Source organism: Archangium violaceum (assembly GCF_016887565.1).
Lineage (GTDB): Bacteria > Myxococcota > Myxococcia > Myxococcales > Myxococcaceae > Archangium > Archangium violaceum_B.
Map to the genome: position 1 here is coordinate 585001 of NZ_CP069396.1, position 56203 is coordinate 641203.

General features: G+C 66.9%; 48 protein-coding genes, 2 tRNA genes and 5 rRNA genes (2 of these 55 running past the window's edge). 33 read left to right on the forward strand and 22 right to left on the reverse strand.

What is annotated here, in order from left to right; genetic code table 11:
* The 13 genes from JRI60_RS02535 to JRI60_RS02595 form a co-directional block, all read left to right on the forward strand.
* Positions 1-2751, forward strand: a 23S ribosomal RNA gene (locus tag JRI60_RS02535) (it extends 217 nt beyond the left edge of the window).
* Positions 2752-2919: 168 nt separating this feature from the next.
* Positions 2920-3036, forward strand: a 5S ribosomal RNA gene (gene rrf, locus JRI60_RS02540).
* Positions 3037-3473: 437 nt separating this feature from the next.
* Entirely contained in the window at positions 3474-4409 is a 936-nt protein-coding gene (locus JRI60_RS02545) for a ferritin-like domain-containing protein (protein ID WP_204224242.1), read from the forward strand.
* A complete protein-coding gene (locus tag JRI60_RS02550; RefSeq protein ID WP_204224244.1) occupies positions 4406-5932 on the forward strand; it encodes a hydroxysqualene dehydroxylase in 1527 nt (508 codons plus the stop codon). Before JRI60_RS02545 ends, JRI60_RS02550 begins: the two co-directional genes overlap by 4 nt.
* Positions 5929-6741 (forward strand): SDR family NAD(P)-dependent oxidoreductase, encoded by an 813-nt coding sequence (locus tag JRI60_RS02555; RefSeq protein WP_204224246.1) that lies wholly within the window; start codon positions 5929-5931, stop codon positions 6739-6741. The genes JRI60_RS02550 and JRI60_RS02555 overlap by 4 nt, the downstream gene beginning before the upstream one ends.
* A gap of 47 nt (positions 6742-6788) precedes the next feature.
* The gene (locus JRI60_RS02560; protein WP_204224248.1) at positions 6789-7742 is read left to right on the forward strand and encodes an NAD(P)H-binding protein; all 954 of its coding nucleotides are present in this window, start codon (positions 6789-6791) and stop codon (positions 7740-7742) included.
* Positions 7743-9140 (forward strand): cytochrome P450, encoded by a 1398-nt coding sequence (locus JRI60_RS02565; protein WP_204224250.1) that lies wholly within the window; start codon positions 7743-7745, stop codon positions 9138-9140.
* 1262 nt (positions 9141-10402) lie between these two features.
* Positions 10403-11938, forward strand: a 16S ribosomal RNA gene (locus tag JRI60_RS02570).
* A gap of 182 nt (positions 11939-12120) precedes the next feature.
* Positions 12121-12197, forward strand: a tRNA-Ile gene (locus JRI60_RS02575).
* A 69-nt stretch (positions 12198-12266) separates the two neighbouring features.
* A tRNA-Ala gene (locus tag JRI60_RS02580) sits at positions 12267-12339 on the forward strand.
* A 189-nt stretch (positions 12340-12528) separates the two neighbouring features.
* Positions 12529-15496, forward strand: a 23S ribosomal RNA gene (locus JRI60_RS02585).
* A 168-nt stretch (positions 15497-15664) separates the two neighbouring features.
* A 5S ribosomal RNA gene (gene rrf / locus JRI60_RS02590) occupies positions 15665-15781 on the forward strand.
* Together the 16S, 23S and 5S rRNA genes with 2 tRNA genes alongside form the textbook arrangement of a ribosomal RNA operon.
* Before the next feature lie 199 nt (positions 15782-15980).
* The gene (locus JRI60_RS02595; RefSeq protein WP_204224252.1) at positions 15981-16427 is read left to right on the forward strand and encodes a hypothetical protein; all 447 of its coding nucleotides are present in this window, start codon (positions 15981-15983) and stop codon (positions 16425-16427) included.
* Between the two features lie 44 nt (positions 16428-16471).
* On the opposite strand, the gene JRI60_RS02600 is transcribed toward JRI60_RS02595, so the two are convergent.
* Positions 16472-16675: a SlyX family protein gene (locus JRI60_RS02600; RefSeq protein WP_204224254.1), complete on the reverse strand. Its 204-nt coding sequence runs from the start codon at positions 16673-16675 to the stop codon at positions 16472-16474.
* Positions 16676-16736: 61 nt separating this feature from the next.
* Between JRI60_RS02600 and JRI60_RS02605 the strand changes: the two genes are divergently transcribed.
* Positions 16737-17036, forward strand: coding sequence for a hypothetical protein (locus JRI60_RS02605; protein WP_204224256.1), 300 nt, complete (start codon positions 16737-16739; stop codon positions 17034-17036).
* Positions 17037-17184: 148 nt separating this feature from the next.
* Here JRI60_RS02605 and JRI60_RS02610 read toward each other — a convergent pair whose 3' ends face one another.
* Both JRI60_RS02610 and JRI60_RS02615 read right to left on the reverse strand, forming a co-directional pair.
* Positions 17185-18096: a tetratricopeptide repeat protein gene (locus JRI60_RS02610; protein ID WP_239470304.1), complete on the reverse strand. Its 912-nt coding sequence runs from the start codon at positions 18094-18096 to the stop codon at positions 17185-17187.
* 216 nt (positions 18097-18312) lie between these two features.
* The gene (locus tag JRI60_RS02615; protein WP_204224259.1) at positions 18313-18666 is read right to left on the reverse strand and encodes a hypothetical protein; all 354 of its coding nucleotides are present in this window, start codon (positions 18664-18666) and stop codon (positions 18313-18315) included.
* A gap of 231 nt (positions 18667-18897) precedes the next feature.
* Between JRI60_RS02615 and JRI60_RS02620 the strand changes: the two genes are divergently transcribed.
* A complete protein-coding gene (locus JRI60_RS02620; protein ID WP_204224261.1) occupies positions 18898-20862 on the forward strand; it encodes an ATP-binding protein in 1965 nt (654 codons plus the stop codon).
* Positions 20863-20883: 21 nt separating this feature from the next.
* On the opposite strand, the gene JRI60_RS02625 is transcribed toward JRI60_RS02620, so the two are convergent.
* Positions 20884-21309: a hypothetical protein gene (locus tag JRI60_RS02625; RefSeq protein WP_204224263.1), complete on the reverse strand. Its 426-nt coding sequence runs from the start codon at positions 21307-21309 to the stop codon at positions 20884-20886.
* Positions 21310-21503: 194 nt separating this feature from the next.
* On the opposite strand from JRI60_RS02625, the gene JRI60_RS02630 reads away from it, so the two are divergent.
* The 3 genes from JRI60_RS02630 to JRI60_RS54310 all read left to right on the forward strand — a co-directional run bounded on the left by JRI60_RS02630 (position 21504) and on the right by JRI60_RS54310 (position 25753).
* Positions 21504-21698, forward strand: a complete 195-nt coding sequence (locus tag JRI60_RS02630; protein WP_204224265.1) for a hypothetical protein — start codon at positions 21504-21506, stop codon at positions 21696-21698.
* 292 nt (positions 21699-21990) lie between these two features.
* The gene (gene glpD, locus JRI60_RS02635) at positions 21991-23718 is read left to right on the forward strand and encodes a glycerol-3-phosphate dehydrogenase (RefSeq protein ID WP_204224267.1); all 1728 of its coding nucleotides are present in this window, start codon (positions 21991-21993) and stop codon (positions 23716-23718) included.
* A gap of 184 nt (positions 23719-23902) precedes the next feature.
* On the forward strand, positions 23903-25753 hold the full coding sequence (locus tag JRI60_RS54310; RefSeq protein WP_204224269.1) for a S8 family serine peptidase: 1851 nt from the start codon (positions 23903-23905) through the stop codon (positions 25751-25753).
* A 77-nt stretch (positions 25754-25830) separates the two neighbouring features.
* On the opposite strand, the gene JRI60_RS02645 is transcribed toward JRI60_RS54310, so the two are convergent.
* Both JRI60_RS02645 and JRI60_RS02650 read right to left on the reverse strand, forming a co-directional pair.
* Entirely contained in the window at positions 25831-26313 is a 483-nt protein-coding gene (locus tag JRI60_RS02645; RefSeq protein WP_204224271.1) for an anti-sigma factor family protein, read from the reverse strand.
* On the reverse strand, positions 26310-26948 hold the full coding sequence (locus JRI60_RS02650) for an RNA polymerase sigma factor (protein ID WP_239470305.1): 639 nt from the start codon (positions 26946-26948) through the stop codon (positions 26310-26312). The genes JRI60_RS02645 and JRI60_RS02650 overlap by 4 nt, the downstream gene beginning before the upstream one ends.
* Before the next feature lie 178 nt (positions 26949-27126).
* On the opposite strand from JRI60_RS02650, the gene JRI60_RS02655 reads away from it, so the two are divergent.
* Together JRI60_RS02655 and JRI60_RS02660 are read left to right on the forward strand one after the other, a co-directional pair.
* Positions 27127-28320 carry a hypothetical protein gene (locus JRI60_RS02655; protein WP_204224273.1) on the forward strand — a complete coding sequence of 398 codons (1194 nt, stop codon included), beginning with the start codon at positions 27127-27129 and terminating at the stop codon, positions 28318-28320.
* Positions 28321-29089: 769 nt separating this feature from the next.
* Positions 29090-29341: a hypothetical protein gene (locus tag JRI60_RS02660; protein WP_204224274.1), complete on the forward strand. Its 252-nt coding sequence runs from the start codon at positions 29090-29092 to the stop codon at positions 29339-29341.
* Between the two features lie 42 nt (positions 29342-29383).
* Here JRI60_RS02660 and dgt read toward each other — a convergent pair whose 3' ends face one another.
* Both dgt and JRI60_RS02670 read right to left on the reverse strand, forming a co-directional pair.
* Positions 29384-30799 carry a dGTP triphosphohydrolase gene (gene dgt, locus JRI60_RS02665; RefSeq protein WP_204224276.1) on the reverse strand — a complete coding sequence of 472 codons (1416 nt, stop codon included), beginning with the start codon at positions 30797-30799 and terminating at the stop codon, positions 29384-29386.
* Between the two features lie 67 nt (positions 30800-30866).
* Complete coding sequence (locus JRI60_RS02670; RefSeq protein ID WP_204224277.1) at positions 30867-31430, reverse strand: hypothetical protein; 564 nt, start codon at positions 31428-31430, stop codon at positions 30867-30869.
* Positions 31431-31615: 185 nt separating this feature from the next.
* Between JRI60_RS02670 and JRI60_RS02675 the strand changes: the two genes are divergently transcribed.
* Positions 31616-32383 (forward strand): peptidoglycan recognition protein family protein, encoded by a 768-nt coding sequence (locus tag JRI60_RS02675; protein WP_204224279.1) that lies wholly within the window; start codon positions 31616-31618, stop codon positions 32381-32383.
* Between the two features lie 4 nt (positions 32384-32387).
* Here the strand turns inward: JRI60_RS02675 and JRI60_RS02680 are convergent, their stop codons facing one another.
* The 4 genes from JRI60_RS02680 to JRI60_RS02690 all read right to left on the reverse strand — a co-directional run bounded on the left by JRI60_RS02680 (position 32388) and on the right by JRI60_RS02690 (position 35402).
* Positions 32388-33002 carry a class I SAM-dependent methyltransferase gene (locus JRI60_RS02680; protein ID WP_204224280.1) on the reverse strand — a complete coding sequence of 205 codons (615 nt, stop codon included), beginning with the start codon at positions 33000-33002 and terminating at the stop codon, positions 32388-32390.
* Positions 32986-34338 carry a cytochrome P450 gene (locus JRI60_RS02685; protein WP_204224282.1) on the reverse strand — a complete coding sequence of 451 codons (1353 nt, stop codon included), beginning with the start codon at positions 34336-34338 and terminating at the stop codon, positions 32986-32988. Before JRI60_RS02685 ends, JRI60_RS02680 begins: the two co-directional genes overlap by 17 nt.
* 147 nt (positions 34339-34485) lie before the next feature.
* Positions 34486-34569, reverse strand: a complete 84-nt coding sequence (locus JRI60_RS55045) for a cittilin family RiPP precursor (RefSeq protein ID WP_430384395.1) — start codon at positions 34567-34569, stop codon at positions 34486-34488.
* Positions 34570-34811: 242 nt separating this feature from the next.
* Positions 34812-35402 carry a DUF3575 domain-containing protein gene (locus tag JRI60_RS02690; protein ID WP_204224284.1) on the reverse strand — a complete coding sequence of 197 codons (591 nt, stop codon included), beginning with the start codon at positions 35400-35402 and terminating at the stop codon, positions 34812-34814.
* 358 nt (positions 35403-35760) lie between these two features.
* Here JRI60_RS02690 and JRI60_RS02695 point away from each other — a divergent pair, with 358 nt between their 5' ends.
* The gene (locus tag JRI60_RS02695) at positions 35761-36222 is read left to right on the forward strand and encodes an ester cyclase (RefSeq protein WP_204224286.1); all 462 of its coding nucleotides are present in this window, start codon (positions 35761-35763) and stop codon (positions 36220-36222) included.
* Between the two features lie 67 nt (positions 36223-36289).
* On the forward strand, positions 36290-37495 hold the full coding sequence (locus tag JRI60_RS02700; RefSeq protein WP_204224288.1) for an acetylornithine transaminase: 1206 nt from the start codon (positions 36290-36292) through the stop codon (positions 37493-37495).
* Positions 37496-37531: 36 nt separating this feature from the next.
* On the opposite strand, the gene JRI60_RS02705 is transcribed toward JRI60_RS02700, so the two are convergent.
* Positions 37532-38149, reverse strand: coding sequence for a hypothetical protein (locus tag JRI60_RS02705; RefSeq protein ID WP_204224290.1), 618 nt, complete (start codon positions 38147-38149; stop codon positions 37532-37534).
* Between the two features lie 189 nt (positions 38150-38338).
* On the opposite strand from JRI60_RS02705, the gene JRI60_RS02710 reads away from it, so the two are divergent.
* Positions 38339-38833, forward strand: a complete 495-nt coding sequence (locus tag JRI60_RS02710) for a PaaI family thioesterase (RefSeq protein ID WP_204224292.1) — start codon at positions 38339-38341, stop codon at positions 38831-38833.
* A gap of 5 nt (positions 38834-38838) precedes the next feature.
* Here the strand turns inward: JRI60_RS02710 and JRI60_RS02715 are convergent, their stop codons facing one another.
* Entirely contained in the window at positions 38839-39768 is a 930-nt protein-coding gene (locus JRI60_RS02715; RefSeq protein ID WP_204224294.1) for an alpha/beta fold hydrolase, read from the reverse strand.
* Between the two features lie 91 nt (positions 39769-39859).
* A complete protein-coding gene (locus tag JRI60_RS02720) occupies positions 39860-40711 on the reverse strand; it encodes a helix-turn-helix domain-containing protein (protein ID WP_204224296.1) in 852 nt (283 codons plus the stop codon).
* 100 nt (positions 40712-40811) lie between these two features.
* On the opposite strand from JRI60_RS02720, the gene JRI60_RS02725 reads away from it, so the two are divergent.
* Positions 40812-41351 carry a GrpB family protein gene (locus JRI60_RS02725; protein WP_204224298.1) on the forward strand — a complete coding sequence of 180 codons (540 nt, stop codon included), beginning with the start codon at positions 40812-40814 and terminating at the stop codon, positions 41349-41351.
* A gap of 16 nt (positions 41352-41367) precedes the next feature.
* Here the strand turns inward: JRI60_RS02725 and JRI60_RS02730 are convergent, their stop codons facing one another.
* The 3 genes from JRI60_RS02730 to JRI60_RS02740 form a co-directional block, all read right to left on the reverse strand.
* Positions 41368-41718, reverse strand: coding sequence for an alpha/beta fold hydrolase (locus JRI60_RS02730; RefSeq protein WP_204224300.1), 351 nt, complete (start codon positions 41716-41718; stop codon positions 41368-41370).
* Positions 41719-41848: 130 nt separating this feature from the next.
* Positions 41849-42808 (reverse strand): alpha/beta fold hydrolase, encoded by a 960-nt coding sequence (locus JRI60_RS02735; protein WP_204224302.1) that lies wholly within the window; start codon positions 42806-42808, stop codon positions 41849-41851.
* Entirely contained in the window at positions 42801-43472 is a 672-nt protein-coding gene (locus JRI60_RS02740) for a TetR/AcrR family transcriptional regulator (protein ID WP_204224304.1), read from the reverse strand. The genes JRI60_RS02735 and JRI60_RS02740 overlap by 8 nt, the downstream gene beginning before the upstream one ends.
* A gap of 75 nt (positions 43473-43547) precedes the next feature.
* Here JRI60_RS02740 and JRI60_RS02745 point away from each other — a divergent pair, with 75 nt between their 5' ends.
* A complete protein-coding gene (locus JRI60_RS02745) occupies positions 43548-44759 on the forward strand; it encodes a serine hydrolase domain-containing protein (RefSeq protein ID WP_204224305.1) in 1212 nt (403 codons plus the stop codon).
* A gap of 141 nt (positions 44760-44900) precedes the next feature.
* Entirely contained in the window at positions 44901-46898 is a 1998-nt protein-coding gene (locus JRI60_RS02750) for a cellulase family glycosylhydrolase (protein WP_204224307.1), read from the forward strand.
* A gap of 17 nt (positions 46899-46915) precedes the next feature.
* Here the strand turns inward: JRI60_RS02750 and JRI60_RS02755 are convergent, their stop codons facing one another.
* Complete coding sequence (locus JRI60_RS02755) at positions 46916-49663, reverse strand: phospholipase D-like domain-containing protein (RefSeq protein ID WP_204224309.1); 2748 nt, start codon at positions 49661-49663, stop codon at positions 46916-46918.
* A gap of 82 nt (positions 49664-49745) precedes the next feature.
* Between JRI60_RS02755 and JRI60_RS02760 the strand changes: the two genes are divergently transcribed.
* The 3 genes from JRI60_RS02760 (at position 49746) to JRI60_RS02770 (ending at position 51701) form a co-directional block, all read left to right on the forward strand.
* Positions 49746-50066, forward strand: a complete 321-nt coding sequence (locus JRI60_RS02760) for a hypothetical protein (RefSeq protein WP_204224311.1) — start codon at positions 49746-49748, stop codon at positions 50064-50066.
* Between the two features lie 172 nt (positions 50067-50238).
* Positions 50239-51183, forward strand: a complete 945-nt coding sequence (locus tag JRI60_RS02765) for a hypothetical protein (protein WP_204224313.1) — start codon at positions 50239-50241, stop codon at positions 51181-51183.
* 14 nt (positions 51184-51197) lie between these two features.
* Positions 51198-51701: a hypothetical protein gene (locus JRI60_RS02770; protein WP_239470306.1), complete on the forward strand. Its 504-nt coding sequence runs from the start codon at positions 51198-51200 to the stop codon at positions 51699-51701.
* A 10-nt stretch (positions 51702-51711) separates the two neighbouring features.
* On the opposite strand, the gene JRI60_RS02775 is transcribed toward JRI60_RS02770, so the two are convergent.
* Positions 51712-52161, reverse strand: a complete 450-nt coding sequence (locus JRI60_RS02775; RefSeq protein ID WP_204224315.1) for a hypothetical protein — start codon at positions 52159-52161, stop codon at positions 51712-51714.
* A 7-nt stretch (positions 52162-52168) separates the two neighbouring features.
* Complete coding sequence (locus JRI60_RS02780) at positions 52169-52618, reverse strand: hypothetical protein (RefSeq protein WP_204224317.1); 450 nt, start codon at positions 52616-52618, stop codon at positions 52169-52171.
* A gap of 187 nt (positions 52619-52805) precedes the next feature.
* Here JRI60_RS02780 and JRI60_RS02785 point away from each other — a divergent pair, with 187 nt between their 5' ends.
* The 3 genes from JRI60_RS02785 to JRI60_RS02795 all read left to right on the forward strand — a co-directional run bounded on the left by JRI60_RS02785 (position 52806) and on the right by JRI60_RS02795 (position 56098).
* Positions 52806-54434 carry a sigma-54-dependent Fis family transcriptional regulator gene (locus JRI60_RS02785; RefSeq protein ID WP_204224319.1) on the forward strand — a complete coding sequence of 543 codons (1629 nt, stop codon included), beginning with the start codon at positions 52806-52808 and terminating at the stop codon, positions 54432-54434.
* 240 nt (positions 54435-54674) lie between these two features.
* Positions 54675-55013: a hypothetical protein gene (locus JRI60_RS02790; RefSeq protein WP_204224321.1), complete on the forward strand. Its 339-nt coding sequence runs from the start codon at positions 54675-54677 to the stop codon at positions 55011-55013.
* Positions 55010-56098, forward strand: a complete 1089-nt coding sequence (locus JRI60_RS02795) for a hypothetical protein (RefSeq protein ID WP_204224323.1) — start codon at positions 55010-55012, stop codon at positions 56096-56098. Before JRI60_RS02790 ends, JRI60_RS02795 begins: the two co-directional genes overlap by 4 nt.
* 26 nt (positions 56099-56124) lie before the next feature.
* On the opposite strand, the gene JRI60_RS02800 is transcribed toward JRI60_RS02795, so the two are convergent.
* Positions 56125-56203: the 3' end of a glycoside hydrolase family 3 N-terminal domain-containing protein gene (locus tag JRI60_RS02800; protein ID WP_204224324.1), read on the reverse strand. 1028 nt of this gene lie beyond the right edge of the window; the window shows 79 of its 1107 coding nt (coding positions 1029-1107); its start codon lies off the right edge, out of view; it ends in the stop codon at positions 56125-56127.

Genomic DNA, 56203 nt, shown 5'->3' on the forward strand with positions numbered 1-56203 from the left:
GAAAAGAAAACAATGAGTGATTCCCAGAGTAGTGGCGAGCGAAATGGGAACAGCCTAAACCGGTGTCACGCAAGTGGCACCGGGGTTGCGGGTCCGCGGTAGGACCTTTGCTGGTTAGCGGAAGCACCTGGAAAGGTGCACCAAAGAGCGTGACAGTCGCGTACGCGAAAACTAGCGGAGGCCGAGCGGGGTACCCAAGTAGGGCGGGACACGTGCAATCCTGCCTGAATCTGCCGGGACCATCCGGTAAGGCTAAATACTCCTTGGCGACCGATAGTGAACAAGTACCGCGAGGGAAAGGTGAAAAGAACCCCTGTGAGGGGAGTCAAAAGAACCTGAAACCGCATGTCTACAAGCAGTCCGAGCACTACGTCGCAAGACAGTGCGAGGGCGTACCTTTTGCATCATGATTCGGCGACTTAATGTACGTAGCGAGGCTAAGCCGATAGGTGGAGCCGGAGCGAAAGCGAGTCCGAAACGGGCGATTCAGTTGCGTGCATTATAACCCGAAGCGGGGTGATCTACACATGGCCAGGTTGAAGTGAGGGTAACACCTCATGGAGGACCGAACTCATGAAAGTTGAAAATTTCTGGGATGAGCTGTGTGTAGGGGTGAAAGGCCAATCAAACTCCGTGATAGCTGGTTCTCCCCGAAAGATATTTAGGTATCGTCTTGGGTAATTCAATACCGGAGGTAGAGCACTGGAACGGCTAGGGGTCTCACCAGATTACCAAACCGTACCAAACTCCGAATGCCGGTAATTGTTATCCCGGGAAGCAGTCAGTGGGTGATAACGTCCATTGGCAAGAGGGGAATAACCCAGACCGACAGCTAAGGCCCCCAAGTCTAGTCTAAGTGAACACTAGAAAGGATGTGGCAGGTCATTGACAACCAGGAGGTTGGCTTAGAAGCAGCCATCCTTTAAAGAAAGCGTAATAGCTCACTGGTCGAGACAGGCCGCGCCGAAAATGTAACGGGGCTCAAGACTAGCGCCGAAGCTTCGGATTGCATGCGTCAGGCGCATGCAGTGGTAGGGGAGCGTTGCAACGACTGCGAAGCTAGACCGCAAGGGCTGGTGGAGTTGTTGCGAGTGCTGATGCCGAAATGAGTAGCGATAAAGGGGGTGGGAAACCCCCTCGCCGTAAACCCAAGGTTTCCTGGGTCAAGTTAATCTTCCCAGGGTTAGCCGGGACCTAAGCCGAGGCCGAAAGGCGTAGGTGATGGCAAGCAGGTTAATATTCCTGCGCCATCTTGTAGACGTTGAACCGAGGAAGGACGGAGAAAGCTAGGCGAGCTGGCCGGTGGTTGTGCCAGTCCAAAGGCGTAGGGGTGTCGCGTACGATGAAAAGGCGCGGCAGCTATCCCCGAGACCCGACGGCGCCCCGCAAGGGGTTAGTTGCTGATGCTCGGCTTCCAAGAAAAGTTCCGCGGGGAGTCTACAGGGTGTCCGTACCGCAAACCGACACAGGTGGGTGAGGAGAAAATCCTAAGGCGCTTGAGAGAACTCTCCTCCAAGGAACTAGGCAAATTTCCACCGTAACTTCGGAAGAAGGTGGGCCTCTGGTAGGTGAAGGCGTACAGCTGGAGCCGAGAGAGGTTGCAGAGAAATGGCGGTAGCGACTGTTTACCAAAAACACAGGACTCTGCGAAGGCACGAAGCCGACGTATAGGGTCTGACTCCTGCCCGGTGCTGGAAGGTTAAGGGGATTCGTCAGCCGCAAGGCGAAGCGATGATCCGAAGCCCCAGTAAACGGCGGCCGTAACTATAACGGTCCTAAGGTAGCGAAATTCCTTGTCGGGTAAGTTCCGACCTGCACGAATGGAGTAACGACTTCCGCACTGTCTCGGAGAGGGACTCAGCGAAATTGAAATAGCTGTGCCGATGCAGTTTACCCGCAGCAAGACGGAAAGACCCCGTGAACCTTTACTACAACTTGACAGTGACACTAGGGTTCGACTGTGTAGGATAGGTGGGAGCCTTTGAAGCCGGGCCGCTAGGTTCGGTGGAGGCAACGGTGAAATACCACCCTGTCGGATTCTGGTGTCTAACCATGCCCCCTCAACGGGAGCTGGGACACTGTCTGGTGGGTAGTTTGACTGGGGCGGTCGCCTCCCAAAACGTAACGGAGGCGCGCGATGGTTCCCTCAGCCCGATTGGAAACCGGGCGGCGAGTGCAATGGCATAAGGGAGCTTGACTGCGAGACAGACATGTCGAGCAGGTGCGAAAGCAGGTCATAGTGATCCGGTGGTCCTGAATGGAAGGGCCATCGCTCAACGGATAAAAGGTACTCCGGGGATAACAGGCTTATCTCCCCCAAGAGTTCACATCGACGGGGAGGTTTGGCACCTCGATGTCGGCTCATCGCATCCTGGGGCTGGAGCAGGTCCCAAGGGTTTGGCTGTTCGCCAATTAAAGCGGTACGCGAGCTGGGTTCAAAACGTCGTGAGACAGTTTGGTCCCTATCTGCTGTGGGCGTAGGATACTTGAGAGGCTCTGACCTTAGTACGAGAGGACCGGGTTGGAGACACCGCTGGTGTACCAGTTGTCTCGCCAGAGGCATCGCTGGGTAGCCATGTGTCGATTGGATAACCGCTGAAAGCATCTAAGCGGGAAACCGACCTCAAGACCAGGTATCCCGGGCGCAAGCCCCAGAAGACCCGTCGAAGACTACGACGTTGATAGGCCGGGTGTGTAAGCGTGGTAACACGTTGAGCTAACCGGTACTAATTGGTCGAGCGGCTTACTATACCTCAATCTCTGGCAGGCTCCCCGGTGTAAACCGGAGGGAGTCTGGAGATTCGAGGCCGAGGTCGAGGCCCCGAGCGCGCTACAAACAGCGGCGCCGGGCCCGGAAGAAGGCACAGAGCTTTTCAGCAGGAATTGAAACTACCCTTTGTATGTACGAGTCACATGTTTTCCGGTGGCAATGTCGGAGGGGTCCCACCCGTTCCCATCCCGAACACGGAAGTTAAGCCCTCCAGAGCCGATGGTACTCCGCGGGAAACCGCGCGGGAGAGTAGGTCGCTGCCGGATTTTTTTGAAGGCCCCGAGTCCTCACAACGTGAGAACTCGGGGCCTTCGCCTTTGCGGGCTTCTTCGGAGCGCGTGATCGCCTGTTCTTCCTCGGGGCAACCCAGGCGCCTCGATCAGCGGCGGCCGAAGCCTGCAAGGGTTCATCCGCACGGTGGCACCGTGGAAGGCGTGGACGCGGCGGCACCCACTTTTTCCTCTGCCTCTGATGTGTCCCACGCAGGCTGCATGGCCGCTACACCGGCCGGCGCTCAGCCCGGTGGCACCCCTCTGCGGCCCCGCGCTGCCGCAGCAGCTGCCCCATCCCTCTCATGCGCACGGATGTCACATCCGCGCCGAGGCGGCTCTCTCCATGTGTTTCGTTCGGCGGTTGGCGCTGCTCGAGATTTCAGCGTGAGGACCAAGCCAGAGAAGCCAGGGGGAGAAGGAGGGCTCACATCATGGCACCACATGTTCTACCCGTTCCGTCCGTGGCGCGGCCGTTGGTCCCGGTTGATCCCTACAGCAACCGGGAGGCATATGCGCGCGTCCTGAGCATGCTGTGCCACGCGGAAGCCGCCGCCCTGGAAGGGTTCAAGCTGCTCACCCACCCGGACTTCGTGCAGACGCATGCGATGTTCGCCAAGGCGCGCCGGTTCCTGGTGCAGGACGAGTCACGCCACCTGGAGGACCTCACACAACTGGTGCGGAGGCTGGGCTACGACGACATCCTGCCGCCGTCGCCCGAGGAGGCCGAGTTCTGGGGCGCATGGCGCTCAGGCCGGCTCTTCGCGTTGCCCTTCAAGCCCAGCGTCGCATCCCTGTTCTGCCTCTTGTCGGAGGGCCTGGGCTATGCCTTCCTGTACAACCTCGCCCAGGCCACCAGTGCCCCGGACATCCGGGCCGTGCTGGAGGCCAACCTGGAGGACGAGAAGTCCCACCTGCAGCTTTCTCTCGTCATGCTCGAGCGGGCGCTGGTGGACGACCGGACCTTCCTGGCGGACTTCCTCATCTACCTCTACGGCTACTCGCTGCTGGCACGCCGCCCTATCCGCCAGCAGCGCAAGACCGTGGAGGCGATCGGCCTGGATTTCTACGTCATCTTCGGCTCCAGCATCCGCTTCGTCTTCGACCTGCTCAAGCTCGTCCTCGCCGAGACGGGGCGGTACTCGCCGCTGTGGAGTGTGCTGGACAAGTTCACCCTGGGGTTGGGGCGCGCTCCCAAGCTCATGAAGCTTCTGCACCTGTTCATGTTCCTGCCAGAGCCTCCCTTCAGCCGGTGGCTCGTCTATCACTGGGGCCGGCTCACGTTGCGCCTCGGCCCCATGGGCCGGTCCTCTCCCCCTTGGGAGCGCCCGCTTCCGGTGCCTTCCCTTGCCGACCTGGTACAGGCATGAGCACGGCACCCAAGGTGCTGGTCCTCGGCTCCGGCGTGGCTGGCCTGTGTGCGGCCTACGAGCTCGCCGAGCGCGGCTGCTCCGTCACGGTGGTGGAGGCCGCCCCCTTCCCAGGAGGGCGCACCTCGTCCTTTACAGACGCGAAGGGTCGCGGCGTGGACACAGGCCTCCACGTGGTGGCGGACCACTACGCCAACCTGCTGGAGATGCTCTCGCGCCTGGGGGTGTCGCACCGCCTTCTCTGGGTGGGCGAGCACACCTACCTGCGCTCCGGGCGCGAGCCGATGGCGTGGGGCTTCCGCTCGTGGCCCGCGCCCTTCCACCTGCTTCGGCCTTTCGCTCGGATGCCCCTCTCCCTGGGCGCCCGCCTCCGGCTGGGCCGGGTGGGTCTCCAGGTCGCCAGCTACTCGCAGGAGGATCTGGCCGAGTTGGACTCCCTGTCCTACGCCGAGTGGCACCGGCGCCGCGGGCTCCAGAGGGACTTCACCCTGGAGCTGGCGGAGGCCGCGGCGGATGCGGCGACCTTCCTCACGGTGGAGGAGGCCGCCGCGCGGCCGGTGCTGTCGTGGATCAAGTACCTGGTGCGCCACCCGCGCTCCGGGGATGTGGGGCTGTGGCGGGGAACGCTGGCCGAGTGTCTGGTAGAGCCTCTGTGCCAGGCTCTCGCGCGCAAAGGGGGGCAGCTGCTGCTGCGCCACGCGGTGGTCGGGCTGGAGGGAGAGGGACAGCGCGTCAAGGGTGTGTGGGTTTCCCCGGCGGAGACATCCGGTCCAGTCACCCACGCCGAGGGGCGCGTCCCGGTGGGCGGGGCCGGCCGCAAGCTGCTGGCCTGCGACTTCGTCGTGTCCGCGATGAACGTCCAGTCCCTGCGTGCCGTGCTCCCCCCGGAGTGGGTGCGCGCAGCCGGGCTCGAGGACGCCATGAGGCTGACCACCACGCCGGCCATGTCGCTCTTGCTGTGGTTCGATCGCCCCATCCGGCCGGTGCCGGCGGGAGCTCCGCTGGTGACGGGCTGCGCCTTCCGCGACTTCGTGGACCTGGCCATGCTGGGCCGTCAGCCCCGTGGCGCACCGGGCTCCGTGTACCAGTTCGTCATCACCCGGGCGCGCAGCCGCTTCCACGACCCGGATGAAGCCATCGTCTCCGACGTGATGCGGGACCTGCGGAGCATCTGGCCAGGGGCCCAGAAGGCGCAGGTGGTGGACTACGCGCTGGAGCGCATTGGCGCGGCCATGTTCGCCGCGGTGCCGGGCGCGCACCAGCTCCGGCCCCCGGCCCGCACCCGGCTGGGCAACTTCTTCCTGGCCGGCGACTGGACACGGCACGAGCTGAACGCCTCCATGGAGGGGGCCGCCCTGTCGGGCCGGCTGGCCGCGGACGCGCTGCTCCGCGACCTGGGACAGGCTGGGCTCGCCATCCACCGCGTGCCGGAGCCCACGGTGATGCCTGCGCTGCGCAAGCTGGGGCGGCCGTTCCGGGGCCCGAGGTCTGGAGCGTCGAGGGAGGAAGAGGCCCTCGCATGAAAGCGCTGGATTTCCGCGATCGCTGGGTGGTCGTCACGGGCGCGTCCTCCGGGCTGGGCGAGCAGCTCGCCCGCCGGCTGGCGTCCCACCACCGGGCCCGGCTCATCCTCGTGGCCCGCCGCCGCGAGCGGCTCGCCGCGCTACGGGAGGAGCTGCGCGCCGCCCATGGCACCGAGGTCGTGCTGCTGCCGATGGACCTGGCCGCGCCGGACGCCGCGGAGCGCATCTTCACCGAGGCGACCCGCGAGCGGCAGGTCTACGCGGTCATCTCCAACGCGGCGGCCTACTGGTTCGGCGAGTTCACCGCCATGCCCGAGCCCCAGGTGGAGCAGCTCCTGCGGGTCAACGTGCGCACGCCCCTGCTCCTCCTCCGGCGCTTCCTTCCCTACCTGGACCAGCGTGGCGAGGGGGGCATCCTGGTCATCACCAGCACCGGAGCGATGATGCCCACGCCCCGGCAGGCGCTGTACGGCGGGACGAAGGCGCTGCTGCAGGGCTTCGTGGAGAGCCTGTACCACGAGCGGGGCAGGGAGCGGGAACGTGTCCCGGTGTGTCTGTGCAGCCCGGGCGGCATGCTGACCGAGATGCTCGTCTCCTCGCCCGTGCTGGAACAGCTCCGCCACCGGCCCCTCATCATCCGCATGATGATGCGCCCCGAGGTGGTGGCCAGGCGCGCGTTGCGCGCATTCCGGCGGCGCAGGTTCCTGACAGTCCCTGGGATCCGGAACCAGCTCATGGTGCTCCTCTCCAAGGTGCTGTCGAAACGGAGGGTGGGAAAGGGGGCGGCCCGAATCTACGGCAGCAGGTAGAGCCTGGAGCCGGCGAGTGCGCCGCAAGTCACGAGGAGGAGCAACCCATGTCCGCCCAGAGCCATCCCCGCACCCTGCTGGTCACCGGCGCCACCGGCTTCGTTGGCCGGGCGCTGTTCCGGGCGCTGCTGCGGGAGCCGTGCAACCGGGTGCGCCTGCTGAGCCGCCGCCCCATGGACGGGGCCGGGGTGACGCCACGGGTGGAGGTGGTACGCGGGGACGTCCGCCACCCCGGCACTTCGGCGCGGGCGCTGCGGGGGGTGGACACGGCCTACTACCTCATCCACTCGCTCGCCGAGCCAGGCTTCCGGGAGAAGGAGCTGGCCGCGGCGCGCACCTTCGCTCGAGCGGCGGAGGCGGCTGACGTCCGACAGCTCATCTACCTCGGGGCACTTGGCGACCCGTCGATGCCGCGCTCTCCCCACGTCGAGAGCCGGCAGGCCACGGGCGAGGCGCTGCGTGAGGGCAGGGTGCCAGTGACCGAGCTGCGCGCCGCGGCCATCATCGGCGCGGGGAGCGCGGTGTTCGAGATGATCCGCGGCTTCACGGAGCGCTTCCCCCTCATCATTTCCCCTCGAGGAGGGGACACCCGCTGCCAACCCATCGCCCTCTCCGACGCGCTCCGCTACCTGCTGGCTCCGCTCGACACCCCGCTCCTGGTGGGCCACATCTGGGAGATGGGCGGCGACGAGGTGCTCACCTACCGCGAGATGATGGAGACCTACGCCCAAGTGAGGGGGCTGGTCCGCCCGGTGCTCCGGATGCCGGTGGCCGTGCCGCGCCTGTCGGGCCTCTGGACAGGCCTCTTCAGTCCCATCCCCAAGCGGGTCGGTGAGCACTTCGTCCGCGGCCTGGGGCACGACGCGGTGGTGCGCGACCCGCGCCTTCGCGAGCTGCTCGGCATCGAGCACCACCTCGGCTTCCGGGATGCGCTGCGATGCGCCTTCCAGGAGGCGGATGAGGCCATGCAGGCGTCCCACGTTCCTGTAGGGGGGCTCTGAATGCTCCAGGAATCCATCCACCCTTCCCCATCGCCGCGCCGTCCCCCCGGGCCCCGCGGGCTGCGCTTCCTGCGAGGGCTGCCCGACATGCTCGGCAACCCGCTCCGTTTCCTGCGCAAGGTGGCCCGCGAGTACGGGGACGTGGTCAGCCTGGGCCACGACGTGCGGCCCATCTACCTGGTGGTGCACCCCATGGGAGTGAAGCAGGTGCTCCAGGACAACGCCGCCCGATACAAGAAGTCCGACCTGACCACCCAGAAGTTCAAGCCCTTCCTGGGGCAGGGGCTCGTCGTGAGCGAGGGGGCCCTGTGGCGCGGCCAGCGCCGCCTGATGGGGCCGTGCTTCACACGGCAGAAGCTGGAGCGGCTGTTCCCCCTCATGGCCCAGGTCACCCAGGAGATGCTGGAGCGCTGGCGGGAGCTGGCCTCGCGCGGGCAGCCGCTCGACATCGGCGAGGAGATGAAGCGGCTGACCCTGGGCATCGCCAGCCGGACCATGTTCAGCACGGACGTCAGCGGGGAGACGGACCTGCTCGGGCCCGCCATCCGCACCGCGCAGCGATACGTTGCCCGGCAGATGACCTCGATGACCGGGCTGGCCAACTACCTGCTCATTCCCCAGCGCGCCGCCTTCCGCCAGGCAACGGACGTCATCAACAGCGTCGTGCTCCGCATCATCCACCAGCGCCGGCAGAGCCTGGACGACAAGGGGGACCTGCTCTCCGCCCTCTTGCTGGCGCAGGACTCGCGGACGGGGCAGGGCATGGACGATGCCCAACTCCTCGATGAGGTGAAGGGCATCCTGGTCGCTGGCTTCGAGAGCACCGCCACGGTGCTCACCTGGGTCTGGTACCTGCTGGACCAGCACCCCGCGGTGCGGCAGCGCCTGGAGGCGGAGGCACGGGAGGTGCTCGGAGGGAGCGCCCCCACGCTGGCCGACCTGCCACGCCTGGTCTACACCCGTCAGGTCTTCGAGGAGGCGCTACGGCTGTACCCGCCCGTCTGGATGACGCTGCGGACGCCCCTGGAGGATGACTGCATCGGCGGCTATCGCATCCCCGCGGACAGCGTGGTGCTGCTCAGCCCCTACGTCACCCAACGGCTTCCGGAGCTGTGGCCCCGTCCAGACGACTTCGAGCCGGAGCGTTTCACCCCGGAGCGTTCCGCCGAGCGGTCGCGCTTCGCCTACTTCCCCTTTGGCGGCGGGCCGCGGACGTGCATGGGCAGTGGCTTCGCCCTGATGGAAGCGCAGGTCATCCTGGCCATGGTCGCCGCGCGCTATCGCCTCGCGCTGGTGCCCGGGCAGCGCGTGGAGCCGCTGCCGCTCCTCACCCTCCAGCCGCGCTACCCCTTCCAGATGAACGCCATCCCTACCGCGGACAGCGTCCTCATGGGGTAGTTCGCTTGCGAGCGAGGAGGAGTCGCACTCCGATGGGGAGCAGACAGCCCCGCGAGCTCTATGGCTGAATCGGAGGTGGCCTCGTGCTCGAGGCCTCCGGGCGAGATGTTCGAGGTTCTCACGGGTGGGAGGTTGGTGCGGACAACGTAGAGAGCCGCGATGAGCTGGACGCCTCCATGGGGCTGAAGACTGCATCCAGCTCGCGAGCGTTGGCGGGTATGAGGAGCTTCGGACCCGGTCTCATGTCTGGAAGGACTCGACCCGTACGCTGCCTGCGACCGCTCTGGTGGCGACAGCCTGAGCGCTCGCTCTCCCGGTCGGGGAGAGGGCCGGATGGCGATAGAGAGGGCCTGGACGTTCTGCTCCAGTCCGAATCGACGGGAAGAGCGAGTCGACGAAGGTGGTTGACTCCAGACGCGGCGGTGGTAGAAGCCGCGCCCCCTCGGACGGGAAGGCGATGCCGCAACGGCGGCGGAGCTCCCGGACGAGCTGAAAGACGGAATAGGGAGTCGACGAAGCGGGGTTGACTCCAAACGCGGCGGTGGTAGAAGCCGCCTCCCCTCGAAACAACGGAAGTCGCCCAAGCGACAGAAGCTGAATCGGAGGGAAGAGCGAGTCGACGAAGGTGGTTGACTCCAAACGCGGCGGTGATAGAAGCCGCGCCCCCTCGGACGGACAGGCGAAGTCGCACTGGCGACGGAGACCTCCGGACGAAGCAGTGACAGACGAAATACGAAGTCGACGAAGCGAGTTGACTCCCGACGCGGCGGTGGTAGAAGCCGCCTCCCTCCGAAACGGCGAAAGTCGCACTGGCGACAAAGCCGAGCCGGAGAGAAGAAGAGAGTCGACGAAGCGAGTTGACACGGGATGCGGAAGCGAAGTAGGTTCCGCGCCCCTCCTCAAAAGGAAGAAACAAGGCGCTCCGGCGCGATGTTACCTCCCAACGAGGCGAAGCGGTGAAACGGAGTGGCAACGGCCACTTGACAGAAAAGCCGCCTCGAAATAAAGAATGCGGCCCCCGAGGTTGAATGGGGTGCAGCTGAGAAGCGCAAGGTAACAGAAAGTCGCGGCAACAACAAGCGACTCGGTCTTTGAAAACCAAATAGCAAGCCCAAGAAGACAGATTGCGGAAACCGCAGTCAATTCTAAACGGTGCCCCGAAGCGAGTCGGCGTGAGTCGATTCCAGGGGTACCTTGAACAGCGAAGTCGGGTGTCCCTTAGCCGGGCCCTGACGGATGCCGGTTCTAAATTCTTCAAATTTCAATTGGAGAGTTTGATCCTGGCTCAGAACGAACGCTGGCGGCGTGCCTAACACATGCAAGTCGAGCGCGAATGGAGCAATCCTAGTAGAGCGGCGCACGGGTGCGTAACACGTGGATAATCTGCCTGGGTGTCTGGGATAACCAGTCGAAAGATTGGCTAATACCGGATAAGCCCCCGGGAGCTTCGGCTCCTGAGGGAAAAGGTGGCCTCTGTATACAAGCTATCACATCCAGATGAGTCCGCGGCCCATCAGCTAGTTGGCGGGGTAATGGCCCACCAAGGCGACGACGGGTAGCTGGTCTGAGAGGACGATCAGCCACACTGGAACTGAGACACGGTCCAGACTCCTACGGGAGGCAGCAGTGGGGAATTTTGCGCAATGGGCGAAAGCCTGACGCAGCAACGCCGCGTGTGTGATGAAGGTCTTCGGATTGTAAAGCACTTTCGACCGGGACGAAAACCCTCTAGCTAACACCTAGGGGCTTGACGGTACCGGGAGAAGAAGCACCGGCTAACTCTGTGCCAGCAGCCGCGGTAATACAGAGGGTGCAAGCGTTGTTCGGAATTATTGGGCGTAAAGCGCGTGTAGGCGGCTTTGCAAGTCGGGTGTGAAAGCCCTCAGCTCAACTGAGGAAGTGCGCCCGAAACTGCAGAGCTTGAGTGCCGGAGAGGGTGGCGGAATTCCCCAAGTAGAGGTGAAATTCGTAGATATGGGGAGGAACACCGGTGGCGAAGGCGGCCACCTGGACGGTAACTGACGCTGAGACGCGAAAGCGTGGGGAGCAAACAGGATTAGATACCCTGGTAGTCCACGCCGTAAACGATGAGAACTAGGTGTCGTGGGTGTTGACCCCCGCGGTGCCGTAGCTAACGCATTAAGTTCTCCGCCTGGGAAGTACGGTCGCAAGACTAAAACTCAAAGGAATTGACGGGGGCCCGCACAAGCGGTGGAGCATGTGGTTTAATTCGACGCAACGCGCAGAACCTTACCTGGTCTTGACATCCTTGGAATCCTTCAGAGATGAGGGAGTGCCCGCAAGGGAACCAAGAGACAGGTGCTGCATGGCTGTCGTCAGCTCGTGTCGTGAGATGTTGGGTTAAGTCCCGCAACGAGCGCAACCCTCGCCTTTAGTTGCCGCGCAAGCGGATCTCTAGAGGGACTGCCGGTGTTAAACCGGAGGAAGGTGGGGATGACGTCAAGTCCTCATGGCCTTTATGACCAGGGCTACACACGTGCTACAATGGCCGGTACAACGCGTCGCCAACTCGCGAGAGGGAGCTAATCGCATAAAACCGGTCTCAGTTCAGATTGGAGTCTGCAACTCGACTCCATGAAGGCGGAATCGCTAGTAATCGCGGATCAGCACGCCGCGGTGAATACGTTCCCGGGCCTTGTACACACCGCCCGTCACACCATGGGAGTCGATTGCTCCAGAAGTCATCCCACCAAGGGGTGCCCAAGGAGTGGTCGGTAACTGGGGTGAAGTCGTAACAAGGTAGCCGTAGGGGAACCTGCGGCTGGATCACCTCCTTTCTAAGGAGACCGGGTACAGAGTGAGCACTTCGGTGCCACGGGCTGTACCAGCAGCGAAAGCTGCCTAGGTCGACCAGGTCAACGTTTCGCAGTCTGTCAGGGCTTGCTGTTTGGTTTTGAGGGACCGAGTCCAAGCGACTCGGCTCTTTGAAAGAGAGTAGCTGTTTCGGGACTCACCAACTGGGCCTATAGCTCAGCTGGCTAGAGCGCACGCCTGATAAGCGTGAGGTCGGTGGTTCAAGTCCACCTAGGCCCACCAGCTCCCCACCGGGGGAGACTGGATGACGCGATGACGGCCGGCAAGGTGCAGCCCAATGACGAACTTTCCGGGGCTGTAGCTCAGCTGGGAGAGCGCTAGCTTTGCAAGCTAGATGTCGTCGGTTCGATCCCGATCAGCTCCACAAGTTTTCCAATCACTGGATTGGAAGCGTTCTTTGACAAGTGCATACGAAGGGTAGAATTCAATTTCTGCTGAGAAGTTCTATCAAGCAAGAAGTCTTCTTTCGGGTCCGCAGCGAAGAGCTGGGGCCTGGACCTTGGTCTCGAGATTCAGAATCCCGCCGGGAGGCGGGCTTGCGAGAGATTAAGGTAAGTAAGCTACTAAGGGCGTGCGGTGGATGCCTAGGTGCCAAGAGGCGAAGAAGGACGTGGGTGGCTGCGAAAAGCTCCGGGGAGTTGCCAACCGAACGTTGAGCCGGAGATGTCCGAATGGGGAAACCCCATGCGAGGAAACTCGTATGACCTCGGCCTGAATACATAGGGCCGAAGGAGCGAACCAGGGGAAGTGAAACATCTCAGTACCCTGAGGAAAAGAAAACAATGAGTGATTCCCAGAGTAGTGGCGAGCGAAATGGGAACAGCCTAAACCGGTGTCACGCAAGTGGCACCGGGGTTGCGGGTCCGCGGTAGGACCTTTGCTGGTTAGCGGAAGCACCTGGAAAGGTGCACCAAAGAGCGTGACAGTCGCGTACGCGAAAACTAGCGGAGGCCGAGCGGGGTACCCAAGTAGGGCGGGACACGTGCAATCCTGCCTGAATCTGCCGGGACCATCCGGTAAGGCTAAATACTCCTTGGCGACCGATAGTGAACAAGTACCGCGAGGGAAAGGTGAAAAGAACCCCTGTGAGGGGAGTCAAAAGAACCTGAAACCGCATGTCTACAAGCAGTCCGAGCACTACGTCGCAAGACAGTGCGAGGGCGTACCTTTTGCATCATGATTCGGCGACTTAATGTACGTAGCGAGGCTAAGCCGATAGGTGGAGCCGGAGCGAAAGCGAGTCCGAAACGGGCGATTCAGTTGCGTGCATTATAACCCGAAGCGGGGTGATCTACACATGGCCAGGTTGAAGTGAGGGTAACACCTCATGGAGGACCGAACTCATGAAAGTTGAAAATTTCTGGGATGAGCTGTGTGTAGGGGTGAAAGGCCAATCAAACTCCGTGATAGCTGGTTCTCCCCGAAAGATATTTAGGTATCGTCTTGGGTAATTCAATACCGGAGGTAGAGCACTGGAACGGCTAGGGGTCTCACCAGATTACCAAACCGTACCAAACTCCGAATGCCGGTAATTGTTATCCCGGGAAGCAGTCAGTGGGTGATAACGTCCATTGGCAAGAGGGGAATAACCCAGACCGACAGCTAAGGCCCCCAAGTCTAGTCTAAGTGAACACTAGAAAGGATGTGGCAGGTCATTGACAACCAGGAGGTTGGCTTAGAAGCAGCCATCCTTTAAAGAAAGCGTAATAGCTCACTGGTCGAGACAGGCCGCGCCGAAAATGTAACGGGGCTCAAGACTAGCGCCGAAGCTTCGGATTGCATGCGTCAGGCGCATGCAGTGGTAGGGGAGCGTTGCAACGACTGCGAAGCTAGACCGCAAGGGCTGGTGGAGTTGTTGCGAGTGCTGATGCCGAAATGAGTAGCGATAAAGGGGGTGGGAAACCCCCTCGCCGTAAACCCAAGGTTTCCTGGGTCAAGTTAATCTTCCCAGGGTTAGCCGGGACCTAAGCCGAGGCCGAAAGGCGTAGGTGATGGCAAGCAGGTTAATATTCCTGCGCCATCTTGTAGACGTTGAACCGAGGAAGGACGGAGAAAGCTAGGCGAGCTGGCCGGTGGTTGTGCCAGTCCAAAGGCGTAGGGGTGTCGCGTACGATGAAAAGGCGCGGCAGCTATCCCCGAGACCCGACGGCGCCCCGCAAGGGGTTAGTTGCTGATGCTCGGCTTCCAAGAAAAGTTCCGCGGGGAGTCTACAGGGTGTCCGTACCGCAAACCGACACAGGTGGGTGAGGAGAAAATCCTAAGGCGCTTGAGAGAACTCTCCTCCAAGGAACTAGGCAAATTTCCACCGTAACTTCGGAAGAAGGTGGGCCTCTGGTAGGTGAAGGCGTACAGCTGGAGCCGAGAGAGGTTGCAGAGAAATGGCGGTAGCGACTGTTTACCAAAAACACAGGACTCTGCGAAGGCACGAAGCCGACGTATAGGGTCTGACTCCTGCCCGGTGCTGGAAGGTTAAGGGGATTCGTCAGCCGCAAGGCGAAGCGATGATCCGAAGCCCCAGTAAACGGCGGCCGTAACTATAACGGTCCTAAGGTAGCGAAATTCCTTGTCGGGTAAGTTCCGACCTGCACGAATGGAGTAACGACTTCCGCACTGTCTCGGAGAGGGACTCAGCGAAATTGAAATAGCTGTGCCGATGCAGTTTACCCGCAGCAAGACGGAAAGACCCCGTGAACCTTTACTACAACTTGACAGTGACACTAGGGTTCGACTGTGTAGGATAGGTGGGAGCCTTTGAAGCCGGGCCGCTAGGTTCGGTGGAGGCAACGGTGAAATACCACCCTGTCGGATTCTGGTGTCTAACCATGCCCCCTCAACGGGAGCTGGGACACTGTCTGGTGGGTAGTTTGACTGGGGCGGTCGCCTCCCAAAACGTAACGGAGGCGCGCGATGGTTCCCTCAGCCCGATTGGAAACCGGGCGGCGAGTGCAATGGCATAAGGGAGCTTGACTGCGAGACAGACATGTCGAGCAGGTGCGAAAGCAGGTCATAGTGATCCGGTGGTCCTGAATGGAAGGGCCATCGCTCAACGGATAAAAGGTACTCCGGGGATAACAGGCTTATCTCCCCCAAGAGTTCACATCGACGGGGAGGTTTGGCACCTCGATGTCGGCTCATCGCATCCTGGGGCTGGAGCAGGTCCCAAGGGTTTGGCTGTTCGCCAATTAAAGCGGTACGCGAGCTGGGTTCAAAACGTCGTGAGACAGTTTGGTCCCTATCTGCTGTGGGCGTAGGATACTTGAGAGGCTCTGACCTTAGTACGAGAGGACCGGGTTGGAGACACCGCTGGTGTACCAGTTGTCTCGCCAGAGGCATCGCTGGGTAGCCATGTGTCGATTGGATAACCGCTGAAAGCATCTAAGCGGGAAACCGACCTCAAGACCAGGTATCCCGGGCGCAAGCCCCAGAAGACCCGTCGAAGACTACGACGTTGATAGGCCGGGTGTGTAAGCGTGGTAACACGTTGAGCTAACCGGTACTAATTGGTCGAGCGGCTTACTATACCTCAATCTCTGGCAGGCTCCCCGGTGTAAACCGGAGGGAGTCTGGAGATTCGAGGCCGAGGTCGAGGCCCCGAGCGCGCTACAAACAGCGGCGCCGGGCCCGGAAGAAGGCACAGAGCTTTTCAGCAGGAATTGAAACTACCCTTTGTATGTACGAGTCACATGTTTTCCGGTGGCAATGTCGGAGGGGTCCCACCCGTTCCCATCCCGAACACGGAAGTTAAGCCCTCCAGAGCCGATGGTACTCCGCGGGAAACCGCGCGGGAGAGTAGGTCGCTGCCGGATTTTTTTTGAAGGCCCCGAGTCCTCACAACGTGAGAACTCGGGGCCTTCGCCTTTTCGAATCACTGGATTTCTGCGCCCCGTGTGTGTCTTTCCCGGGCTACGTGTCTTCCGTGATGTGCTTCGAATCTTCGCGCTGGCGAGGTCTCCTCAGGCTTGCTTGATTTGCATTTCATCCTTCAAGCCCAGGAGCGCCTCTTCCATGAAACATCTGCTGCGTCCCTTCCTCGGTGGTCTCCTCGCGCTCGCCGTCTTCCTCGCCCCGGAGCGTTCCGAGGCGGCTGAATTCCGTCTCACCCTCGGCGGCGATTACCAGTTCGACTCGGGCGCCTTCTTTCATCTCACCGGCGCCATCGACTTCGTCGACCTCGGCCCCCTCTCCATCGGTACCCGCTTCGGCGCCCTCCTCGCCACCCAGCCCAATACCCTGGGCATCCCCCTCGACCTCAACCTGCGCATCACTCCCCGCCGGGTTCCCGTCTATGTGGAGCTCCTCGGCGGACCGTGGATCTTCTTCGAGGGCGATACCTTCCGCGCCCACGCCGCCTTCGGCTTCGGCTACCAGGGTCGTTCCGTGACCTTCGGCATCGAGCTCGGCTACCTCGAGCCCAGGCCCCATATCGGCCTGCGCCTCGGGTGGCGGTTCTAGTCCCGCCGGCCAGGTCGGAGGTCTCCGCCGCGCCTGGTCTCCCCTCAGTAGTGCGGCGGCTTCTCCTGCTGCCTCGCATCCACCAGGCCCGGCTCCCCCTCCAGCTTCTTCTTCACGTGTTCCAGCTCCGCTCGCAGCGCGCCCATCTCGCGCTGCTGCGCGTACAGTGCGTCGCTCAGCTGCAGCAGCAGTTCCTGCTGCTGCATGTAGCGTAGTTCCAGTTCCACGATCCGCGACTCGTCGTCCATGCCCCCTGGGATAACCCGGCCTTGGTCGTGTTGTCCCTTTCCGTGTCCGCTGAGTGCCCTCATGGATGTCTCCCGCCACCTCCAGCGCGCCCGTGAGCTCCTCTCCCGCGGCCGGCCCGAGCTCGCTGAGTCCGCCTTGAGCGATGCCATCGATGCCGCCGTCCAGGCCGAGGATCTCGTCATGCTCACTCGCGCCCGTATGGCTCTCGGCGAGTTGCTGGTCGACCAGGGCAGGGATGATGAGGCCGTTCCCTTCCTCCAGGCCGTCGTTCGCACCGAGATTCCCGATGGCTCCGTTGATGCCGAGGTGAAGTCCTCCGCTCGGTTGCTCCGCAGGATTCGTGGCATCCCCGAGGAGTGAGCAGGGGCTCGGTGGGACTCGGGGCTTGCCGCTGACCCTCACCCCAACCCGCTCCCAGAGGGAGAGGGGGTTTGCTCGGGGTTCAACTCGGGGGTCTTGATACCCTCACCCCGTCCCTCTCCCGAAGGGAGAGGGGTTGTGGGGGACATCACGGCGCTCGGCAGGCGTTTCTTACCGCCTCCATCCGCTCCGGAAAGCGACGCTCCAGGTCCATCCTCGTCACCCTCTGCGCGTCCGTCTTCCCCGCCTGCCTCTGGATTTCACACAGCGCCGCCAACGGTCTCATGTCCGACATGTCCAGGCGATCCGCTTCCCTCAACGCCTCCTCCGCCCCCTCCACATCCCCCATCCGGAACGCCGTCATCCCCAGGTGGAAGTACCCCATCACCAGTTTCGGATCCGCCTCCACCGCTTCCCCGAACAGCTCCCTCGCCTCCTCCATCCTCCCCTGCTTCACCCTCACCAGCCCTTCCTCCACCAAGACCTGCGGCCTTCCCAGCGCCCCCTCCTGTCTCTTCAGGACCTGGATCGCCTCGTCCCACCGGCCCGCCTCGCTCAACAGCCTTCCGTACCTCACCCCCACCCCCACGCTCCCCGGCGCCTTCCCGTACGCCTTCTCCACCGCTGCCAGCGCCCCCTCCACGTTCCCGTTCCTCTCCTCGAAGTCCGCTCTCAGCAGGTCCGCCCTCGGATCCCCTGGCGCCAGCTTCTCCGCCCTCGCGAAGGACTCCTCCTCGCATCGGTTCATCCGTTGTCCGTGGCAGATCCTCGCCAGCACCAGCTGCGTCTCCACCGAGCCCGGCTCCTTCTTCTCCGCCTCCTTCGCCAGCTCGTAGGCGTCCAGCGGCGCTCCCTCCCTCAGCAGCTCCGCCGCCTCCCTCAGGTCCGCCCCCGTCGCCTTCGGGTTCTCCTTCAGCGGCTTCAGCACCTTCACCCGGTGCGCCGCATCCGACATCGCCCTCGCGATCGCCAGGTCCTGCTCCGGCATGTTCCTCGGCAGGAACAGCGGAATCAGGTGGATCACGAACGCTACCCCGATGACGATCAACAGACTCCTCACGCTCCGATCCAGCATCCTTCGCGGTCGGTCCTGTGAGGTTTCGGGGCCTCGGCGTCCCCGGCTCTCTTCGGCGGGAGGTTCGTTCTGCACGGCTTCCCTGACTCTAGAGACTCGCCGCCCCCTCCGCACGGCTCGATGCCCGCCCCCCTGGTCGAGGCCCGACACCGTGTGCCCGGAGCAATCAGCCGGGCTTACCTTCCCCCGAGCTGGCCCCCCTCACGGCACCGCCCGCAGCCTCCTCCTCGGCCCCTGTGACGACGGCAGATCCTCCCCACAGCTCCAACACAGCTCGAAGTTTCCGGGGTTCTCCTCCCCACACCCCAGGCACTCCACCGTCCTCCCCGCCTTCTCCTCGTCCTCCTCCAGCTCCGCCAACAGCTCCTTCCCCTTCTCCACCTCCTGCGGCGGTAGCCAGAGCTCCACCCAGGTCTCCGTAATCGGGATTTCTCCGCTCAGCGGCGCCAGGGCTTCCCCTCGTACCTCCACCGACAGCCCCGAGCCCGCCAGCAGTCCCGCCAGCAGCCTTGCCTCGCCCACCGTCCGGTGCACCGAGAACCGCACTCGCTTCATGGGCTCTCTCTAGGCGCGGACCCTCCCGCCCCGCAACCCGCTCCTCCCGCCTCCTCCCTGGTGGTGCACTCGGGCAAGCAGGTAGAGTGCTCCCCCTCACGGGGGGATGGTGTGCTCGGTTTCGAACTCACTCAGGATGGGTCTCGCGCGTCCCCGCTTCCCTCGGGGTCGTCCTCCGTCCATCCGCCGCCGGATTCCTGCTCCCCAGCACCGGCCTCCTCAGGGGGCTCCGTGGCCTTCCTCTCCGCCAACAGCTACTCCCATCCCTACCGCGCCTCCCCCTGGGCCCGTTACGGACTGGCCCTGCTGGCCTCGGGCCTCGCCTTCGCCCTCCAGTGGCTCCTCTGGCCCTGGTGGGCTCCCTCTCCCGTCTTCTTCTTCCTCGCCGCCGTCATCTTCTCCGCCTCCCAGGGCGGCCACGGCCCCGGTGCCCTCTCCACCGTCCTCTCCCTCCTCGCCATCCGCTTCTTCTTCCGCGAGGCCGGCCCCTCCTCCGACGCCCACCACTCCATCTCCAGCGCCCTCTTCACCGGTGTCGCCGCGCTGATGACCCTCATCTGCGCCCGCGTCCGCCTCTCCCTCCATGAGGCCCAGGTCGCTCGCGCCTCCGCCCAGGCCAATGGTCACGTGCTCGCCATCACCCTGCGCAGCATCGGCGACGCCGTTGTCACCACCGACCCCAATGGCCTCGTCCGCTTCATCAACCCCGTCGCCTCCTACCTCTGTGGCTGGCGCGAGCTCGATGCCATCGGTCAGCCCCTCGAGCGCGTCCTCCGGCTCGTCGACCCCTCCTCCCGCGAGCCTCTCGCCCCCACCTCCGTCGCCCGCGACGAGGCTCGGCCCGTCCAGCTCGGCCACCAGGCCCTCCTCCTCTCCCGCCGCGGCGGCGAGCTCCCCATCGAGCACACCGCCGCCCCCATCTCCGACTCCCAGGGCCACAGGCTCGGCACCGTCATCGTCTTCCGCGACATCTCCGCCCGCTTCCGCGAGGACCGCGAGCGCGCTCAGCTCCTCGCCCGCGAGCACGACGCCCACCTCGAGGCCGAGGTCCAGCGCGAACGGCTCGAGACCCTCTTCATGCAGGCCCCCGTCGCCATCTGCCTCACCCGCGGCCCGGACCACGTCGTCGAGCTCGTCAACCCGCTCGGCCAGACCCTCGTCGGTGAGCTCCTCTCCCTCGGCCGCACCGTCCGCGAGACCGTCTCCGGGCTCGACCCCCACCTCGTCCAGCTGCTCGACGAGGTCTTCCGCAAGGGCACCCCCTTCGTCGGCCACGAGGTGCCCCTGCGCGCCGACTTCTCCGGCTCCGGCCGCGATGAGGTGAAGTACTTCGACCTCACCTGGCAGCCCTGGCGCGGCGTCGACGGGGAGATCCTCGGCACCATGGGCCTGTGCGCCGAGGTCACCGAGCAGGTGCTCGCCCGCCGCGAGGTCGAGGCCCTCGCCTCCGACCTCCAGCAGGCCCTCCAGACTCGCGACGACTTCCTCTCCGTCGCCTCCCATGAGCTCAAGACGCCCCTCACCTCGCTGCAGCTTCAACTGCAGATGCTGAGGCGCTCGCTCCCGGAGCTCGACGACAACGGCCTCCCGCACCCCTCTCGCAAGCGCGTCGAGGCCTCCCTCCGCCCCGCCGAGCGTCTCCACCAGCTCGTCAACAACCTGCTCGACGTCTCCCGCATCCGCGCCGGCCGCCTCGCCCTCGAGCACGAGACCGTCGACTTCGCCTCACTCCTCCAGGACGTCGTCTCCCGCGCCGAGGCCGATGCCGCCGGCGCTGGCTGCAAGCTCATCCTCTACCCGAGCCCCCCCATCATCGGCCGCTGGGACCGGCTCCGCCTCGAGCAGGTCGTCACCAATCTGCTCTCCAATGCCATCAAGTACGGCGCCCACCAGCCCGTCGAAATGGCCGTCATCCAGGAGGGCTCCTTCGCTCATCTCACCGTGCGCGACCACGGCATCGGCATTCCCCCCGAGAGCCAGGCTCGCATCTTCCAGCGCTTCGAGCGCGCCGTCTCCGAGCGCCACTACGGCGGCTTCGGCCTCGGCCTGTGGATCTGCAAGCAGATCGTCGACTCGCTCGGCGGCGACATCCGCGTCGAGAGTCTTCCCGGCCAGGGCGCCACCTTCACCGTCTCCCTCCCCCTCGAGCTCCCTCCCAACGGCAAGTCTTCCTCCGGCTCCTTCCCCTCCGTCTGAGCCGGCTCGCCCGGGCCCCGGTCACTCCTCCTGGCGCAGCTCGTGCGGCAACACCGCGTGCGCGTGCCTCGGCGCCCGCTCGTGCAGCTCCTCCGTCAGCAGCGCGTCCAGCTCCGCCAGCAGCTCGTCGTAGGGCTCTCCCGCTCCCCTCGCCGTCTGCCCCGCGTGACAGCCCAGCCTCACCCTCGGCGTCTCCTCGTCCTCGAACGCCAGGCTCACCGCCATCCCCCTCGGGCCTCCCGCCTCCGGCGTCAGCGCCGCCGGCGCCGGTTGCCGCTCCGCCTCCTCCACCAGCGGTTGCAGCCTCTCTATCTCCTCCTCCGTCAGGTCCCTCTCCACCACCGTCTCGCCCTGCTCCAGCACCCGCAGGTGTCTCATTCCCTCCACCCGTACCGCCTGCGCCCCCGTGTTCGTCCTGCCGCTGCGCTCGTACGTCACCGTCTTCACGCGCCACCTCCTCCCCGCCCCTCGGGTCCTCGTGCAGGTGGAGGTATGCACGGTCCCGCTCTCCCGCATTCCTCCCGGCTCCTTCCCGACACTCTCCCCGTCCCCCCGGGTCCGCTGCCTCCTCCTCCCGCTCCTCCTACCTTCCTCCTCCCCCGTGCATCCCGCACGGGCTTCTCTCCTCGAGGTCTCCTTCCATGCCCAACAACCCCAATGACCAGCGCTCCAACGTCAAGAACCCCAACAACGACTCCTTCAAGAAGGACCAGGACAACCGCTCCAATCAGCAGAACCCCAACAACGACGCCCATCCCTCTCGCCAGGCCGACAGCGGTGGTTCCTCCTCCAGTGGTTCCGTGCCCGGGTCGCCCCCGAGCCAGACCAAACGTTGACCTCCGGTTCTGTGTCCCCGGGGCTCGTTCCTCTTCGCGGGTCTTGGGGTGGAACTCGGGGGCCGAAATACCCTCACCCCGTCCCTCTCCCGAAGGGAGAGGGGTTCTTGCTCGGGCTTTTTTTCCCTGGGTTTTTTCCCTGGGTTCTTGACGGTGGTTGACGGTCCAAGTGTCCGGTAGACCCTCACCCCGTCCCTCTCCCAGGGGGAGAGGGGGTTTTGTTCTTCCCTTGTTGACGCACCGCGTTCGGTTCCTGCTGCCTCCGCCGCTCCCTCGCCATTACACTCCTGCCGTGCGTCCTCAACCCGTTGCCCAGACCGCTCCCGCTCCCGCCCTCCGCGGTGACTCCGGCGCCGTCCCGGCCCTCCCTTCTCCTCCTCCCCAGCCTCCCGCTCCTCGCTCCGAGCGTCTGCTCGCTCTCTCCTCCCAGTCCTTCGATGTCCTCGTCATCGGCGGCGGTGTCACCGGCTGTGGCATCGCCCGCGATGCCGCCCTCCGCGGTCTCCGCGTCGCCCTCGTCGAGCGCGAGGACTTCGCCTCCGGTACCTCCAGCCGCTCCTCCCGCCTCATCCACGGCGGCATCCGCTACCTCGAGCACGGCCACCTCGGCCTCGTCTTCGAATCCAGCATCGAGCGCTACCGCCTCCTCCGTCTCGCTCCCCACCTCGTCCGGCCCCTCGCCTTCGTCTGGCCCGTCTACAAGGGCGCCCGCATCGCCCGCTGGAAGCTCTCCGCAGGCCTCATGCTCTATGACGCCCTCGCCCTCTTCCGGAACGTGAAGGCCTCTCGCGGCCTCAACGCCCGCCAGGTCTCCGAGGTCATCCCCGGCCTCCGCTCCGAGGGCCTCACCGGCGGCGCCCGCTACTACGACGCCGCCACCGACGACGCCCGCCTCACCCTCGCCAATGCCGTCGCCGCCTCCGAGGCCGGTGCCGTCGTCCTCAACCACGCCTCCGTTCGCGCTCTCCTCCTCGAGGACGGCCGCGCCCGCGGTGCCACCGTCGTCGACTCCCTCACCGGCCGCGAGCTCTCCGTCCGCGCCCGCGTCCTCGTCAACGCCACCGGGCCCTGGATCGATGAAATCCGCAAGCTCGACGCCAACGGCTCCACCTCCACCGTCCGCGGCTCCAAGGGCGTCCACATCTCCGTCCCCCGCGAGCGTCTGCCCACCGACTGTGCCCTCACCCTCCTGTCCCCCGTCGACGGCCGGGTGATGTTCATCCTCCCCGCGGGCACCCACACCATCATCGGCACCACCGAGACCGCTACCCAGGCCCACCCCTCCGAGGTGCGCGCCAGCGTGGCCGACGTGGACTACCTCCTCGCCTCCGCCAACGGCTTCTTCCCCCAGGCCCACCTCGTCCGCGAGGACGTCGTCAGCGCCTGGGCCGGCATCCGCCCCCTCGTCGCCAGCGGCTATGGCCACGGCGATGCCAACAGCGCCAGCCGCGAGCACGCCATCCACACCAGCCCCACCGGCGTCCTCGCCATCTCCGGCGGCAAGCTCACCACCTACCGCGTCATGGCCCGCGACGTGGTGGACGCCGTCGAGAAGGCCCTCGACGTCCCCCACCACAAGGCCACCACCAACTCCATCCCCCTTCCCGGTGGCGACTTCTCCTCGCTCGACGCCCAGCTGGCCGCCGCTCGCGCCGAGGTGGGGCGCGAGGACACCGCCGTCCACCTCGTGCACGCCTACGGCTCCCGGTGGCGCCTGGTGTGGGCTCTCACCCGCGAGCAGCCCACTCTCGCCGAGCCGCTCGTCCCCGGCCTCCCCTACATCCGCGCCGAGTCCGTCCACGGCGTCACCCACGAGTTCGTCCACACCTTGTCCGACCTGCTCGTGCGCCGCCTCAAGGTGGCCTTCGAAACGAGGGATCTCGGCCGCGCCGCCGCCCGCGTCGCCGCCTCCGACATGGCCCCCCTCTTGGGTTGGAGCCCCGACACCGTCGAACGCCAGCTGGCCGACTACTCGCGCGATGTGGAGCGGCTCTTCGCCATCGAGCCCACCTCGCGCTGACGTCCACCAACTCGCCCGCCGGGAGGATTCACCCCCGTCCTCCCTACCGCCCAGCAAGCGGACGACCTACCGTGCTTCAATGGGAATGGGACCCCCCGCCACAGGTTGGCCGGGCCCGTTCCTCCGCCCGGTACCGCCACCGGCGGTGCACCCCCCTTACGGACGGGGCAAGGAGACGCGAGACATGAGGCGATTGGTTCTACTGGGCCTGATGGGGCTGAGCACGACCGCCTGTACGGAAGAGCCCATCGTCGTCGAGCCCAACGTGACGGAGCAGCCCCTGTGCCCGGAGCTGGTCGTCCAGGGCGGCCTCGAGGATGTCACCTCCGCCATGGCGGTGGGCACGGCCGCCTCCGCGCTGCGCGGCGACACGCCCGCCTCCGACGCCAACGGCCGCCAGCGCGTGCTCGTGCGCTTCCGCAAGCAGACCGGCGTGCGCGCCGCCGCCATGTCCCGCCAGCGCGAGCAGAAGGTGCAGCGGCTGGGCGCCTCCATGAAGTACCACTGGCCCTCGATGGACCTCATGGCCCTGTCCCTCACCCCCGAGGAGCAGGCCCAGCTCGCCCAGGACCCCGACGTCGCCTCCATCAAGCCGGACCGGGTGGTGCACGCGCTCGGCACCTCCCCGCTGCTGCCCGTGTCCTCCCTGCTCGCCGCCCCGGGCACCACCACCGGCAACCCCAGTGAGTACACCTGGGCCGTCAAGATGGTGCAGGCCAACGCGCTCTGGGATTTCAACAACGATGGCGTGCTCGACCCCGGCGCCCCCAATGGCTCGGGCATCAAGGTGTGCATCGTCGACAGTGGCATCGACAAGAACCACCCCGAGCTCGCGGCCGCCATCGTCGGCGGCAAGGACTTCGTCGACGATGACGAGGACCCCGAGGACAAGGACGCCAACGGCAAGTGGGGCGGGGGACATGGCACCCACGTGGCGGGCACCATCGCCGCCCAGCTCGGCTCCGCCGGCAATGTGAATCCCAATGACGACACGCTCAGCCCCCAGGGCATGGTGGGCGTGGCCCCCGGCGCCTCCCTCCTCATCGCCCGCGTGCTCGATGAGCGCGGTGATGGCCGCACCTCGGACGTCATCGCGGCGGTCAAGTGGTGCAAGGAGCAGGGCGCGAAGATCGCCTCGCTCTCGCTCGGCTCGCCCAACCCGGACGAGGACGAGCAGGCCGTCTTCGCCGCGCTGTGGGACGAGGGCAGGGGAATGCTCTCCGTCGCCGCCAGTGGCAACGCCGGCGAGACGGCCACCCCGGACTCCAAGGTCTACCCGGCCGCCTACCCCTCCGTGCTCGCGGTGGGCGCGGTGACCTCCACCGAGAAGCACCCCAAGTTCTCCCAGGGCGGCGACCACCTGAGCCTCGTGGCCCCCGGTCAGTCCGTGTACTCCACCTATCCCGGCGGCCAGTCCCCCTACGCGGAGCTGACGGCCGGGGGGAAGTTCTACACCTCGAGCGTGCTGGATTTCGTTCCGTTCGAGACCCACGAGGGCACGCTCATCGACTGCGGTCTGGGCAACAGCATGCGCTCGTGCCCCGGCGCCACCTGCGAGGGCTTCGTCGCCTACGTGGACCGCGGCGACATCAAGTTCGCCGACAAGGTGAAGAACGTGCGCTCCCAGGGCGCTCGCGCCGTCATCATCGGCAACAACGACCCGGCCGATGACGAGGCGCTCGCCTTCACCCTGGGCAGCCGCGCCAGCTGGCCGCCCGTGACGTCCATTCCCACCACCGCCGTGCCCTTCATCCGCGCCCAGTTCGGCCAGACCGTGCGCCTGGGCGTCAAGGGCAGCGACTACGCCTACAGCACCGGTACCTCCATGGCCACGCCCCACGTCTCCGGCGTGGCCGCGCTGGTGTGGAGCTCCCGGCCCTCGCTCACCGCCGGCCAGGTGCGCGACATCCTCGAGAAGAGCGCGAGGGACCTGGTCGACAGCGGGGAGCCGACGTCCGTCGAGGGCAAGGACCCCATCTTCGGCTACGGCCTGGTGCAGGCCCAGAAGGCCGTGGAGGAGGCCAAGAAGTATTAGTTGATGACGGGCTTCACGGACTGGCGCGGCGCTCCCGTTTCCCACGGGATGCGACCGCGCCAGTGCCGTTCTCCGCCTCAGTGCAGCGGCTGCGCCGGCGACGCCAGCAGACACGCGCCGAAGCGCGCCTCGACCCGCGCCACGGCCTCGAGGCTCGGGTCCATGCACGCCTCCACCTGCGCCACCGAGACGAGCCCGTCCCGCCAGGGCTCCTCGGAGAGCGTCAGCGTGGGGTTGCCCGGCACCAGGCTGAGCAGCACGAAGAACACCGCCGCCGCGGCCCCCATCGCCATCATCCCCCGGTGCGACCACTCTCCCCGGCGCGGCGCCGCCGCCGCCGCCCGGAGCCGGGCCTCCAGCGCACCGAAGTTCAACGCCGCACGCGCGGGCATGCGCCTGGCCCGCTGCGCCATCCACCCGCGCTCCATCCGCAGCCACGCCAGGGATTGCGTGCATCCCGCGCACGTGGCCACGTGCTCGCGCACGCGCTCCGCTTCCTCCGCGGACAGCTCTCCGGCCAGCAGCGCGTCCAGGTCCGATTCTCGGCACGGGTGGCTCATGGACGACCTCCGGTTCCCACATGGGCGGAGAGCCGCTCGCGCAGCTGCAACCGGGCCCGGTGGATTTCATTCTTCACCTTGGGGATGGACCAGCCCATCACCTGGGCGATCTCCTCGTACGGCAGACCATGGTCGATGCGCAGCAGCAGCGCCGCTCGACGCTCCTCGCGCAGCTCCCCGAGCGCCTCCGCGAGCAGCCCCTCCAGCTCGCGGTCCAGCAGCAGATCCTCCGGCGAGGGCGTGGGCAGCGCCGCCTCCAGGAGCAGCTCGTTCTCCTCGGCGGCGGCGTCCAGGTGCACCACCCGGCCCCGGCGGGACTCGAGGTACACGTGGCGTGCGATGCCCAGCAGCCACGAGGCCAGCCGCGCCTCGTCACGCAGCGCCCCGAGCTTCCCGTGCGCGCGCACGAAGGTCTCCTGGGTGGCCTCGTCCGCGACGGCGTCGTCCCGGGACAGGTCCCGCAGGAAGCGCCAGACGGCGGGGGCGTGCTGCTCGAAGAGGGAACGGAAGGCGACCGGATCGCCCTGCCGGGCGCGAGCCAGCAACCGGCGCTCGGCGTCCTGTGCCGAGGACGCGCCGCCGGCCAGGGTCGTCATACGCACCGCGAAGAGATGGGCCACGCGCCGTGGTGACATGAACCCGCCGGGAGTTTCACCGTCCGTTCTCTTTCATCCCGGTCCGGTCCGTCAAATGGGTCCCCGCTGGCCCGGAGAGCCGCCGAGGGGGCAGGGGGATGCGGCGGGCCGGGTGTGTCCCTCCACGAACAATTCCCACCTTTGCGCCACGGGGGAGGGGGACGACGAGGAGGACGGCATGCGGAGAGCCATCTGGATGGCGCTGGCCTTGGGGACTGCCCCTCTGGTGGCCCTGGCGCAGCAGACTGGAGGAACGGGCGGCGCGGGAGGAGCGGCGGGAACTGGAGGAGCCCAGGCGCCGGGTACACAGGCGAGCCCTTCGGGGGCGGGCAGCATCCAGGGGGGCCAGGATACGACCGGGCTGGGAACCCCGGGGGCACCCGGACAGCAGTCGGCTGGCTCGGTGGGGACGACCCAGGGTCAGCCCGCGACGGGCGGCGCGGGAGCGCAGGGGACGGGGGGACAGAGTGGCGTGTCCCAGCAGCAGACCACACAGGGGGGAGATCAGGGGCTGACGGGCGGCGGGACGGGAACGGGCGGAGCGGGGGCGGGAGGGGCGGGAACGGGCGGGACGGGGACCGGGGGAACGACGGGTCCCACCTATCGGGGCACCACGTCGGAGACTCCTTCCGCGACACCCCCCGTGGATGTCGGGACGCGGGTGGGGCCGGAGCCGGGTGAACAGGCGGGGACCGGCGGTACGGGCACCACGGGGACAGGCTCGGGTAGTGGCGCCAGTGGAGGCGGTGGCGCCGGTACGGGTGGTGCTGCTGGGAGCGGAGGAGGCGGCACGGGGAGCGGCGGAGGTGTCGGGGGTCAGGCCTCGGCGCAGCAGCCCTCCGTACCCCAGAGCCCCGAGGCGATGCAGCGCGAGTTGAGCACCCTGCGCCAGCGCGTGGCCCAGTTGGAGGGCGAGGTGGCCGGCCTGCGCGGGACGGGAGGCGGAGGCACGAGCACAGGTACAGGTGGCACAGGCACCCCGAACACGGCGGACATCCAGGTGCGAGGTCCCGTCACCGTGGCCACCGCGGTGTTCGATGGCCGGGTGCGCGACGTCACGTCCAAGCACATCGACATCGTCGACACCTCGGATGGCAGTCTCTACCGGCTCCGCATCGACGAGCAGACGAAGGCGTTCAGGGGTCCCCAGCTGAGCCGCATCCGTGTGAGCCAGATTCCCGAGGGGACGCAGGTACGGACCTCGTTCGAGCTCATCTCCTCCGGGGAGGAGGTCGCGCGCTACATCGTCGCGCAGCCTCCCCAGCAGCAACAGCAGGGGCAAAGGGAAGACCGGCGGCAACAGCAGCAACAGCGCCGGGAGCGGATGGGGCCCGGGCAACGGATGGTGGTGCCACCGGGCTCTCAGCAGTGAGCCTCGACCGACCCGCTCGTGGGTCAGCGATGGAATGAGGGGCCGTGGCCTTGCTCACGGCTCCTCGCGATGACGGGAGTCGTCCTGGGGAGCGGACGGAGGGCCGGACGCGTGCTTCCCATTTCGCCCGGTGCTGGCGACGGTTGCCCGAGGGGGGCCGTCGCCCAACGTTCTACAAGAAGAAGGGAGCGCGGCGTCGATGCGGAAGCCGACCTGGTGGGATTTCGGGATCGCGGTGCTTGGCTTGTTCCTCGTGTGTGGCGCCACGCGGAGTCTGGCTCAGGACGCTCAGTACCCGGGGATGGGGAGCACGGTCCAGCAGCCCACCGAGGGCTCGGACGTATCGGGGGCGGCGGACGATACAGGGGGCTCGGGGCAGGCGGACACGGGACAGACAGCGGACACGGGACAGCAGACGACCGGCACCCAGCAGATGTCGAGCGCCGATGCCCGGCAGGTGCAGGAGATAGCCCGGTTGCGCGCGGAGGTGGCGCGGCTCCAGTTGGAGCTCGCGCGGATGCGGTCGCAGCTCGCGCAGGCCCAGCAGGCGGGGGGCGCCGGACAAGGCGTGGGGGGCGGCGGTTCCGCCGGAGTCGGTAACGCCAACGCCGAAGCACCGGCCGGAGCCACGGGACTCGGAGACCCCAACGCGGAGGCGCCAGCGAGCGCCCAGGGGAGCGGCACTCCTCCGGTGAATGAAGGCCTGGGCGGCGGTAGTCGCGCGGGTAGCGCCCAGGCCGGTCCGGACACCGACAACCAGGGCTATGCCGTGGCCAACGTCATCCACACGGGCCGCGTCCGCTCGGTGTCCCAGCAGCGGCTCGTGCTCGTCGATGATACTGGCGCCGCCAATACGTTGTCCCTCGCGCCCGACGTGCGTGTCCTGCGCGAGGGGCAGCAGGTGTCGCTGCGGAGCATCCAGGAGGGCACCGTCGTGCGCGCCTCCGCCAGCCTCTACACGCGCGGCAATCCGGTGACGGAGATCGAGGTGGTGCCTCCCGCCCGTTCGCGGACTCGATAGGGGAGGGGGCCTGAGCGGCCCCATCTTCGTGGAGGGTGAAGCTCAGTCCGGCAGCTTGATTCCCGAGAGCCGCTGGTACAGATCCACCGCGAAGCCGTCCGTCATCCCAGACACGTAATCCGTCACGCACAGCAGCCGCTGGTAGGGATTGAGCCGCTCGATGGCTTCCTTCCGGCTCTCCACGTACGGGCCCGGGCGCTGGAAGAACTCCAGCGGCAGCAGTTGCCGGAGCTTCTCCTCCTCCCGGTTCGGCGTGTCCGCCAGCACCGCTGGCGCGAACCTGTCCAACAGACCGCCCAGTGTCCGGAAGCCCGCTGCTTCGATCTGGAGCACCCGCTCGCTCCAATACCCCTTCTCGCGAGTGATGTTCGTGATCGTCTTCAGCCGCGCGTCGGCCTCCGGGCGTGCCGATACCAGCGATCTCTCGAAGCTCCCCGCTTCCATCTCCATCACGTGCTCGGCGAACGCCGTCACGCACTCCTGGATGAGCGCGAAGATGGCCCCGGCCCGGGCCCGTCCCAGCCGCGACTCCCAGTCCACCCGGTCCTTCAAGGGCTTGAAGCTCGACTGCATCGCCGCCACGTCCTCCATCAGCGAGCAGACGGTCTCCATCGGGATGAGGCCCAGCTTCCCCGAGTCCTCCAGGTCGATGATGGCGTAGCAGATGTCATCCGCGGCCTCGACGAGGAAGGCCAGCGGGTGGCGGCTGAAGACATACGGCTCGCGCTCGACCAGCCCCAGCTTGCCGTACACCTCGCGCGCCAGCTGCGCGTCATCCTGGAAGAACCCGAACTTCTTCTCCGAGATGCGCGCCTTGTCCCGGTCCCGTCCCCTCGGCAGGACCGAGGGCCTCGGGTACTTGCTCATCGCCCCCACCGTCGCCACGGTGTAGCGCAGCCCGCCATCCCGGTTGCGCGATTGCAGCCGGTTGAGGATGCGGAATCCCTGCGCGTTGCCCTCGAAGCTGGCCAGGTCCTTCCACTCGCCCTCGGTGGCGAACGGGTGCCGCGCGTCCTGCTTCTCCACCGGAACGAAGCGCTGGAAGTTCCGCTCCACCCAGTGCTGGATGGCCGCCTCGCCCGAGTGCCCGAAGGGCGGGTTGCCGATGTCGTGCGCCAGGCACGCCGCCGCCACGATGGTTCCCAGGCACGACGGGTCCACCTCCACGTCCTGCGCCCTCAGACTCCGCCCCGCCAGTTGCCCCAGCGAGCGCCCCACGCACGAGGCCTCGATGCTGTGCGTGAGCCGGGTGCGCGTGTAGTCGCTCGTCGACAGGGGGAACACCTGCGTCTTGTCGTGCAGGCTCCGGAAGGCGCTCGAGAAGACGATGCGGTCGTAGTCCTTGTCGAATTCGGTCCGCTCGTCCGCGCTGTCCGGCGCGGGCGCCCGGTGCTGCGGATTGCCCACCCGGTGGGTGGAGAGGAGCTGACGCCACCGATCGGTTCGTTGAGTGCTCACGGAGGCCTATCCTGAGCCCGGGTCTGACAACGGCAAGTTCCCGGGCTGGAGGCCTCCCGTTCCGCTCTCAGAGGAACACGTTGAGCATCAGGCCGGTGGTGGCCAGGGGGATGCTGATGGAGTCGCCGCCGTTGTCGAAGCGCAGCTGGGCGCCGACGATGCCGGACACGCTCAGCCGGGGGACGATGAAGTACTCGACACCGAGGCCCCCGCCGAGGGCGAAGTTGATGTCGCCAGCGTAGCCGAAGCTGATGCCACCCTCGGCGAAGGGGCGCAGGTTGCCGGTGAGCAGGTGGTGGCGGTAGCTGGCGTCGATGGCGAACTGGGCGTTGACGGCCGGCTTGAAGTTCATGGTGAAGCCCAGACCGGCGCGCACCGAGCCCACGGGGCTCACGTAGTAGAAGCCACCAATCGTCGGCAGCTGGTTGACGCCGAAGACGAGCCCCTTGGCGCCGGGCGCCGCGCCCGTGCCATCCGCGCTCGCCAGGGGCGCGAGCGCCTCATCGGAGGAGGCGGCGGGCTTCGCCTCGGCGGCGGGACGGGAGGTGGCGCCCTTGGCCGGCTCGGCGGCGAGGGCGGACTGCATCGGCAGCAGGAACAGGGCGAGCGGGGCGAGCTGGGCTGGACGCATGGTGTGTGACCTCGGGTGGATGTGGGGCGATGCGGGAGTGACTTCCGGCCGCGCCTTATAGCCGGAAGATCCCGGGTCGATAGGATTCGGACACCTCGTCCTCCGCTGGCGCGCGGCCGGGTCAGTCCGGGCGGGATAATGCGTCCTCGACGCGGAGTGTTCGCACCTCACACCCGGAGAGGACCATGCCCACGCCGACTTCCAATGCCCGTACCGCCGCCACCCCGACGGGGCCGGACCTGCCCGAGGGCCCGCTGTCCGAGGGCAGCAAGGGCCCCGAGGCGCAGCGGCTCCAATTCGTGCTCATCCAGCTCAAGTACCTGGGAGGCAGGGCGGATGGGGACTTCGGGCCGAAGACGAAGGACGCCCTCATGCGCTTCCAGCGCGACTGGCGGCTCACCGCGGATGGCACGTACGGACCGGCCACGCGCACCGCGCTCCTCAAGGCGCTGACGCCGGTGCACAAGCCGCCCGTGGTGTCCAAGCCCTCGCCCAACTTCGAGTCGCGCAACGGGGTGGACATCGACGTCATCGTGCTCCACCACACCGGCTCCAACCGCGTCTCGGTGGACCTGGCCACGCTGCGCAGCACCAAGGGGAGCCGGGTGAGCTCGCACTACCTCCTGTCGCCCACGGGCACGCTCTACCAACTGGTGCCGGACAACAAGGTGGCCTGGCACGCCGGCGTCTCCTCGCTGCGAGGCGTGACGACTCCCAGCGTCAACGCGCGCTCCATTGGCATCGAGATAACCAACGACGGCAGCGGCCAGACGCCCTTCACCGAGGCGCAGTACCGCGCGCTGGAGCAGCTGGTGCCGTACCTGGCCCGGACGTACAAGGTGCCCAAGGAGAACATCCTCGGCCACCGTGACGTGGCTCCGGGCCGCAAGACGGACCCGGCGGACAACTTCGACTGGGAGCGCGTGCGCCGCGCCGTCGACCAGGTTCTCTGAGCGCCTACCCCTTCACGGGCCCGGCGTCTTCCACCCGCTCGACGGTGGCGAGCCAGGCCAGGGCGCCCTGGGGGTCCGTCTGCTCGTAGTGCGCCTCGCGGATGGCCTTCACGCGCCAGCCCGGGCCGAAGGCGGCGCGGAGGGCCTCGGGCGGGACGGCGCGGGGACCCTCGCGGAAGTAGAGCGCATGGTAGCGGCCGCCGGGGCGGAGCACGCTCGCGAGGCTGGCGACGAACGCGGGCCGATCCTTCGGCTCGAAGACGTGAATCAGGGCCGAGTCGATGAGGGTATCGAAGCGCCGGCCGAGCGTGGCCAGGTGGAACGCGTTGCCGACGCGCAGGTCCACGTCGAGCCTCCGCGCCCGGGCCGCCTCGCGGGCCCGGGTGATGGCCGGTTCCATCATGTCCACGCCGCACACCCGCAGGCCCTTGGACGCGAGGAAGAGGGCGTTCTCCGCGAAGCCGCACCCCACGTCGAGCACCTCTCCGGAAATCTCTCCGGCCTCCCAGAGCTCGACGAAAGCACGCTGCGGCCGGCCGATGTCCCAGGGGGCGCCCAGCGCATAGGCGGCGCGGAAGAACTCGAGCCGGACGTCATCCACCTCATGCTCCTGCCGCATGTCGCACCTCGTTTCCGCGCTCGACCCGAGAGCGGGGCGTTGGAATGAGCCTGACGCCGAGTGGCTGGAGCGCGAGCGCGGGGCGGGCCCGCACCACGCAGCCCGGAGCCAGCTCCAAGCGGAACCGCCGTGCCACGCAGGCGGTGATGAGCACGGTCTCCAGCATGGCCAGCGCCGCGCCGATGCACAGGCGGGGGCCACCCCCGAAGGGGAAATAGACATACCGGTGCATCCGCTGGGCGTCCTCGGACAACCAGCGCTCCGGCCGGAAGGACTCGGGCGCGTCGAAGTAGCGCGCGTCCCGGTGGGTGACCCATTGGCTCACCGCCAGCGTGGTGCCCGCCGGCACGTGGAAGCCGCCGAGCTCGCAGTCACGCAGGGCCTCGCGGCTCGTGATCCACGCGGGCGAATACAGACGCATGGCCTCCTTCACCACCGCCTCCGTGTAGCGCAGACGGGGCAGATCCTCGGCGGTGGGGGCCCTCTCACCGAGCACCTCGTCCAGCTCACCCTCCAGCCGTTGCTTGGCCTCGGGGTGCCGGGCCAGCAGGTACCAGGCCCAGACGAGCGCGTCCGCGGTCGTCTCGTGCCCGGACATGATCATCGTCGCGAGCTCGTCGCGCAGCTGCCCTTCGGAGAGGGGCTCCGGGGAGGACAGCAGCAGGGCGAGCAGGTCCGTGCGCTCCGAGGGGTGCTCGCGGTAGCGGCGCACGAGGGTGGCGAGCAACCCGTTGAGCTGGCCCAGGGCGCGGCGCAGACGGAGGTTGGTGGGGGTGGGCACCCAGATGGGGAAGCGCAGGGGGCTGTCGGTGTGCCGCATGACGGCGTCCACCGCGGCGGCCACGTGCCGTGCCTCGTCGTGGATGGGCGTGTGGAAGAGGAAGCGGCTGACGATGTCGAGCGTCAGCGCGGAGACGTCCGCGTGGACATCCCGGGCCTCGCCCGGGCGCCAGGACTCGAGCATCCGCTCGGTGAGGGACACCACGGTCTCTCCACACGCGGACACGTACTTGCGATGGAACGCGGGCTGGACGAGCCGCCGCTTGCGCAGCCAGTCGTCGCCCTCGCTGTTCATCATCGCCTCGGGAAAGCCTCCCTTGCGGGGCTTGCCTTTGAGGAGACCGGCGAGCTTCACGAAGTTGCCGTCCCCGTTGACGAGCACCTTCTCGATGAGGTCCGGACGGTTGAGGAGGTAGTTCGTCTTTCCCAGCCGCACGACATCGCCGTACTCGCGGGCGCAGCGGGTGAGGAATCCCAGGGGATCCTCGGAGAACTCCACCAGATTGCCAGCGATGAAATGACCCTTGGGCCCCGGGGGGAGGAGCACAGGCGACATGGGTGGATTCCTGGGGAGTGGTGGAAACGGCAGCGGGGCGGAAGTTCCGCCCCGCTGGTTCGGGCGGGGCAATCACTTGCCCTCCACCCACTTCGACAGGGTCATCAGACCCGACCGGTCGGGGCGCAGTCCCCCGCCGGTTGCCGACTAGTAATAGATGTAAGGGGCGGACAATTTGTCCGCACGAGCAATCCGCATCAGCACAGCCAGGGAGTACAGGGTTTTCTTCATGGGGGCTCCTTGGTTTGGGGGGTGTTTGCGTGTTGCTGTTCGCTGCCCTGATGGGTCAGCTCAGGTAATGTGACACAACCCGCGTTGATAGGGCAAGGCACCCTGTCTGATTATTTTGGAAGAGCTGTTTTTCATTCTTGGAAGAACAACTCTTCATGAGCGATGGGGCCGCGAATCTTTTAGCGAGGGTGTATCTGTTTGATGGTGCACATGCGAGTCATTGGAACCTCGCCAGGGCCAATCTAGAAGGCCCAGCCCAGGCCCACCGACATGCGCGGGCCCAACCACCAGCCATTCGGAGGGAAGCCCCCCAGCCCGCTGGTCGAGTGCCCCGTCAGTGTGCTGTCGGAGAGTATGTCCTCGGCGTTGAAGAGCGCCGCGAGCCCCACGCCCACCTGGGCGGTGAGGCCCGGGGCGAGGATGGCGGTGTAGCCCGCCCACGCGCTCCCACCGTAGCTGAGCGTCCGCATGCGAGACCTCACGGTCCGTGGCCCCTCCGGGGTGACCACATCATCGACACTGTTGTGCTGGTACACCGAGGCCTCGAGGTGCGGACCCACCCAGAAACCCTCGGGGGCTCGGCCCGAGAGGTAGAAGTGCACGCCCGGCTCCAGCCCCACGCCGAAGCGGCGGGTGGTGATGTTCCAGGTGGAGTTGAACGCGTCGCGGTCGACCGTCGCGCTGAGCTGGAGCCTCGCGGTGAGCGCCACGTGCTTGCTCAGCGCGTGCTCCACACTGGCCCCGAGCTGCCCCGAGAGTGCATTCAGCGGCTGCGCCAGCACCACCGTGCGCCGCTCCTGCTCGGCCTGCTCGGCACGGCTCTCCGACGGCACCAGTCCCACTCCCACTCCAGCAACGAAAGCTCCCCAACGAATCCACGAGTGCATTGCAATTCCTGTCCGTGCACCGTCCGACCGGCGGCGCGCGCCGCGAGGATGTGCAGCACGTGTGCCACGCCGTCTGCTCTTGTTCCGGACCGGGTGCTCCGAGGGAAGCCGCGAGGAGCCTCGCCCCTCCGGCGGACAGATTGGCGAGCGCGCTCGCGGGGGCATGTGACAGCTTGTCTCGGTTGGACAGTGCTCGCGCGGTCATGCTCCCGGGCGGCGGGCCAGCAGGGCGTTCCGGTGCTTCGTTCCTATGTTTGAGGATGGGGGCGGGCCCGGGAGGGGGCCGGCCCCGAGGAGGAGTGTCATGGCCAGCCTCAAGCATGCGGCCCGTCGAATCATCGAGGAGGTCTATGGAAAGGGGCGGGTGGAGGTGCTCGACGAGCTCTGCCATCCCGGCTACGTGAGCCATGACCCGCTCACGGGGGACGCGGACATCGCGGGTGTGAAGGCGTACGTGCGGCTGCTGCACGCCTGCTTCCCGAACCTGGAGGCGCGCATCCTCGCCATCTACGCGGAGGGGGACACCGTCATCATCCGATGGCACATGGAGGGGAACCTCGCTCGGAGGCTGCTCGGGGTGGAGCCACGGGGCCAGCACGTCACCCTGGAGGGACTCACCGTCTCCGAGTTCGAGGATGGCCAGCTCGTCGAGGACACGAGCGAGTGGGACACCTTCGGGTACCTGCGGCAGCTCGGGCTGGTGAAGCCGTTGGGCTCCATGGCCGAGGCCGAGGAGGAAGAACGGTCCGGAGCTTTCCAGGAGTGATTCGCCGGGGCTCGCCACGCGGGCGCACACATGGTAGGGGCGCGGTCAACGGGCCGACCCTTTCCCCATGGCCCGTCGCGAGGGAATTTCCGAATTGAACGTCACCACCTCCACCACTTCCTTCCTCATCCAGAACTACCGCCGCCAGGACGTGAGCTTCGTCCGTGGCAATGGCTGCTACCTGTACGACGGCGCGGGCCGTGAGTACCTCGATGCCTTCGCCGGCGTGGCGGTGTGCACCCTGGGGCATTCGCACCCGAAGCTGGTGGAGACGCTGTCGCGGCAGGCCGCGACGTTGCTCCACACGTCGAACCACTTCGGGCAGCTCGGGCAGGAGGAACTGGCGGCGAGCATCGTCCCCCAGGCGTTTCCAGGGCGGATGCTGTTCTGCAACTCGGGGACGGAGGCCAACGAGGCGGCCTACAAGCTGGTGCGCCTGTGGGGCAACGTGGCGCATGAGGGCCGCAAGCGCCGCGTCATCGCCTTCGAGGGGAGCTTCCACGGCCGCACGCTCGGCGCACTCAGCATCACGCACACGCCCGCCTACCGCGCGCCGTTCGAGCCCCTGCCTCCCACGGACTTCGTTCCCTTTGGCGACGTGGACGCGCTCGCCGCCGCCATGAAGGATGACGTGGCGGGTGTGTTCATCGAGCCCATCCAGGGAGAGAGCGGTGTGCGCCCGACTCCGGCGGGATTCCTGCGCCGGGTCCGGGAGCTGTGCACGCGCCACCAGGCCCTGATGGTGGTGGATGAAATCCAGACGGGCATTGGCCGCACCGGGCGGATGTTCGGCCATCAGCATGAAGACATCACCCCCGACGTGATGACCCTGGCGAAGGGGCTCGGCGGCGGCGTCCCCATTGGCGCCGTGCTCGCGACCGAGCCCGTGGCCGCGCTGCTGAAGCCCGGCCTGCACGGCACCACGTTTGGTGGCAATCCCTTCGCGTGCGCCGCCGGACTGACGGTGATGAAGGAAGTCACCTCGCCGGGGTTCCTGGGCAACGTCGTGGAGCGAGGCCTTCAGCTCATGGAGGGCCTGCGCCGCGTCTTCGGCCCCACCCATGAGGTGCGTGGCAAGGGGCTCCTCGTGGGAGTCCAGCTCCAGCGGCCCCCCGCCGAGCTGGTGAAGGCCGCGCTCGAGGAGGGGCTCGTCGTGGGAGTGGCGGGCAACAACACGCTGCGCATCGCGCCGTCACTCATCATCACCGCGGCCCAGGTGGACGCGTTGCTCGAGAAGCTCGCGGCGGCTCACAGGGCTACCCACGGCCGCTGAAAGAGCCGAGGGGGCACACCCGGGAGCCGCTGCTGCTCAGTGCTGCTTGGTGCGGTGATCCCTCACGATGGGGGGGCTCTTTCGCGTGGGCACGCGCGGCGCTGGCTTGCTCAGGCGCCGCGCGAAGACGAGCGGATCCACCTTCGTCTTCGCGGCAACGGCGGCACCCAGACTCACGCGCGCGGCGATGTTGACGATCATGAAGCTGGCCTCGGCCTCCCAGCTGCCGTCCAGGAGCTTCTTGGACTCCTCGTAGACGCGCTCCGCGCTCTGCTGGGCGTTGGTGAGCAGCATGGCGGACTCCTGGCCCATGTCCTCCATCTCCTGCTTCAGCACTTTGGCCAGGAGCTCCTTGAGAACCTTGTCCCAGAGGGCGGTGAGCGCCCGGTTCATGAAGGAGCGGTCGATGTTCACGTCGATGTCCTTGAGCGACAGGACCTGCCCGGGGGCGACGGTGAAGCTGTAGTGCACCTGATCGTCGTCACGGAACGACAGGTGGTGCGAGATCTGCCCCTTGGCGGAGAGCTGGGAGCCGTTCTTCGTCACCTTGATGGGCTTGACGTTGTACTCGTGCTTCTCGATCTTGATCTTCTTGACCTCGGGCCCCTCGAGGGCGGCGTGCATTGCCTTCTCGAAGTTCTTCTGGTTCACCATGATGGATTCCCTCCAATGGTGCCTGCAGGTTCAGCAGGTGGAGTCTTCTCGATGGATTCGTGACGAGAGCCCAACCCGAATCCGTATGCTCCCCATGCGGACAGGTCGAGCAGGCCCGTGGATCGCCAGCGACGAGTGCCGCCTCTGGCGATAGTCTCTTCCCACTTCGATCCAGACGAGGGCCCAGCAATGGAAACCGCATCTCTGCAAGAAATCGCCGCGCCAGAAGGCATCTGCTACGGCTGTGGTTGCGACAATCCGCACGGTCTGCACATCAAGAGCTACTGGCATGAGGATGGCATTCACGTCATGACCACGCACATCCCCGAGGCCAAATACAGTGGTTGGCCCGGGCTGGTGTACGGCGGACTGATCGCCATGCTGGTCGACTGCCACTCGAACTGGACCGCGATGGCCTATCACTACCGCGCCGAGGGCCGCCAACCCGGCAGCCTGCCGCGGATCGAATGCGTCACCGGCAACCTCGGCGTCAAGTTCATCAAACCCACGCCCATGGGAGTGCCGCTCACGCTCCGCGCGCGGGTCGAAGGCGAGCTCGGCCGCAAGAGCCGGGTTCTCTGCGAGGTCCATGCGGGCGATGTGCTGACCGCGGTGGGCGATTCGATCTTCGTCCGCGTCGATACCGCGCAACTGACGGCGGCGGCGCACGACCGGAAAGCCTGAAGCGGTCATGAGGCCGTGGTCGCGACCACTGGCGCGTGTGCACCCAGGAAGCGCGAGACGCGTGCGCGGACCTCGTCACGGTGGGTGAAGATGCCCACGTGCTCGCCGCCCTCGAGCGGGAGCAACTCGGCGCCAGGGACGCGGCTGGCGAGCAGCTGCGCCTGGGCGAACGGGGCCGCGCGGTCGCTCGTGCCGTGCATGACGAGGAGCGGAGAGGAGATCCGCTCGAGGGGAAACGAGAGCTCGCTATGCGTGAGGGCGATGTCGTTCTCCGTTCCCTGAATGCGGAGTGGTAGCCGATCGAACGTGCTCCGCTGCAGCTCGAGGAGCAGGGGGCCCGCCTCGGGCTCTCGCAGCGTGCGCTGGCGCACGACGGGGTCCCGAATCGAGTTGCGCGTGGCCCGCTCCGGATCCCGTTCGGCCTTCCTCCTCATCGCGGCGACGAGGGGGCCACAGCGGGCGGCCAGCTTCATGATGTACCAGCCCAGCGGCGGCCGCTCCGCGATGCGGGTGCAGACCGACGAGATGATGACGAGACCCCAGCAGCGATCCGGATGGCTGAGCGCGAACTGGAGCGCGGAGGGGCCACCGCCGGAGACGGCCATCACGGCCACTCGCTCGATGCCGAGCGCATTGAGGAGGTCGCGGTACATGTCGGCCTGCTCCACGGGCGTCCGGCCCAGGGAGAGCGGCGTCCCGAGGTAGCCGGGGCGAGAGGGGGCGATGTACCGGAAGCCCGGAACCCCCGCGGTGCGCGCCAGGAGCAGCGCCTGATCGTAGCCTCCCATGGCGCCATGGAGCGCGAGCACGGCCGGTCCCTCACCGAGGAAGGCGCACTCGACGGGCCCGCGCCGCGTGTGCACCGCCACCGGGCGTGAATCGCCCTGTTCCGTCGCCGCCCCCCGCGGCGGATTGAGCTCATGTGAAACGCGCATGCCGTCCTCCTCTGTGGTCCGGCCTCTCGTACCGAACCCTCCGCGCGGGGTCTTGTGAGAATGCGACACGGCAGCGCCAGCCACCAGCCGGCTAGGGGCGGTGGCGGTGGACGACCCGCGTCTCCGCCCGCTCGAGCCGCCGGTTCTGGAACGCGTCCTTCTCGCCGGGAAGGCGGTCGGTCAGCGCCTTGAAGTCCCGGATCAGATGCGGCTGGTCCGAGTAGCCGCATTCCTGGGCGAGCTCGGCGAGGTTTCCATAGGTGCCGGAGTAGAGCGCGCCGAAGACGTTCCAGAGACGGACGAGCCGGCTCATGCGCTTCGGCGTCATGCCGTGGTGCTCCAGGAAGAGGCGCTCCAGGCTGCGCACGTGGAGGCCGAGCTCGGCGGCGAGCTCGTCGACCCTGAGTCGCCCGCCATGCGCTTCGAGGAGACGGGTGGCCCTTCGGCAGCGTGCGTCCGTGACGAGCGGCGGGGCTTCACCCCTCAGCAGCTCCGCCAGGGCGCGCTGCCTCGACGCGAGATCCGGCAGGGCGCGCAATCGCTCGGCCACCGAGTCGATCGGCATCCCACCGAGCCGCGTCAGCTCCACGAACCCATTGGTGAGCTCCGAGGAACGAACGTCCGCGAGGCGCGGCACCTGGCCGGGCCGGAAGTGGATGCCGAGGTATTCGGCACCGGCCTCGCGCTCCACGGTGGCTCGCTCGGTCGTGGGCCCGAGCAGCACCAGCCGGCAGCCGCGTGGAGAATGGCGGAAGATGAGGTGCCCGCCGGCGTCGGGGAGGAGCTCGTGGAACGAGGTGCCCGCCCCGGTGCAGCCCGACGTCGCCCAGCACAGGTCGATCTGGCCCGAGAGCTCCGGGGGAGGTGGCGTGAGCACGCTCGAAGGGGTGCCTTGATCGAGAGGGAGCGGTGGCGTGAGCATCCGGTGTGCCTCCGGCTTCATTCATATCATCCAGGCGTCGAGGGAGCGGCGTGGGACACAGGCGGCTCGCCGGTAACTGGACAATCCACCGGCCCTCGCCGCACCTTGTGGCGGTGACATCATGAAGACCTCCGACGTCGACGAGCCCATCTCCCTGGTCGAGCCCGACCCTCGATGGCCCGAGCTCTACGCCTCCGAAGCCGAGCGCGTGCGCGGTGCCCTCGGTGACGTCGTCACGCGCCTCGAGCACGTGGGCAGCACCGCGGTGCCCGGGCTCGTCGGCAAGCCCATCGTCGACCTGCTCGTGGGCGTGCGCTCCCTCGACGAGGGAAGGGCCGCCACGCCGCGCCTCGTCGCGCTCGGCTACGAGGACTTCGGCGAGGTGTTCATTCCGGGCAGGCTCTACCTGCGGCGACGGGGGCCGCCCCACTTCAACGTCGCCATCGCCGAGGAGGGAGGGGCTTTCTTCACCTCCCAGCTCGCCGTCCGCGACTACCTGCGCGCGCACCCCGACGAGGTGAAGGCCTACGCCGACGAGAAGCGCAAGGCCTACACGCACGGCGCGCGGCTCTTCTCGACGTACTCGCAGCAGAAAAACGCGTTCGTCACCGCGCTCGTCGAGAAAGCGCTGGCGTGGAAATCATCCGCGCGGCGGCCATGACGCGCGGTTCGCGCGCCTATTCCTCACCGGCTCGCGAGCAGATGAGTTCGGCCAGGCTCTCGTGAATCACGCGGGGCAGTGCGTGACCCATCCCTGGTATCTCCGCCAGCCGGGCTCCGGGAATCAACCCAGCGAGGTGGCGCCCGTGCGGTGGAGGGTTGAGCGGATCCTTCGGAGCCTGGATGACCAGCGTCGGCGTGGTCACCTGACGCAACTCGGTCCCCCGTGACAGCGCCACGGGTGTCGCCAGGGCGTGGGCGGTAGGCTGCACGATGGTGCCCGCGTGCTCCATCGCTCGTTCCTCGTAACGCCTGAACTCGGCGGCATCGAAAGGCAGGGCATCGCCGGCCAGCGTTCGTCCGGCCACGACATCGCGGAGGCGTTCGCCCCCATGATGAGCAGCATCGGAGGATCGACCGGGTCACCCAGGGCCTCGCTCCAAAGCGTGACATCGCCCGATCGCACCATTCGCTTGGACATAGGGACTCCTTCGCCGGTCAGGCCGGCAACTCCTTCAGGAAGGCCAGCAGCGCCGCGTTGACCTCGGCCGCGCGCTCTTGCTGGATCCAATGGCCAGCGCCAGGGATGACGAGCACCTCCTCGAGATTGGGCACCAGCGGCTTCATGAGGTCGACCGGGGCAAAGGCGCGCCCCGGATCCTTCTCTCCGATGATGAAGAGCGCGGGCTGCTCGATCCTGACCGTCGCGAGCTCGGGCAGCTCCTCCCAGTCGCGGTCCATGTTGCGATAGCGGTTGAGCCCTCCACGGAATCCGCTGCCCTCGAGCTCCTTCACGAAATACGCGAGGTCGTCTTCCGTGAGCCAGTCGGGGAGCTTCCCGGGCGTGTCGATGCCCGTGAAGAACTTGTCGCCCTTCTTCCTGGACCGCACGACCTCGGCCGTCGTATCGAACCCGGGGACACCACCAGAGAGGATCGTGCGCATCGTCCTCGGGATGTCCGCCTCGAACTCCGCCTCCGCGACGCCGGGCTCCTGGAAATAGAGGATGTAGAACCACGAGTCCTTGAACATGGCTTCGAAGAGCCGCGTCGGCGGCATGGGCGGGCGGCCGAGGTGCGGGACGCTCATGCCGACGACGGCACGGTAGCGGTCGGGGTGGAGCGCGGCGCTGTTCCACGCCATCGCCGCGCCCCAGTCATGGCCGACGACGACGGCGGTCTCCTCCCCGAGCGCATCGAGCAGGCCGATGTAATCGGCGAGCAGGTTCTTCATGCTGTACGCCTCGATTGCCAGCGGCTTGTCGCTGCGGCCATAGCCGCGAACATCGGGCGCGACGGCATGGTAGCCGGCATCCGCGAGCGCCCGGAGCTGGTGGCGCCAGGAGTACCAGGACTCCGGCCAGCCGTGGAGCAGCAGCACGAGAGGGCCTTCGCCGGCCTCGGCGATGTGGAGGTGGATGCCGTTCGTCTCGACGGTGCGGTGCGTGATGTCAGACATGGGGCGCGGGTCCCTTCCTGGTTCGTGGCGACGATGACTTCCGGGCCACCTTGTCCCAGGCCCGCATCGCGATCTCAACAATCGCGAGGAGCTCGGCCTCGCTCGCTCCATCCTGGGCCTGCACCGACATGCCCTGGATGATGGCGCCGAAATATCGAGCGAGCGCCGCCGGGTCCGTCCCGGCCGGCAACTCCCCCTCGGCGATGCCCTGCTCGAGGCGGGTGCGGAGCGCCGCCAGCGCACCGGCTCTCAGGGTGGCGACATGTTCGGCGACCGGCTGGTTCTCCTCCGCACACGTCAGCACCGCCGTGGAGATCATGCAGCCGCGCGGGTGCTCCCGGTTGGAGAAGCCCCTGGCGGCCTCACGGAGGATCCTCTCCATGGCGGCGCGGGCGGTGGGCTCCTCGGTGAGCGCGCGGGGGGTGGATGCGCCCTGGCTGGCCCGATAGCGCTCGAGGACCTGCCGGTAGAGCTCGGCCTTGGACCCGAACGCGGCATAGAGGCTGGGCGCGGCGATGCCCATCGCCTCGGTGAGGTCGGCGATCGACGCGCCCTCGTACCCCAGCCGCCAGAACACCTCCAAGGCCTGGTCGAGTGCCTTCGTGCTGTCGAAGCCGCGAGGGCGCCCACGCGCACGCCGTTCCGTGAGGGAGTCGTTTTTCATAGCGATCACTATTGAAACGGAGGGAGGGGCTCCTTATTTACGGAGCGGTCACTATATAAACAGGAGTGCCACCCCATGTATTCTGCCATCGCCACCGCCCTGGTGGCCGTCAGCCTCGCCCAGTCTCCCGCCACTCCCGACGTCTCCGAGGAGCGCGCCCTCGTGGCGCGTCTGGACGGGGTCATCGAGAAAGCGATCGCGCAGAAGCGCATCGTTGGAACCGTCGTCGTCGTCGCGAAGGACGGCAAGGTCATCTACCGGCGCGCCGCCGGTTTCGCGGATCGCGAGGCGGGGCGCCCCATGCGGGAGAACGAGCTGTTCCGCCTGGCGTCCATGTCCAAGCCGCTGGTGTCCGCGGCGGCGCTCGCGCTGGTGGACCAGCACAAGCTCACGCTGGAGGATCCGGTCACGAAGTGGATTCCGACCTTCCGGCCGAAGCTGGCGGACGGCAGCGAACCGGTCATCACGGTGCGCCATCTGCTGACGCATACCTCGGGTCTGACCTACGGCTTCATGGAGTCCGAGCAGGGGCCGTATCACAAGGCCGGGGTCTCCGATGGCCTGGACGCGTCCGAGGTGTCCCTGGATGAGAACCTCCGCCGGATCGCCTCGGTGCCGCTGTCGTTCGAGCCAGGGAAGCGCTGGAACTACTCCGTGGCAACGGACGTCCTGGGCGCGGTCGTCGCCCGGGCTGGAGGAGCGCCGTTGCCCAGGGTGGTCGAGCGGCTCGTGACCAGACCGCTGGGGATGTCCGACACGGGCTTCAGCGTGAAGGACGTGAAGCGGCTGGCGACGCCGTACGCGGATGGACAGCCGGAGCCGGTGCGCATGGGCGAGGCGCAGGTGGTGGTCTACAACGGCGCTGGGGTCCACTTCGCCCCCGGTCGAGCCTTGAACCCGCGCGCCTTCCCGTCCGGAGGGGCGGGCATGGTGGGCACGGCGGGTGACTACGTGAAGTTCCTGGAGACGTTGCGCAAGGGCGGTGCGCCGGTATTGGCGGAGTCCACCGTGCGGCAACTGAGCACCGCGCAGGTGGGTCCGGAGGCGGAGACCCAGGGGCCCGGCTGGGGCTTCGGCTTCGTGGGGGCGGTGCTCGTCGACCCGGCGAAGACGCGGAGCCCGCAGTCGGCGGGGACGTACCAGTGGGGCGGAGCCTACGGCCACAACTGGTTCGTGGATCCGCGGCGCGGCCTGACGGTCGTGGCACTCACCAATACGGCATTCGAGGGGATGTCGGGAGCCTTCACCATCGCCGTCCGCGACGCCGTCTACGGCGCCAGCAATTGAGCGGCAGTCGCGTCATGGCCATGTCCGATGCCATTTTCGCCACGAATGAGAAACAGTTGCATGTCTGATGATTGCATTGCATACCCATACACTTCGGTTTCAAAGTGTCCAGGCGCGTCCGTGCGCCTGACATAGAGAGGTGTGAAGTTGCATTTGCGTGCCATCCATTGGGTTCTTCTCTCGGCGATTCTCTTCCTCGCGGGCACGCCGTTGCCGGCCAGCGCCCTCACCTTCTCGAACCGGGGCGCCCAGGTCGGGCCGAGAGATGTCTCCACGGGACAGAGCGTCAGCTTCGTCATCGGCATGCAGTCACCGGAAGCCGTGTCGAACGTCACCCTCACTTTCGAGGTCCGGCCGTACACGACCGCGGGTGGCATCTCTCCATCCGCGGTGCACAGGCAGGTGGTGACGGGGCAGAACTTCAGCGCCGGGGAGACGAAGCAGTACACCTGGGGCTACACGATTCCCCCCAACCTCGTCACCGGTGACTACCTCTGGATGACGAAGGCGACCAACGCCGCGGGCACCGTCATCTACTTCGAGGCCGGGAGGATCGTGGACAACTACACGTTCCACGTGAACGGCGTACCCGCCCAGCGCTACCGGCGGGGCATCAACCTCATGGACCTGGGCAATGCCGGCGGCGTGCTGCCTGGAACCTACGGGAGCACGTACTCGAAGCCGTCCCTCGAGTCCCTGCGGTACCTGAAGAGCCGCGGCCACGACGTGGTGCGCATCCCCTTCATCTGGGAGCGCATCCAGCCCGTCCTGGGCCAGGGGTTGAACACGGCCTACACGAACCTGCTGCTGCAGACGCTTCGCGACGCGAACACGGCGGGCCTCAAGGTCATCGTCGACATGCACAACTATGGCCGCTACAGGTCCGGCGGGGTGACGCGGACCTTCGGGGAGACGGGAGGGCCCACCAAGGAGCAGTACGCGTATGCCTGGCGCCTGATAGCCTCCGCCATCAAGGCGGACGCCGCGGCGTACTCGGCCGTCTACGCGTACGACATCATGAACGAGCCCCACGACCTGGCCGCCGTCGAGGGGACGCTGTCGGGTGCCATTTCCATCTCGAGCTTCGAGGCGGGTCTGGATGGCTGGGTCGCCCAGAGCACCGAGGGCGTCGTCCGGGAGATCCGCAACAGCCAGGGCTCGATGAAGATCACCGGCCCCGCCGCGACGGGGGACTACAAGATCTTCGGCGCGCGGCTGTACTCGAGCACGAAGTCCACCAGCAGCGCCAACGGGAAGACCTTCCAGGCGAAGGTCTTCGTGCCCACGACGACGCCCGGCTCGGTCCGCGCCCGCATGGTGATGTCCTCCATGGACTGGTCGACGAACTACTTCAGTGACGAGTTCCCCATCACCAAGGGCATCGAGAACCGGGTGTACTTCAATCCCGACCCGACGCTGTGGGCCAGCTACAAGGTCATTGGCATCCAGTTCATCGTGGATGGAACGGATGGCAGCGCCCCGCATGTCTTCTACGTCGACCAGGTGAGCCAGGGCACCCGGACCGGCGAAATCAAGCCCGCGCGGCAGTGGGAGCTCTACTCGCAGGAGGTGGTGAACACGCTCCGCAACACGAACAACGACAGCATGCTCATCATGGTGGAGGGCTATTCGTGGAGCTCGGCGGAGGATTGGCCGAAGAACCACCCGAGCAAGTGGATTACCGACAGCTACAACAACACCCTGTATCACGCGCACATCTACATGGACGTCCTCGAAACCCCCGAGGTCCCCGGGGACGGCGGCGGGAAGTACCTGTCCCATCACGACGTGTATCTGGCGGAGGCCAGACGCAAGGGCCATGCGTCGGTGGGCGCGTACACCGTGGCGCGGGTGAAACCCTTCACGGACTGGGTGGCGGCCCAGGGCACCCGGGGCTTCATCGGTGAGTACGGCTGGCCCAGCACGCAGATGCACCCCAATGACCAGGGCGCCTGGGAAGCGGACGGTGAGGTGTTCCTCAGCTACCTGGACAGCATCGGCATGGGCGCGACGATGTGGGCCTCCGGGAGCTGGGAGAAGCTGCCCGCCTGCAACATCCTCAATGCCTACGAGCTGGAGCCGGTGTTCCAGCCGCTGTCGCAGGCCGCCGTCATCGAGCGGCACCGCGGCAATCCCTGAGCGGAGTCTCGCGCTCCTCAGCCGATGAGCGATGGCCAGTTGCGGCCGACCCAGGCGCGGTGCCCGGCGTCGGCTCGCCACTGGCCGTCCTCGCGATCGATCCGGTGTGAGCCGGCGAGCAGCGGTTCCAGCGCGGAGAGCATGCGCTCGGCGAAGGGCGTGTCGTGCACGACGAGCATCGCCTCGCTCTCCCAATAGGCCGCGGTGACGTCCAGGTTGGCGCTCCCCAACGCGACCGCGGCCGTGTCGCAGACCAGGAGCTTGGCGTGCACGTGCGGGAAGACCCGCTCCAGCTCGGGCTCCCAGGCTGGCGCCGGAGGCATCGCGAACTCGTAGGCCACTCCGCCCGCGGCGATCACCTCGTCGAGGCGGCTGCGGACGTACCAGTCCGCCACCTCGCGAAGGGCTCCACCGGGGAAGTGGATTCCCTGGCCGTAGTGGGGGCGGACACTGCCGAAGAGGACCTCGACGCGCACACCACGCTGGAGCGCGGCGACCAGCGCGTCGCGCAGCTCCAGGAGGAGCGGGAAGGTGTTCACGATGACCAGCCGCGACCGCGCATGGCGGATGAGCGCGAGCTGGGTGTCCAGCGTGTGGGTGTCCGTGAGGCCCTCGTGCAGGACGAGCCGTGCGGACAGGGTCCCCACCGGCGTGGCGGAGGGCACCGGATAGGGCTGGCCCCCCGCGCGCGTCCACTCGGCCAGGAAGGCGCTTTCGAGGACCGGGACCAGCGGGCCGGCGAGCCGCGCGCCGCAGTCGAGCCAGGGCACCTCGCGGTAGCTCGAGGTTCTCCGCAGGGGCACCTCGTCGAAGCCCGTGTAGTAGGGCGCGCCCATGTTGCGGCCCGAAATGAAGGCCCGCTCCGTGTCGATCAGGGTGACCTTCCGGTGGTTGCGCTGCTTCAGCTCGGCGAGGCTCGGCATCCCCGTCAGGGGCGCGATGGCACGCACCTCGATGTTGGGCGTCTCGGACAGGGCGACGAGGGCCGGGTTCATGGCGCCGAAGGAGCCGTATCCGCTGTAGAGCGCGTCGGCGAGCAGGCGCACGCGCACGCCCCGACTCGCCGCCCGCTTCAACGCCTCGGTGAAACGCGCGGTGACGGCGTCGTCCTCGACGATGTAGCACTGCCAGTGGACGCTGCTCCGGGCGCTCTCGATGGCGGCGATCACCGACTCGCGCGCCCGGGCATTGTCGAGCTCGAAGTCGATGGCATGTCCCCCGAGGCAGACACCGCCCCCGGCCAGGGCCAGCTCGCGGAAGAAGGGGGAGGGCTCCTCCGGCACCGGCAGCGGTTCCGGCACGGGGCCACCTGGCAGGAGCAGCAGCTCGTCCGGGGTCAGCGTCCGGATGAAGGGGCTGCGGGGTTTGTGCTCGTCCCTAGTGACTACCGCGATGATGCGGGCGCCGCCGGCCACGAGGCGCGTGGCCACACGCAGCAGGCGCTGGGCATCGACCTGGCGCGGGACATCCTCGGCGCGTGCGTCATCGAGCCACGCACTGGCATCGAGCAGCAGGGGCCTCCCCAGGCCCGGCAGGCTCCTGCGCAGGCGCTCGCGGTGCATGTCGAGCGGCTCGCTGTCGCGCAGGCGGACGAAGACGAGGTGTGCCACCTCACCCATCATCGAGAAGGCGGCCTCGAGCGGGGCCCGGTCGAGAGCGCTGTCGAGGAGCAGCAGGGGCCGCTCGGGGGCGACCACGTGGCATGGCGCGAGGTCCCTGGCGGCGTCGCCCGTGAAGGCGAAGGCGAGGGCCCGCTCTCCGCGGACGTGGGAGAACCAGGAGGACGGGAGGGCCGCGGTGCCGCCCTGGTGCCGTGCCGCACCCAGGGGCGCGCCGCCCTCGAAGACCCTCAGCTCACCCGGCTCCGGCACCGAGACGTTCGACAGGAACCCGACGCCCTCGACCGCGAACCGGGGTTCCAGACCCGGCAGGACCAGTGAGTCCGATACGGCGTAGCGCTCCTCGATGAGCGAGGAGGCGGGCAGCGTGCGCGGCAGCAGCAGCGTGGGGACGTGTGCCTCCTGCATGGCCCTGGCCCCGAACAGGCCGATGCTCAGCGCGCGGAGGTCGTCGACGGCATCGGTGGGCGCGAGCAGGAGGTCCGCCCCGCATCGCAGCGCGGCCGAGTCGAAGGCCTCCGCCCGGCCCGTGCGTCCCTCCAGGAGGGATTCGATCCGCGGCGTCTCGGCGATGCCCAGGGCACGCGAGAGCGTCTGGAGCTCGCCGGCCCGGTCCGGCGACGCTTCCGAGGTGAGGGCGATGAGCTCGACGGGCCGCGCGTACCCCGTGAGGAAGGCCGCCACCGAGCCCAGCCCCCTGCCATCCGGGGCCACCGTGATGCCGATCCGGTTGCCGGGCGCCTGGGTCTCCGGACAGTGTGCGCCTACCGAGAGCACGTGCATGCGCTCGCGGATCGCGAGCGCCAGGATGACGCCCACGCGAGCACGTGGCGATGTGCCGAGCAGCGGACCGACAATCACCAGGTCGGAGCCGAGCCGCGTCGCCGTCTGGATGAACGCCCCGATGTCGAGGTGTGTCTCGAGCTGGTGGCTGACGCCGGCCCGCACGGGCCAGTCGCGGGTGGCGTCCTGGAGGTGGGCGAGGACGGTGAGGCTGGGCGGCGGGTGCGTCTCGAGCTCGCTGCGCTCGGGAGCGAGGCCATACAGGTGGATGCTCTCGGGCGCTGGGGCGAGATGCCGCGCCGCGGTGAGCACCGGGGCCGGGGCCGAACCGGCGTCGAAGAGGAGCAGCAGGCGTTGGAACATGGCGAGCAGTTTTCACCCGGAGTCGTTGGCGTGCATACTTCACATCCCCACCCATCGCGTGATGACGCGGAAGGAGCCCCCCATGAAGAGCGTTTCGAGCTTCGTCGTTCCCCTGGCCGCCAGCTTCCTGCTGGCCTGTGGTGCCGGTACCGAGCCGGTCGCGGATGAGTCCGAGGCCCTCGTCTCCACCCCTTCCCCCGAGCAGTCCGGCCAGGTCTCGGCCCAGGCCTGCACGACGCTCTACCGTCCCCGGTACAGCTCCTATTGGGAATCGTTCCCCATCCAGGTCGATGGGCAGGTGGGGGGCTGCGAGACGAACGATGATTGTACCGTGAGCTGCTGGGGCGAGCAGAACAACAACGCGATCCACTCCGGCTTCTTCTACTGCACCTACTGCTATTGACGGCCCATCGCCGTTCTCCGGCTCGGACGGACCCGGACTCCGGGTCTGTACCCTCCGTGCATGGAGTCGCACGGTAGGAGCGGGGGAGGATGGGGAGGCAACTCTCGCACCCCTCCTCGCGACAATTCCGTAACGCTTTTCCCCCGAGCCTTTCGCCGGACCGGAGTCCCCCATGAGCACCATCGAGCGCGGTCGCAGCCTCCTCCAGTCCGTGCGCACGGGTACGCAGAACGCCGTCGACAAGGCGCAGCAGACCGTGAGCCAGGCGGCCAACACCGTGGTCCAGGGCGGCCAGAAGGTGGGCCAGTTCGTCGACGGCTTCGAGAGCAAGGCCGTGGACAAGGCGAAGGCGCTGGGAGGCCTCTTCGGTGGCTCCAAGCCGGACCGCGCGTATGACGGGCACCTGGTGGGCGCTGGCGGCCAGACGTTCCCGCCCGGCACGCCGCTGAGCCAGGTTCCGGGTGTCACCCCGCGCGACAATCCCAACCCCACCCAGACGTTCCTCTACGTCAACGGCATCGGCAACACGAAGGACCAGCAGTTCGGCAGCCTGCAGAAGATCGCCGACACCACGGGCGCCAAGGTGGTGGGCCTGCACAACGCCACCGAGGGCATGGTGGCCGACCTGGCCCAGTGCGTGAAGGACAAGCTCGACAAGGGCACCAACCCGGCGGTGGACTCGCTGGCGGACACCGTCTACTCGGAGCTGAAGGCGGGGCGCTCGGTGCACCTGTTCGCTCACAGCCAGGGTGGCCTCGTCACCAGCCGGGCCCTCAATGACGTGGCCAACCGGCTGCGCATCGAGGACGGGCTCTCCAAGGAGGCCACCGAGAAGCTGCTGGGCAAGGTGGACGTGGAGACCTTCGGCGCCGCCGCCGGTCACTACCCGGACGGCCCCAACTACGTGCACTACGTGAACAACAAGGACCTGGTGCCCACGCTCTTCGGCCAGGGCAACGGCAAGGGCCTGGACGAGTTCTTCCGCGATGCCGGCAAGGGCGCGGTGGTGCACCGCTTCGACTACGGCCAGGGCATCAGCGGCACCCACCGGCTGGACCAGGCCTACCTTCCCCAGCGCGTGCCTTTCGAGCAGGCTCGCCAGGGCAAGTTCAACTGACGGAGAGCTTCGCGATGCTCCAATGGATTCTCTCGGCGGTGGGCCTCGTGGCGCCGCCGCCCCCCAGTGGTGCCGCCCTCACGCGCGAGTCGGCGAAGGAGCTGGTGGCCTGGTACGTGCGCTCCGAGGGGGCCGTGCTGAGCCCGGGCCTCAACGAGCAGGGCTTCGGTGGCATCGCCATCGGCGGGGCCCAGGTGTACTTCGAGTACCACGAGGAGACGCACTCGCTGGAGTGCAGCGCGCTCGTCTACCGCTTCCACGAGCCCCCCAAGCCGGGCGTCCTGGAGGGTTTCCAGGCCGAGGCTCGCGAGGGCACGGACACGGGCGGTGGCACCGTGGACTACGAGCGGGAGAACCGCGGTCTCTATCTCAGCCGCGTCTACACGCAGGTGCCCCAGGGCAATGCCTTCTCCAAGGACATGAAGCGGCTGGCCAAGGCGAGCCTCGTGTGGGGCGACGAGGTGCTGGATCGCGTGGCCTCGCGCGTCTTCCACCCCGAGGAGCTCGAGAAGCGCTGAGCCCCGGTGGCTACTTCCGGATGAACCGGGAGGCGTCGGGCGCGGCGCGCAGCAGGGCTTCCTCGAAGGGCGCCGGGTCGAGGTAGACGCGGATGAGCTCGCCCGTGCGGGAGAAGAACTTCACCACCTCGGCGGTGAAGTGCATGTATTTGCTGTGCGTGAGGATGCTCACGCTCTTGAGCGCCGGGCGGTTGGCGCTGAACCACTCGGTCCACGCCTCCTGCACGGGCAGGTTGGCGCCGGTGACCTCATCCATCTCGAAGAACAGCTCGATGGGCGCGTAGCGACTGATGTCCTCGCGCAGCTCGTCCATGGGCGCGGTGCCGAACTCGCCCTTGTCGTTCCCCACGATGCGGATGAACACCACGCCCGGGCGCGGCCGCTGGTAGGTGAAGCTGCACCGCTCGCTCGCCAGCCGCACCGCACCGTCTTCCATCGTCGCTCGCTTGAACGCCACCATGTGTCCCTCAGCCCTTCTTCTGCTGCAGGGTGACGCCGGGCGCCGCGCGCTGGAAGGCTTCCTCGAAGGGCGCCGGATCCATGTAGACGCGGATGAGCTCGCCCGTGCGGGAGAAGAGCTTCACCACCTCGGCGGTGAAGTGCATGAACTTGCTGCGCGTGAGGACGTTCACGCCCTTGAGCACCGGGCGGTTGCGGCTGAACCACTCGGTCCAGGCCTCCTGCACGGGCAGGTTGGTGCCGGTGGATTCGTCCATCTCGAAGAACAGCTCGATGGGCGCGTAGCGGCGGATGTCCTCGCGCAACTCGTCCCTGGGTGCGTCGCCGAGCTCGCCCTTGTCGTCCCCTTGCATGCGGATGAACACCACGCCGGGGCGCAGCCGCTGGTAGGTGTAGCTGCACCGATCCCCGGATAACCGCACCGAGCCGTTCTCCAGCACCTCTCGTTTGAACGACACCCCGTCCTCCTGATCTCCCGGCGGGCGGGGGCGCGCGCTTTCCGCGTGGCCGCCCCGGGGTTGGTTCTCGGACAGAGCAAGCCGCGCGCCATCGCCGGGCCGTAGTGAATCCGAGGGTTTGGATGATACGGGGATGAGCGCACCGTTCGATATGAACGAGCCCTCTTCCAAAATGAAAGAGTCACCGATGAGAGCCAGAGACCTGCGCATCGAGGCGCTGTTGGAGGTGGATGCACGGCAGGGCGTCCGCTTCGCGGGCGAGCGGGCGCTCATCCTGGACGCGGTGGCGCTCGGGATGCTGCGCAAGCAATTGGTGGAGATGTTGGGGCTGGCGGGAGCGCGGGCGGTGCTGACGCGCTTCGGTTTCGCTCACGGCTGGCGCATGGCGGAGGCGATGCGCACGGGTTTCGACTGGGAGAGCGAGAGCGAGTGGCGCGCCGCCGGAGGACTCATCCACACCCTTCAGGGCCTGCTCCGCGTCCGGTTGGAGGACAGCGATCCGCTGGCGCCCCGGGGCGTCACCGTCGAGGACTCGTACGAGGCGGAGCAGCACCTGCTGCACCTGGGGCGAGCGGAGGCGCCCTCGTGTTGGACACAGTGCGGCTTCGCCAGTGGCTACATGAGCCTCGTGGCGGGCCGGCCGATCTACGTCCTGGAGGACCGGTGCGTGGCGAGGGGGGATGCGGCCTGTCACTTCGCGGGACGGACGCTGGAGGAGTGGGGGAGCCAGTTGGAGGAGCACCTGCCGTACTTCCAGGGCGAGGTGCTGGACGCCTCGCTGCACCAGGTGGCGAGCGCCCTCAAGCGCACGGAGCGCAAGCTGCGCGAGCGGGCACGGGCGCTGGAGCAGGTGGTGGGCGAGGCGGAGGGACCCGGAGGGCTGGTGGCGCGCGGGGTGGAGATGCGGCGCGTGGTGGACCTGGCGAGGCGGGCGGCGAGGAGCGAGGCCACGGTGCTCGTCATCGGGGAGAGTGGCACGGGCAAGGAGCGCGTGGCGAGGCTGGTGCATGAAGAGTCGGCGCGCTCGGCGGGGCCGCTGGTGGCCATCAGCTGCGCGGCGCTCACGGAGTCGCTGTTGGAGGCGGAGCTGTTCGGCCATGCGCGAGGGGCCTTCACGGGGGCGACGCACGAGCGCCCGGGGTTGCTGGAGGCGGCGGCGGGCGGGACGCTCTTCCTGGACGAGATAGGGGAGATGCCGCTGGGGATGCAGGCGAAGCTGCTGCGCGCGTTGCAGGAGCGCGAGGTGCGGCGGGTGGGGGAGAACCACCACCGTCCCATCGACGTGCGAGTGGTGGCGGCGACGAACCGGCCGCTGGCGGAGGAGGTGGCGGCGGGGCGCTTCCGCAAGGACCTCTATTACCGGCTGCGCGTGGTGGAGCTGATGGTGCCCCCGTTGCGCGAGCGGCGCGAGGACATCCTTCCGCTGGCGCAGGTGTTCCTGGTGGACGCGGCGAGGCGGGTGGGGCGCCCGGCGCCGAGCCTGGGGACGGACGTGGCGGACCAGCTGCAGCGCCATGACTGGCCGGGCAACGTGCGCGAGCTGCGCAACGCGATGGAGCGCGCGGTGGCGCTCTCTCGGGGGACACGTATCGAGCTGGAGGACCTGCCCGAGGACGTGCGGGTCGCGCTCCCCGTGCCCGCGCTGGTGGGGGAGGTGCGCACGCTGGAGGCGCTGGAGCGCGAGTACATCCTCGCGGTACTCGCGAGGAACGGGGGCAACCGGACGCGCACGGCGCAGGACCTGGGAATCGGCGCGACCACGCTCTACCGCAAGCTCAAGAGCTACGACCGCGTGACGCGCCGCCGCAAGCGGTGAGCCACGGCTTTCCACTGGACGCGGATGATGCCATGGTTTTGGAGATGCTCGACGGTGTGAACCCCGTCTCGGAACCTTCACGCCGGGTCTCTATATTGAGACGGTGTCTTGGCCAATAGGCCCTGTTCATTCGCGGCTTGCAACTCACCGTGGGATTGTTGTCCTCTCGCCCTGCGCATGCTTTTTGTGGCAGCGGGAGTAATGGGGAAGCGAGTAGGCTCAGTCCTGGAGAGATTTGAGATGGCAATCCCCTGGAGTTCTGAACAACGGCGGGCTGTTGACGCTGTACTGCAGCGACATCCGCGCGACAGCGGCAGGTGTGACGAGGCCGCGCAAGCAATCCTGCCCATCGCCAAGCAGTGCGATGGCAATGCCCGGATCCTGCGGATCCGTCCCAAGGGGCGGGCTCGGTTCGTCGAGCCGAAGCTTAAACCCACGATGCCATGGTACGAGCATCACACGACTGAAGTCGCGGTCCATTGTGTGGACTCCCTGACGGGTCCAGATGGCACGAATGTCAATGCCTATCTTGACACTCACTGGGAGCATACTGACTGGCTCGATGTCCAGGCCCTATGAGTTCACTCAAGGACACAGTTGTCACCTATGTCGATGAGCAACTCCGGGCCATTCTGGCAGCGCCCGGGATGTGGGGCTCTGACGAGAGCGTCGAGATGCAGGTCCTGCAGTTGCTCGAGTTTCGATCCGTCACCCTTCGTCCCGAACTCGAGAAGCGGGAGCCTAGAACCGTCCTCGACGCATACCACCGTTTTTTGAAGGAGCACTTCAAGGGTGCTCCGCCCTATCCGCTCTTTGTTCTGGTCGAGAAATACAACCGCAAAGCCGAGTTCATTGGCCTCCTCAAGAGCTTCAGTGAGCAACTGATTCGCGAGATGCAACCTGACGACATATTCGCGAGTCATGATCTGGTTCTGAGACTCTTGATGCGCGACTCTGTGTTGGAACCACGGGCTTCCTCACTGAGTTCATACTATGAGGCTTTGCATAAAGTGCTCCGTGCCATCTCCAGGCGTACGGGCACTCGCGGGCGCGCCTCCCACGAGTTGGAAGAGGCCATCGATTTTGCCTTGTCTGATGTGATCATTACCCCGGCGAATGGTCATCCGGCTCAAATCGTGTTGCCGCTGGACCAGGTGCAATCATCCAAGGTCCAAGATGTACAGCGAGGGCTTCAGAATCTGGTGGCCGTCAACGAATGGGCCGCGAGTTCCCAGGAACCTGTTGAGTCATTGCTAGACAGACTTTCCGAAAAAGAGGAGCCAGAGCGGATCGCGACACTGGCCATGCGCCTGGTTCCAAGCGAAGAAGAGTCGATCCAGATCGTCGAGATGGGGGGACGGCTCGTGGGTGGTTCGAAGCCCGTGGAGATCAGACCCGCCCATGCGGAGCGTATGTTTACGGTCGTCAAACAGCGCCGCCGTGCTCGTGATTTTGATCAGGTTGGTATTATCAGGGCGGTCGACATGGATCAGCGTTCGATGCGCATCAAAACGGAAAAGCGCTCGTACAAATGCTTCTTCAGGGAGCAAGCCCTCCTCGAAACCGCCCGTGAGGCTCTTGGTGAGCACGTACGCGTATCAGGGCAGGTTTATGAGTCTTCCGGATTGCAAGGGGTTGTCGAGGTGGCGAAGCTCTCTCCTTGATTCTCAGCCGATTGAGTTGATCAGCGCTATCTCCCGTCCAGCAGGCCCATCCGGTCCTTGAGGCGCAGCACCCGGCGCACGGCGGCGTCCAGCTGCTCGGCCATC

Coding starts and splice junctions, on each gene's coding strand:
- JRI60_RS02705 (WP_204224290.1), bottom strand. CDS start 38,149: ATGGTGAACCAGAAGAACTTCGAGAAGGCAATGCACGCCGCCCTCGAG.
- JRI60_RS02565 (WP_204224250.1), top strand. CDS start 7,743: ATGCTCCAGGAATCCATCCACCCTTCCCCATCGCCGCGCCGTCCCCCC.
- JRI60_RS55045 (WP_430384395.1), bottom strand. CDS start 34,569: ATGAAGAAAACCCTGTACTCCCTGGCTGTGCTGATGCGGATTGCTCGT.
- JRI60_RS02655 (WP_204224273.1), top strand. CDS start 27,127: ATGCGGAGAGCCATCTGGATGGCGCTGGCCTTGGGGACTGCCCCTCTG.
- JRI60_RS02770 (WP_239470306.1), top strand. CDS start 51,198: ATGCTCCAATGGATTCTCTCGGCGGTGGGCCTCGTGGCGCCGCCGCCC.
- JRI60_RS02555 (WP_204224246.1), top strand. CDS start 5,929: ATGAAAGCGCTGGATTTCCGCGATCGCTGGGTGGTCGTCACGGGCGCG.
- JRI60_RS02615 (WP_204224259.1), bottom strand. CDS start 18,666: ATGAAGCGAGTGCGGTTCTCGGTGCACCGGACGGTGGGCGAGGCAAGG.
- JRI60_RS02545 (WP_204224242.1), top strand. CDS start 3,474: ATGGCACCACATGTTCTACCCGTTCCGTCCGTGGCGCGGCCGTTGGTC.
- JRI60_RS02790 (WP_204224321.1), top strand. CDS start 54,675: ATGGCAATCCCCTGGAGTTCTGAACAACGGCGGGCTGTTGACGCTGTA.
- JRI60_RS02680 (WP_204224280.1), bottom strand. CDS start 33,002: ATGCGGCAGGAGCATGAGGTGGATGACGTCCGGCTCGAGTTCTTCCGC.
- JRI60_RS02775 (WP_204224315.1), bottom strand. CDS start 52,161: ATGGTGGCGTTCAAGCGAGCGACGATGGAAGACGGTGCGGTGCGGCTG.
- JRI60_RS02670 (WP_204224277.1), bottom strand. CDS start 31,430: ATGCGTCCAGCCCAGCTCGCCCCGCTCGCCCTGTTCCTGCTGCCGATG.
- JRI60_RS02685 (WP_204224282.1), bottom strand. CDS start 34,338: ATGTCGCCTGTGCTCCTCCCCCCGGGGCCCAAGGGTCATTTCATCGCT.
- JRI60_RS02630 (WP_204224265.1), top strand. CDS start 21,504: ATGCCCAACAACCCCAATGACCAGCGCTCCAACGTCAAGAACCCCAAC.
- JRI60_RS02795 (WP_204224323.1), top strand. CDS start 55,010: ATGAGTTCACTCAAGGACACAGTTGTCACCTATGTCGATGAGCAACTC.
- JRI60_RS02675 (WP_204224279.1), top strand. CDS start 31,616: ATGCCCACGCCGACTTCCAATGCCCGTACCGCCGCCACCCCGACGGGG.
- JRI60_RS02785 (WP_204224319.1), top strand. CDS start 52,806: ATGAGAGCCAGAGACCTGCGCATCGAGGCGCTGTTGGAGGTGGATGCA.
- JRI60_RS02650 (WP_239470305.1), bottom strand. CDS start 26,948: ATGTCACCACGGCGCGTGGCCCATCTCTTCGCGGTGCGTATGACGACC.
- JRI60_RS02700 (WP_204224288.1), top strand. CDS start 36,290: ATGGCCCGTCGCGAGGGAATTTCCGAATTGAACGTCACCACCTCCACC.
- JRI60_RS02760 (WP_204224311.1), top strand. CDS start 49,746: ATGAAGAGCGTTTCGAGCTTCGTCGTTCCCCTGGCCGCCAGCTTCCTG.
- JRI60_RS02745 (WP_204224305.1), top strand. CDS start 43,548: ATGTATTCTGCCATCGCCACCGCCCTGGTGGCCGTCAGCCTCGCCCAG.
- JRI60_RS02560 (WP_204224248.1), top strand. CDS start 6,789: ATGTCCGCCCAGAGCCATCCCCGCACCCTGCTGGTCACCGGCGCCACC.
- JRI60_RS02735 (WP_204224302.1), bottom strand. CDS start 42,808: ATGTCTGACATCACGCACCGCACCGTCGAGACGAACGGCATCCACCTC.
- JRI60_RS02710 (WP_204224292.1), top strand. CDS start 38,339: ATGGAAACCGCATCTCTGCAAGAAATCGCCGCGCCAGAAGGCATCTGC.
- JRI60_RS02645 (WP_204224271.1), bottom strand. CDS start 26,313: ATGAGCCACCCGTGCCGAGAATCGGACCTGGACGCGCTGCTGGCCGGA.
- JRI60_RS02550 (WP_204224244.1), top strand. CDS start 4,406: ATGAGCACGGCACCCAAGGTGCTGGTCCTCGGCTCCGGCGTGGCTGGC.
- JRI60_RS02725 (WP_204224298.1), top strand. CDS start 40,812: ATGAAGACCTCCGACGTCGACGAGCCCATCTCCCTGGTCGAGCCCGAC.
- JRI60_RS02595 (WP_204224252.1), top strand. CDS start 15,981: ATGAAACATCTGCTGCGTCCCTTCCTCGGTGGTCTCCTCGCGCTCGCC.
- JRI60_RS02720 (WP_204224296.1), bottom strand. CDS start 40,711: ATGAAGCCGGAGGCACACCGGATGCTCACGCCACCGCTCCCTCTCGAT.
- JRI60_RS02755 (WP_204224309.1), bottom strand. CDS start 49,663: ATGTTCCAACGCCTGCTGCTCCTCTTCGACGCCGGTTCGGCCCCGGCC.
- JRI60_RS02715 (WP_204224294.1), bottom strand. CDS start 39,768: ATGCGCGTTTCACATGAGCTCAATCCGCCGCGGGGGGCGGCGACGGAA.
- JRI60_RS02695 (WP_204224286.1), top strand. CDS start 35,761: ATGGCCAGCCTCAAGCATGCGGCCCGTCGAATCATCGAGGAGGTCTAT.
- JRI60_RS54310 (WP_204224269.1), top strand. CDS start 23,903: ATGAGGCGATTGGTTCTACTGGGCCTGATGGGGCTGAGCACGACCGCC.
- JRI60_RS02600 (WP_204224254.1), bottom strand. CDS start 16,675: ATGGACGACGAGTCGCGGATCGTGGAACTGGAACTACGCTACATGCAG.
- JRI60_RS02740 (WP_204224304.1), bottom strand. CDS start 43,472: ATGAAAAACGACTCCCTCACGGAACGGCGTGCGCGTGGGCGCCCTCGC.
- JRI60_RS02605 (WP_204224256.1), top strand. CDS start 16,737: ATGGATGTCTCCCGCCACCTCCAGCGCGCCCGTGAGCTCCTCTCCCGC.
- JRI60_RS02765 (WP_204224313.1), top strand. CDS start 50,239: ATGAGCACCATCGAGCGCGGTCGCAGCCTCCTCCAGTCCGTGCGCACG.